This is a genomic window from Arachnia propionica, assembly GCF_037055325.1.
Lineage (GTDB): Bacteria > Actinomycetota > Actinomycetes > Propionibacteriales > Propionibacteriaceae > Arachnia.
In genome coordinates, this window is sequence record NZ_CP146373.1 from 975,378 (window position 1) to 1,032,330 (window position 56,953).

Below are 56,953 nucleotides of genomic sequence, written 5' to 3' on the forward strand. Positions count from 1 at the left end.
CGGACATCACCGGTGGCGGACGTGTGGAAACCTGGAGCTATGGCCTGCACCAGGTTTTCTCTTCCCTCCCCACCCTGGTCTTCGGGACCGGCTACGGGGTGCTGTGGCCTTGGTTTGCCTTCGAGACGCGGGCGCTACCGCAACCCGGTGCGCACGGCACCAAACAGATGCCTTTCGGACTCACACTCTCCCACGCACACAACCTCTACGTGGCCGTTTTCGCCGAGCTGGGGTTAATCGGTCTGGGGCTCCTCCTGATCACCCTTGGCACCACGTGCTGGGCATGGTGGCGGGCCCGCGGGGTCGTGGAACGCACCATGGCTGCGGGTCTTGTGGCCACACTCCCCAGTTTTTTCTTCGACACCTACCTGATCAAGAACTTTCCTGTCAGCTTCATCTGGTGGGCAGTCTTTGCTGCGTTGTTGACGATGCTCGGCAAGCGGAATCGTCAACAACGCGAGGAGCACCGTCGGAAAACAGAGCATGAACGCTCCCGTGCGCTCAGGATCGGGGCTCGCTGACCACCAGGCAGGCCGTCAGGTTCGCCCCTGCTGCTTCCAAGAGTCTCAGGGTTTCCTGAACGCGGTTGAGCGAATCCTGCCTATCCGTCAACAGCACTGTGATCTCGCCTCCCGACACGGCGCGCAGCGCCACGGGATCGGCTCCATCGGGAGCAGCGGTCACCGCGGCGGCCTCTGCGCCGAGTTGTTCACTAAGTCCTTGTCGCCACGGCCCCAGATTCACTCTTTCCCCGGTCCCAACCAGGACCACTTTCTCGGTCTTCGAATCCTTCAGGTGCGGGGAAAGCACCGCCGCCAGCTGCTCAAAAGCTTTCGCATCCGCTTTGGCGCGAAGCACCAATCGCCCACCGGCAGCCAGAGCACCACCGGATGCCACCAAAGGCCGCAATGCGGCAAGCCCCCAGACGATGATCAAACCCGAGATGATTCCCAACACCCCGCCAGCGGCCAAGGAAGCCCCCCGGCTGACACCGGTGGTGACCGTCCTCACAGGCGCCTCAACCGCTTCTGCCCTGAGCAACTGAGGATCTGCGGGATGTAGCCCCTTGATCTCTGCCACCATTTCATCAGCGAACGCCTTCGCAACCTTCACCGATTGCTCCTTGTCCGGCAGGGTGACCGTCAGGCTCAAAAGCTGATCCGAGAAAACGACCGTCGTTGCGCCCGCAACCTGCTCAGCCGTTAGCCCCGTCACCCGGGTGGCCACTCTCTCGGTGAGACGATTTCCTTGCGCGAGCACCTGATAAAGGGACATCTCGGAGCGAATCATGGACGTGACGCGTTGCGCATCCTCAGGGTTCCCCACTTCGGGGGCTGCCAGGACCACCACTCGCGACGTGGTGGTGTAGACGGTGCGAGCGACGTTGCCGACGGCCCAACCGCTCGCCAAACCCACCACGGTCGCAGCCGCAATCACCAGCCACGACCGCCTCAAGGCGCTCGCGAAATCGCGCAGGTTCATGTCACTCCAGGGCCGTTGACGTTCTAACGCCGCAATTATAACGACGATCGTTATAAACGGTCGAAACGGCTACAGCCCAAGGAACCTCCCGAACTCCTCGCACGCCAGCTCGGCCCGTTGCAGGGTGGGCATCTCGCAGAAGATTCGCAGGAGCGGCTCGGTTCCGGAGAACCTGGCGATGACCCAGCCGTCCTCGAAGTAGACCTTGCACCCATCCCGGTATGAGACCTCACGAACGTTCTCCGAGAATTCCGGCAGCAGGCGGTCCTCCATGAGGACTCTCAAGATCTCTGGTTTGCGTTCCGGATCGAACGCGAAATCGGTCTCTGCCATGTGGCGGGGAGCGAACTGTCCCGTGATCTCCTCGTAGATCTCACTCATGGGTTTGCCGACCACAGCCAGCATCTCCACAAGCAGGGTTGCGGCGTAGATCCCATCCTTGCCGGAGATGTGTCCCCTGACGGTGAGGCCACCGGAAGACTCACCACCGATGATCGCGTCGACTTCGAGCATCTTCCCCGACACCCACTTGAACCCAACGGGAACCTCGTAGCACTCCTGCCCGAATCGGTGGGCCACGTCATCGAGCAGCGATGTGGTGGCCACATTGCGGACCACAGGACCCCGCCATCCCTTGTACTTGAGAAGGTAGTAATAGAGGATCACCAGAAGCTGGTTCGGGTGCAGAAAGTTTCCCTTGTCATCGATAACCCCGAGTCGGTCGGCGTCGCCATCGGTCGCTATCCCAAGAGCGCAGCCATTGTCCACCACATAGCGCTTCAGCGACTCCAAAGAAGCGCTGTTGGGAGATGGCATGCGCCCCCCGAACAGCGTGTCGTGACGGTCATGAATGACGTCTACCTCGCAGCGGGCCGTCATAAGGATGGTTTGCAGCGAAGTGCGAGAGACCCCGAACATCGGGTCCAGTGCGATCTTCAGGTCGGCACGGCGGATGGCCTCCATGTCCACCTGCTCGATGATCGAGTCGATGTAGCCGTTGAACGGATTGATTTGGCGGACCAGACCTCGCGCAACTGCCTTCTCGTAGGGCACCTGTCCGATCCGCGTCTCACGGATGCCCTCAAGTTTCGTCATGCGGTCCTCAAGGTCGCGTGTCACCACCTCGTCGGCATCCCTGCCGCCCGCCGTGAACACCTTGATCCCGTTGTAGAGGGCAGGATTGTGGGACGCCGTTATGGCCATGCCGTAGGGCAGCCCGAGGTTCTTGACAGTCCACATGATCAAAGGTGTTGGCGCTTGGGCGATCCTGATCACCCGACACACCACTCCTTCTCCTGCGAACACCTCTGCCGCCCATGTGGCGGCGACATCGGAAAGGAACCGCCGGTCGTACCCGATCACGATCCCCTGGTCCTGGGTAGCCTCCTCCTTAATACGTTGCGCGAGCGCTCCGCACAGCAGCCTCACGTTGCTGCGGGTGAATTCGTCACCGATGATCGCCCGCCAGCCACCGGTACCGAAGTTGATGCGCGCCATGGCATGGCCCTTTCCTGCTCCTAGGATGCATCCAACCTAGACAGCTTCAGTCAACTAGCTGCTCAATTCTGCGCAACATTTGCACAAAACGCACAGTTTGCTCATTCAAAATGGTCAAGAACTGATTCTTCACGCCAAGGTGATGAGTTCGGCATAGTCATCACTCCACAGGTCCTCGACCCCATCCGGCAGGACCAGCACCCGGTCCGGTTCCAGGGCCTCAACCGCCCCCGGATCGTGGGTGACGAGCACGACGGCCCCCGAGTAAGAGCGCAGGGCGGATAGTACCTCCGCCCGAGAGGCCGGGTCGAGGTTGTTCGTCGGTTCGTCGAGCAGCAGTACGTTGGAGGCGGAGACGACCAGCATGGCCAATGCCAAACGAGTTTTCTCCCCGCCGGAGAGCACCCTCGCGGGCTTGTCCACATCATCACCGCTGAACAGGAAGGAGCCGAGCACTTTGCGCACCTCCACGTCTCCCATGTCGGGGGACGCTGAAACCATGTTCTCCAGCACTGTTCTTCCGGTATCGAGGGTTTCGTGTTCCTGCGCGTAGTAGCCGAGCCGGGCTCCGTGCCCCAGGACCCGCTCCCCTACATCGGGCTCCTCCAGCCCGGCGAGAAGCCGCAGCATCGTGGTCTTTCCGGCGCCGTTCAATCCGAGGATGACCACTTTGGAGCCCTTGTCAATGGCGAGATCGACAGCGGTGAACACCTCTAGCGAGCCGTATGCTTTCGAGAGATCGTGAGCCATCAACGGGGTCTTACCGCAGGGTGCCGGGTCGGGAAAACGGATCCGAGCCACCTTGTCGTGCTCCCGTTCTCCCTCGATACCGGACAACAGTTTCTCGGCGCGTTTGGCCATGTTCTGAGCAGCAACTGCCTTGGTGGCTTTGGCTCGCATCCGATCTGCCTGGGCCATCAGCTGCGACGCCTTGCGCTCCGCATTCAGGCGTTCCCTCTTGCGACGCTTCTCGTCGGTCTCCCGTTGCTGCAGATAGCGTTTCCAATCCATCGCATAGAGATCCAGTTCGGCGCGGTTGGCGTCCAGGTGGAACACCTTGTTCACGACCGCTTCGAGCAGACCGACGTCGTGACTAATCACCACCAAACCGCCTCCGAAGCCCTGCAGATAGCCCTTCAACCAGGTTATGGAATCCGCATCGAGATGGTTGGTGGGCTCATCCAGCAGGAGGGTGTCGGCGTCGGAGAACAGGATCCGGGCCAGCTCAATCCGACGCCGCTGACCACCCGAGAGGGTATAGAGCGGTTGCCCGAGGACACGCTCCGGAAGCCCAAGGTTGGCGGCGATCCGAGCCGCTTCCGCCTCGGCCGCGTATCCCCCCGCCGACAGCAACGCATTCTCGGCCCGGGCGTAGGCAGCCATGGCCTTCTCCCGCGCCATTCCCTGCGAAGAGCTCATCTCCTGCTCGGCCCGCCTGAGACGCACCATCACCTGGTCCAGCCCGCGCGCACCCAGTATCCGGTCACGCGCAAGCTGCTCCGGCTCCCCCGAGCGGGGATCCTGCGGCAGGTAACCGATCTGCCCAGAGCGGGTGACGACACCAGCCGCTGGTAGCCCTTCTCCAGCAAGTATGCGGGTCAAGGTCGTCTTCCCGGCACCGTTACGACCCACCAATCCGATGCGATCCCCCGCGGCGACCTGGAAACTGACCGGGGACAACAGGAGCCGCGCACCCGCACGTACCTCCACTTCCTTGACCTGCAGCACGTCGGCGAATTCTACCTTCCTGCTGCTGAGGACATGATCTGATCACCCGCCCGTTGCGCATATGGTCCCAGGGATCTGGCACCATGAAGAGAGGCCATCGTGGATGGCTTTCCCAGCTGAGTCAGGAGTTAGAACATGGGTTTCATCAAGGCCTTCACGGGCGCCCTCGGTGGTGTCTTCGCCGATCAATGGCTGGACTTCCTCACGGTCCCCAGCGGCATCAGCCCGACGGCTGCGTTCTTTCCTGCCGTCCATGAGGGAAGGAACGCGGGACGCGGTGCCAACACCAAGGGCTCGGAAAATCTCATCAGCAACGGCTCAAAGATTGTGGTTCCCGACGGTTACGGACTCGTCACCTTCCAGGACGGGAGGATCACCGGTTTCGTAGCTGAGTCTGGAGGGTTCGAGTTCCGCGGCCAGGACCCCTCCTCCCAGTCGGTTTTCGCCGGCGACGGGGTCTTCGGCCAGGTTATCCACAACACATGGGAGCGCATCAAGTTCGGTGGCCGACCGAACGCGATGCAGCAGGCCTTCTTCATCAATCTCAAGGAGATCCCGGACAACCGCTTCGGCACCCAGTCCGAGATCTATTGGGATGACGCCTATCTCGGGGCACAGGTGGGGGCGATCACCCGTGGCAGCTATACGCTGCGAATCATTGATCCCCTGCTGTTCATCTCCACAGTCATCCCCGGCGCTACCATCGCGAACAACCAAGTCTTCGATTTCGCTGATTTCGACAACCCCGTCACCGATCAGCTTTTCACCGAAGTTGTATCCAGCCTGGGCGCCGCCTTCTCGAAGTACACGAACGATCCTGGACGCGAGAATCGCATCACGCGACTACAGCAGGATTCCGTCGGGTTCGCGAAATCCCTCAGCGAGGCCGTCGAAGAGAACTACCAGTGGCGTTCCGGGCGTGGCCTTCTCATTGAACGGGTCGCTTTGGCAGCCATCGAGTACGACGAGGACACCCGAGCGCTGCTCTCTGACGTGAAGAAGGCGGACGCGTTGCGTGGAGACCGGGGCGCTTCCTTCATGCAGCAGTCCGTGGCACGTGGAATCCAGTCCGCAGGCGAGACCGGAGGCGGTCAGGGACTGGTCGGCATGGGCGTCGGGGTTCCCATGATGGGTGGAATGATGGGTAGCTTCCAGCAGCCGGCGCAACAGCCCGCACCGGCACAAACCGCACAGCCTGAACAGACAGCACCTCACGAGGATCCCGTCACGAAACTGAAGCAGATGAAAGAGCTGCTCGACGCCGGGGTGGTCTCCCAGGAGGAGTTCGACACGCTGAAGAAGCGGCTGCTCGGGCTGTAAGAGAGCACCAATACCATGACAGCCTCCGGAAGCGGCGGCCAGGGCTGGGAGCAGCAACCCTGGCCACCCGGGGTTCCCCCACAACAACCACACGGCTACCCGCCATCGCAACAACCCACCGGGTACCCCCAGGCTCAGCAACCCTGGGCCGGGTACCCCCCGCAACCGCAACAACCGGTCGTTCTCCCACCTCAGCAGGTCCCCCATCCGCTGAGCGAGAACCCGTACGCCAACCTGGGCCATGTCACGGCATCGCCCAGTGTTCCCACGGCCCCGGGACAGCCCGGGGAGCCAGCACCTCTGCAGCAGGACTCCCAGGAACCAGCATCCGAACCCCAGGTGATCGAGCTTCCTGACGACGGTCGTACCGGAGTGATGATCAAGTGCCCCAACTGCGGAGGCACGGACATCCGTTACATCGTCGAGGTCCGTGCCATGGTCTGCGCGAACTGCCGGTCCCGCTACAACGAGCCCCGTTTGGAGGACCAGGTCGACCTGACCGGCGGGATCCAGGAGCTAGAGGGCACCGTGGTGACCCACTCTTCGCAGGATCTGGCCGAGCAGAACATGGTCACCTTGAAATGCAGCGGCTGCGGCGCCGAGGTGGTCATCGATGTACACGAAACCGTGCAGGTGCGCTGTCACTGGTGCCGTAGCTATCTCTCCCCCAACGCCAGGATCAGCAATGGTGCGGCACCTGATGCCGTAGCCCCATTCCTGGTACTTCAGCACGACGCCGTCGAGATCATCCGTGGATTCGTGGAGCAGCGGAAGTTCTACGCCCACCCCAAGTTCAAGCAGGAGTTCGCGCCTGAAAACGTGGTCGGTGTCTATCTTCCCTACTTTGTCTTCGATGGACAGGCCCATGCCGATCTGACAGGTCAAGGCGAGGTGCAGACCGGAAGCTGGACCGAGAAACATGGGGATTCCTGGGAGACCTACTATTCGGCAGATATCTACAACGTGGCACGAAGTTTTGACATGAGCGTCGACGATCTGCTGCTGGAGTCCAACCGGGAACGCGGAAACATGGCCGATCCATCGCAGACGAACAACATCATCAATGCGATCCTGCCCTTCAACGTCAAGGACGCCTTACGCTACAACCCGAACTATCTTCGAGGCTTCACGAGTGAACGGCGCGACGTGAACATCACCGAGATGGACCACGCCGTCTGGGACCACCTACTCAGCATCGCCCGCGCAAAAGGGGAGAACATGGTGGACAGGTACGACCGAGGTGTCCGCTGGGATTCCGAACACGTCGATCTCCAAGGTTCGCGCTGGGTGACGGTCTACCTGCCTGTGTGGTTGTACTCCTACTACCAGCCCGATCTCAGGTTGAAGCATTTCGTGGCGGTCAACGGTCAGAACGGCAACGTGATGGGGTCGGTGCCCATCAACCGGACATTGCTGTACCTGATAACCTTCCTGATTTTCGTCATCGGCACCGCAATCGGGCTGGTGCTGTTCGTGGCAACCTTGTGATGGGAGCGGACATGTCCTTCTGGATGGTTCTGTTGGAACGCTCGTCCTCAGGAAATTTCCGGTTTATCCTGTTGGCGCTGGGGCCAGTCGCAGCCATCGCTTTCTACGGCTACGTCATGTCGCGATACAGGAACGCCGACAAGTCCTATCAGTTCGAGAGAACCACCCGCGTCGACCTCCAGGACGTCCAGGGGTCGGACACCTACTTCGACTCCATCGGTCGCACGCAGGACAAGCACGTGCCGGGCCACGAATACTCCAGAGACCCGAGGAACCGGCTGCGGCCCCAGTGACCGCGCCCTGCGTCAAATGCCGGCCAGGAAATCGAGAATGGCCTTGTTCCACTGATCTGCGTGGGAGACGTTGATTCCGTGCGGCCCGCCCTCGATGACGACCAGTTGCGCCTGCGGAACGTACTCGGGCACACGGGCGCTGGATTTTGCCAGTGGCACGTTCTGGTCCCCGTCCCCGTGAATCACCAGCAATGGAACGTCGATGCGGCGGCAGTCCTCGCGCAGGTCCTCGGTCCAAGCGAGAATGGTCGCGACCGCGGCGTGCGGGGCCGATTGCTGGGCGATCTCAACCGCGCGGCGCCGCACCTCCTCGGGAACGGTGAGTCCTTGATCGTTGCTGTAGAACCACCCGCAGAACTGGTCGACGAAACCGGCGTGGTCGGCGGCGCAGGCGTCCGCCAGTTCCTGGAATCCCTCACGGGGCATGGCGCCGTCGGGATTGTCCTTGGTGATGCACAGGGCCGGGCAGATGGACCCGGACAGGATCGCCGCGCCGACACGCCCTGATCCGCGCGTCGCCAAGTAACGTGCTACCTCACCGCCGCCCATGGAGAACCCGAGCAGGGCCACATCATGCAGATCGAGTCCGGTAAGCAGGGCGTCCAGGTCGGCTGCCAAGGTGTCGTAGTCGTAGCCGTCGCGGGGTTTCCCGGACTGACCGAATCCGCGCCGGTCGTAGGTGATCACACGGTATCCGGCGGCTGCGAACACCGTGGCGTTGTCGGCAAAGGCGGCCCCGGACAGCGGCCAGCCGTGGATCATCACGATGGGTCGCCCGGATCCGATGTCGGTGTAGTTCAGGTTCACTCGGTCGGGTGTGGTCAGCTTCGGCATCCTGGTCCTCCAATCATCGGCTTTCCCCGAGACTACTCGACGTCCTCCCGGAACGACTCCGGCCCCGGTTTCAACGGGGCCGGAGTGGGTTCAGTGCGACATCACTTCTTCTCGTCCCGGAACTTCGCCTTCAGCGCGTTGAAACGTTCCTGTATCTTGTCGAGGCGTTCCTGCGCCTTCTCCTGGCGTTCCTGGCGCTTCTGGTCCCGCAGGGCCTTCCGCGCGGCCTCGGCTGCCGCCTCAGCGGCCTGCTGCTGGGCCTCGATCTCACTGATGACCTCGGCGACGGGCCGCCTCACCAGGACACCGTCCACGCTGGCCGCGAAAGCGTCGAGCGCCGCGGTGCCGTCCTCCGTCACCTGGGCCAGGATCGCGTTGCCGCCCGGGGACACGGTCCTGGCGAAGTCGGAGACGATGTCGTCCCCGAACTCAAGGCGGCTGGCGTCGACGAACGAACCGGCCAGCGCCCCGGCTCCCAGGCCGAGGAGCATACCCAGCGGCCCGCCGAGCACGCCGACGAGCATCCCGACCAGCGATCCGCCGGTGGTGGCGGCGCCGGTCTCGCGATCCACCCCGTCAGCGACCCGGACCTGGCCGTTCTCGTCGCGTTCGACGACGACGGCCGCGCCCAGGTGGAATCCGGGAGCGTTCCTGAGTTTGCTGAACGCCTCGTAGGTGCCGCTGTGGGTTGGGACGGTCAAAACGACAATGCTTTCGGACATGCGTCCTCCTGTTCACTCCCCGCGATCGAATCGCAACAGCCGGATCTCGGCCGCAAGCGGGTGTTTCGACGCTACCCGGGGGAAGGCCCGGTCCGGTCCAGGCGCGCCGGACCTCAGAGGTTGTAGCCGATGGCACGCAGCTGTTCGCGGCCGTCCTCGGTGATCATTTCCAGGGTCCACGGCGGCAGCCACACCCAGTTGATGGTCACCGAGTTCGCGAGGCCTTCGAGCGCGTATTTGGTGTCGTACTCGATGCGATCGGTCAGCGGGCAGGTGGGTGATGTGAGGGTCATGTCGAGGGTGACGTTGGCCTCCTCGTCCACGGTGACCCCGTAGAGCAGACCGAGGTCGACGACGTTGACCATCAGCTCGGGATCGACGACGTCCTTCATCGCCTCCTCGACCTCCTCCTCGGTGGGGATCGGAGGGGTCGGGTTGTCGTCGGGGAGTTCGTCCTTGACCAGATCTGAAGGACGTGGGTCCGGGGTGTACATCAGTTCTCCTTTGCTGAGGCCTGGTTGACGGCGTCCCTCAGGGCCGACCAGGCGAGCAGGGCGCACTTGACGCGTGCGGGGAACTTCGAGACGCCTGCGAAAGCGATGGCGTCCTCGAAGCGGTCCTCGTCGGGGGTGATTGCCCCCTTGGAGTGCATCATCTCCAGGAATTCATCGTAGAGTCCGGAGAAATGATCGATGTCCTGGCCGATCACGAGATCGCCCAGGACCGATGTGGAGGCCTGTGAGATGGAGCAGCCCTCGCCGTCGTAGGACATGTCGGCGATCGTGTCGCCGTCCAGGTGGACGCGCAGGGTCAGCTCATCCCCGCAGGACGGGTTGACGTGATGTACCTCGACCTCGTACGGCTCCCGCAGCCCACTGTGATGCTTCTCGCGGTAGTGGTCGAGGATGATCGTCTGATAGAGCTCGTCGAGGTTCATCGTGCTCCAAAATAGTCGCGGGTAAACACCAGCGCATCCGCCAGTGCGTCGATCTCCTCCCAGGTCGTGTACAGGTAGGCCGATGCCCGGGTGGAACTCTGGTGACCAAGTCTCCTGTGCAACGGCCTGGCGCAGTGGTGCCCACCCCTGATAGCGATGCCGCGGGAGTCTAGCACCTGCATGACGTCATGCGGGTGGATGCCCTGCAGGTTGAACGAGCACGCCGATCCACGTTCAACAGCCTCCGCCGGTCCTAGCAACACCAGCCCGTCGATGCTGGTCAGCTTGGCAAGCATGTACTCGGTCAATTCGTGTTCGTGGGCGGCGATGGCGTCCATCCCGATCCCCTGCAGGTACCTGATGGCGGAAGCGAGCCCTGCTGCTTGGGCGATCGGCGGGGTGCCGGCTTCAAACCGGTGGGGCGGGTCCGCGTAGGTGGAGTGGGTCATCTCAACCACCTCGATCATCTCCCCCCCTCCGAGGAAGGGAGGCAGCGACTCCAGGAGCTCTCCCCTGCCCCACAGCACACCGATGCCGGTCGGACCGCACATCTTGTGTCCGGTGAAGGCCACCAGGTCAGCTCCGAGCTTGGTGACATCAATGCTCTGGTGAGGTGCCGACTGGGACGCGTCAACCACCATCACTGCCCCGACCGCATGAGCCTTGGCGGCGATATCGTCCACCGGGTTGCGGGTACCCAGCACGTTGCTCACGTGGGTGACGGAGACCACCTTGGTACGTTCGTTGATCAGTCCGTCGCGTTCGGCGGCCTCGAGATCGAGCCGGCCCTCGTCGGTGACGTCGAACCAGCGGAGCACCGCCCCGGTCCGTTCACACACCAGCTGCCAGGGAACAATGTTCGAGTGATGTTCCATGACGGAGATCACCACTTCGTCGCCGGGGATCAGCCGAGCGGCCACGGTGTTGGCCACTAGGTTGAGTGCCTCGGATGCGTTCCTGGTGAAAATCACCTCCTCCGGCGCCGCGGCACCGATGAAGGATGCCACCAGAGCCCGTGCTCCCTCGTAGGCCTCGGTGGCCTCGGCGCCGAGCACGTGCATCGCGCGCGCCACGTTGGCGTTGTGCTGCAGGTAGTGCTCGGCGATCGCGTCGACGACCACCCGGGGTTTCTGGGATGTGTTGGCCGAATCCAGGTAAACCAGAGAATGCTCCCCTACCGTACGACCCAGGATGGGAAAATCCCGTCGAATCGTTTCGACGTCAAAGGTCATTTCGGTCCTCTCCTTCCTCGGCTACCGTTGCCTGCCCTGGCGACTCAGGCGTTGGCGCTTGCCGCCTTGACGTAGGCCTCGTAGCCCTCGGCCTCGAGTTTGTCGGCCAGTTCACGTCCGCCCTGGTCAACGATGCGTCCATCGACGAAAACGTGAACGAAGGTGGGTTCGATGTAGCGCAGGATGCGGGTGTAGTGGGTGATGAGCATCACAGCCCGATCTCCTTGGGCCGAGTAGCGGTTGACCCCTTCTGAGACGATACGCAGGGCGTCGATGTCAAGGCCGGAGTCAGTCTCGTCGAGAATGGCGGCCTTGGGGTTGAGAAGCTCCAGCTGGGCGATCTCGTGACGTTTCTTCTCACCACCCGAGAAGCCCTCGTTGACGGAGCGCGCGGAGAAGGAACTGTCCAGGTTCATGCCGTTCAGGACTTTCTCCACGTCCTTGACCCAGGTGCGGATCTTGGGGGCCTCGCCGTCGAGAGCGGTCTTGGCGGTACGGAGGAAGTTCGCCACGGACACCCCTGGCACCTCGACGGGATACTGCATCGCCAGGAACAGGCCCTGTCGGGCGCGTTCGTCGACGGTGAGGTCAGTCAGCTCCACTCCATCGAGGGTCACGGACCCGGATGTGATCTCATACTTGGGGTGCCCCGCGATGGAGTAAGCGAGGGTGGACTTCCCGGAACCGTTGGGGCCCATGATCGCGTGCACTTCACCGGAGTTCACGGTGAGGTCCACACCCTTGAGGATCTGTTTGGGCCCCTCCTCGGTCAGGACGTCGACATGGAGGTCGGAGATGACGAGATTGGACATGGTTTTCAGGACTCCTGGAATTCGGTGATGGGGTGGTCGAGATCGACCAGCACCTGCTGATCCTCGATCTGGACCGGGTAGACATTGACGGGTTCCGTAGCTGGCAGGCAGAGGGCGCGACCGTTTCGCAGATCAAAACGGGAGCCATGGAGGTAGCACTCTATCGAGCCATCCTCGACGTCCCCGTCGCTCAGGGGGACGTGCCCGTGACTGCAGAGATTGTGGATGGCGAAGTATTCGCCCCGGTGAAACACGATGGCGATCTCGTGCTCGTCGACGGCGAGCGGGACCTCGGGGATCAGCTCGTCGAGGGTGGCAACAGCGACGAAGCTCACTGAGCAGCCCTCATGGCTTCGGTCGCCATGTCAAGTTCCTTCTCCACCTGTGCCAGCAGCCTCTCTTCAACCTCGGGGACGCCGATACGCCGGATGATGTCGTTGAAGAAACCGTGCACGACGAGACGCCGGGCCTCGGCCTCCGGGATGCCGCGAGAACGCAGGTAGAAGAGCTGGAGATCATCAAAACGACCGGTGGTGGAGCTGTGACCGGCCCCCTCGATCTCGCCTGTCTCGATCTCTAGGTTGGGAACGGAATCGGCCCGGCAGCCGTCGGTGAGGACGAGGTTCTTGTTGGACTCGTAGGTTTCGATGCCTTCCGCGACCTTCCGGATCAGCACGTCACCTATCCACACCGAGTTCGCGCCCTCGCCTTGCAGCGCACCGCGATAGTCCACATTGGACCTGGTCTTCGGGGCGTTATGGTCGACGAAGAGGCGATGCTGGATGTGTTGCCCGGCATCAACAAAGTAGAGACCGTACTGCTCGAGTTCACCGCCGGGGCCCGTGAAACGGGCGTTCTCCTGGAGTCGGACCACGGCACCACCGAGTGAAGCCTGGACGGTGCGGACCCGGGCGTCACGTCCAACCTCGAGGCTGATCTGACCGCCATGGACGGCGTCTGCATCCCAGTCATTGACATACACGAGGTTCACCTCGGCTCCATCACCAACCCGAATGTCGTACTTCGCGGCGTAGGATCCGCTGCCCTTGTAATGGAACACGATGGTGGCGCGGGCATTAGCTCCGACCTCCAACACGAAGACCTCTGCCGCCTCTGCGCCGTTCCCGGTCCCGACATGGACGTCGGCTTGGTCAAGTTCAGTGTCTGCGGGAACACGCATGAGTGCCAGCTCCGCGCTGCGGGTCACCGCCAGGGCCGCGACACGGTCCACCGGAGGTTCGACAGCGAGGTCCTGCAGCGCGCTCATGGGCATGACTGTGAACTCCACACCAGCAGGGGTTTCCCCCTCCCAGTCGAGTCCGGGAAGCACATCACCCTCGGCCAACAGCCCGGTGAGACGCTTCAGCGGAGTGAAGCGCCAGATCTCTTCCGTACCTGTCGGCTTCGGATGATCGGCGATGTCCCACGACGGGGTGGGGTGAAGGTGAGATGCGACGGTCTCGACGGCTCCGATCCCGTTCGCTGCTGCAGTGGTGCTCAACTTTTCTTCCTCTTGTCCGTTTCGTTTCGGGGCCGACATCAGCCGACCGCACCTTCCATCTGCAGCTCGATGAGCCGGTTGAGTTCCAGGGCGTATTCCATGGGGAGTTCCTTGGCGATGGGCTCGACGAAACCACGCACGATCATGGCCATCGCCTCATCCTCCTCCATGCCTCGGGACATGAGGTAGAACAGCTGGTCATCGGAGACCTTGGAGACGGTCGCCTCGTGGGCCATGGAGACATCGTCCTCACGAACGTCCACGTAGGGATAGGTGTCGGAACGAGAAATGGTGTCCACCAGAAGCGCGTCGCACTTCACCGAGGATGCGGAGTGGTGCGCCCCCGCATCGACTTTGACCAAACCGCGGTACGACGCGCGGCCACCGCCACGGGCGACCGACTTCGAGATGATCGACGAGGATGTGTGGGGAGCGCAGTGCACCATCTTGGAACCGGCGTCCTGGTGCTGCCCCTCGCCGGCGAAGGCGATCGACAGGGTCTCACCTCGGGCGTGCTCGCCCATGAGGTAGACGGCCGGGTACTTCATGGTCACCTTGGAACCGATGTTGCCGTCGATCCACTCCATGGTGGCGCCCTCTTCGCAGACGGCACGTTTGGTCACCAGGTTGTAGACGTTGTTGGACCAGTTCTGGATCGTCGTGTAGCGGCAGCGAGCGCCCTTCTTGATGATGATCTCCACCACCGCCGAGTGCAGCGAGTCGGAGGAGTAGATGGGGGCGGTGCAGCCCTCGACGTAGTGCACGTAGGCATCCTCGTCGACGATGATCAGAGTCCGTTCGAACTGGCCCATGTTCTCGGTGTTGATCCGGAAATAGGCCTGCAACGGGATGGAAACGTGAACTCCCTTGGGCACGTACACGAAGGATCCGCCGGACCAGACGGCGGTGTTCAGTGCCGCGAACTTGTTGTCACCTGCCGGGATGATGCTGGCGAAGTGTTCCTTGAACAGCTCGGGATGTTCCTTGAGGGCGGTGTCCGTGTCGAGGAAGATCACGCCCTGCCGTTCCAGTTCCTGATTGATGTTGTGGTAGACCACCTCGGACTCGTACTGAGCCGCGACCCCCGCCACGAGACGGGCCTTCTCCGCCTCGGGGATGCCGAGCCTGTCATAGGTGTTTTTGATGTCCTCGGGCAGGTCCTCCCAGGTCTGCGCCTGACGCTCTGTGGAGCGGACGAAGTACTTGATGTTGTCGAAGTCGATGTCGTCCAGGTCGCCCCCCCACGATGGCATGGGTTTCTTGCCGAACAACCTGAGGGCCTTCAGGCGCAGGTCCCGCATCCAATCGGGCTCGCCCTTCAGCTCGGAGATGTGTCTGACCACGGCCTCGTTGAGGCCTCGCTGGGCGGCGGAACCGGCGGCATCGGAATCATGCCAGCCATACTGGTAGCCGCTGAGGGCTTCCAGGTGCTCGTCCTGCGTGGCTCCCACTCCGGGAGCCTGCGACGTGGTCGTCATATGGTCACTTCCTGATCTTGCTCGGTATGACTGGGTTGGGAACGTGGGTGGTACACACCCCGTCCCCGTGTGCAATGGTTGCAAGCCGTTGAACATGGCTGCCCAACAACCGCGAGAACAGCTGGGTCTCGACCTCGCAGAGCTGAGGGAACTCGGCCGCGACATGCGCCACCGGACAGTGGTGCTGACACAGCTGGTCGCCTGAACGAACCGGCTTGACAGAGGGCGCATAGGTGGATCCCAAGGCCTCGGTGAGCAACTCGATCGGGGCACGATCGGGATGAGCCGCACGCAATTCGTTGAAACGCGCCTCGATCTCGTCGACACGTTCCGAGGCCAGGTCGACCATGGCCTGTGGTCCGGCGGCTTCGATCAGCCGCCGAATGGCCACTATGGCCAGTTCGTCGTAGGCCTGATGGAACTCGGACCGGCCAGCGTCCGTGAGGAAGAACACCTTGGATGGACGACCCCGGCCACGCGCACCGTAGATCCGTTGCTCGCGCGATCCCAGGATTCCTTCTTCCAGAAGAACGGACAAATGGCGACGGATAGCTGCTGGAGTCAGGGCCAGTCGTTCGGCGAGTTCTCGCGCCGTTGATGGCCCGTGCTCCAGGACGGAGCGAACCACCCGTTCCCGGGTGGAGTTGTCTGCTTCCTGCGTGGCTGCGCTCATGACACCCTCCTCCCAGCGATTTTGCACACGTCAGTCTTTCGGAATCTGACAAGCGTAGCAAGCTAGGAAAGCCTAACCAGTACCCCGCCAACGCGTTTCCACCCCCAGCAGGAGTCTCCGCTCCCGCACACGGCCGCATCGGTTATTGGGGATCACAGGAGCGCCCGAGCAGAGTACTCCAACAACATCAGCAGGAGTACCGCAATGGATTGGGACGGCATCTGGTCTCCGTGGCGATCCTGAGGCCAGGAGCCAGCCAACCAGCCTCCCGAAGGGTGAGCAATTTCTCGACCACCCTGTCCCGCAACATGATGGGCGAGATGGTATTGAGATAGATCTTGGTGGCTCCTTCGAAACCAGCGAGGGTGGAAACCCGCCACTTGAGCATCACTCTCCAGGGCATCGGAAGAACGACATCGATCGGTCGGTGGTGCCATTCCTCGTTGCAGGCCACGTCGTTGCCTGTTGCCGCGTGCATGGCGTGGATCAAATCCGACATGCCACGCACTTCTTCGGGAGACTGCTCCCACGGGTTGGAGAACTCGGAACAGGAGTAGATCTCCAAGGTCGGATATCGGTGACCAAACCCTGCGAAGGCAACTGCATAATCGTTTTCAGCGACGATCAGATTGTGATACCCCGCGTAGTTCGGCCCCACTTCGTTGAACAGGTTGGGGTCCTGCCTCAGCCGGGCGAGCGCCACCTCGTGCTGAACTCCTCGTTCGTCAATGGCTACGAGTTGTTTGTGCAGGTGGTCGAAGGAAGCACCCGCCGGTTTCAGCCAGTTCTGGAAAACAGTCACATAGCGGGCATAGCGATTGTTCTCATAGCTACGACGCAACGAATCGATCGTGAAAGCGATAAATTTTTCGTGCTCCTCAGGGGTCAGAGCACCGGAGCCGGCGAGCTGTGTGTCGTCAACCGCTGCATCGATGAAGTGTCTTCTGGCGACGATCACGTCGTGGCCGCCGCCGAAGAAACCGGATGTCGCATCCAAAAGTTGTGCCTGCGTCATCGCGGCCACCTGACTGGTGTCGCACCCAGAGGCCCGCAACTTCGTCTCGGTGACCCGCAACAGATGTTCCAGTCCCTCGCGGGATGCCAGATAGGCCCGTTGACGCCGGGCCACGGACTCCGGAAGCTCAAAACCGTAGTTGGAGCGCCAGTAGTCGAAACTTAGGATCTCGAACAGGTTCGGAATACAACGAAATTCGGCCGTCGTGGTGAACAATTTCTCGGCGGGAAGCTCCAGCAACGTTTCCCAGCCATCATCAGAGCGCACCACACGCGCCTTCTCCGGCGGGGTCTCCAGGTAGCGCTGTTCACAGAAGGCGCAGTACGTCCCTCGGGCTCCCTCATCGATAGGCCGGGGTGTGGAACCTTGGATGCCGAGAGGACGATTTCCCCGCCCCGGCACGGTCCACACCTCGGTTCCGGTGAGCGGTCCGATCTGTTTCACCGTTCCGTCGGCCATGGTGGACAGATACTCGGGTTGCCTGACGTAGGGCTGCATAACGACACCGTAGATCATCGCCGGGCCCGGCTCCCCTCCACACCGGTTTTTCCACCTCACGAACAAACCAACGTAGGGCGGGTGGGGCAGCAATACTTCAGGCACCAGCCGTCTCAAGCTACCTCCCGGGGCGACGACAACCGGTATGGTCGGAATCGTGACCAGCAGCAACCCGCTCCATGATCCCCGAGACCGGCGACTGCCAAAGATTGCAGGTCCCTGTGTACTGGTGCTCTTCGGCGTCACTGGCGACCTCTCCCGGAAGAAACTGATGCCGGCCGTCTATGACCTGGCGAATCGTGGCCTGCTGCCACCCGGTTTCGGGTTGGTAGGTTTCGCACGACGTGATTGGGCCGACCAAGACTTTGCGAAGGTTGTTCACGACGCCGTCAAGGAGAACGCCCGAACCCGTTTCCGCGAGGAAGTCTGGGAGCAGCTACTGGAAGGCATCCGGTTCGTACCGGGCACGTTCGACTCCGATGAGGCCTTTCACCGGCTCCGCACCACTCTTGAAGAACTCGACCAAGCCCGCGGCACAGGCGGCAATCACGCCTTCTACCTGTCGATTCCGCCGTCGAACTTCGAGCAGGTGGTCTCCCAGCTCAAACGGAACGCCATCACCTGTGATGACACAAGCACCTGGAACCGGGTCGTGATCGAGAAACCCTTCGGCCACGACCTGCGTTCGGCCCGCGAACTGAACAACGTCGTCAGCCAGCTCTTCTCCCCCCACGAGGTGTTCCGAATCGATCATTATCTGGGCAAGGAGACGGTTCAAAACATGCTCGCGATGCGTTTCGCCAACGAGCTGTTCGAGCCCTTCTGGAACCGCAACTACGTCTCCCACGTGGAGATCACCATGGCCGAGGACATCGGCATCGGTGGCCGTGCCGGATACTACGACGGCATCGGAGCAGCCCGCGACGTCATCCAGAATCATCTATTGCAACTGCTCGCCCTGACCGCCATGGAGGAGCCGACCAGTTTCGAGGCCTCACAACTGCGCACAGAGAAAACCAAGGTACTGGCGGCCGCCCAGGTTTCCCCCAACTATGCCGCTCACACGGCCCGCGGCCAGTACGCCGCCGGGTGGCAGGGTGGCCGCCTGGTTCGTGGCTACCTGGAAGAGGATGGCGTTTCCCCGGATTCCCACACCGAGACCTACGCGGCAATACGGGTTGACGTAGACAATCGCCGCTGGGCAGGAGTGCCTTTCTACCTGCGAGCCGCCAAACGCATGCCGAGACGGGTCACGGAGGTCGCCCTCGTGCTGAAACAGGCGCCTCACCTGCCCTTCCCGAAAACCGAAACTGCAGCTCTGGGACGGAATGCCCTAGTGATGCGTATTCAACCCGATGAGGGCGTCACCCTCCGTTTCGGCGCCAAAGTGCCGGGAACGCAGATGGAGATCCGTGACGTCTCCATGGACTTCGTCTACGGGGGTTCTTTCACCGAGACCTCTCCAGAGGCCTACGAGCGCCTGATTCTGGACGTGCTGCTGGGTGATCCTCCCCTGTTTCCGCAGCATGAAGAGGTGGAACTCGGCTGGAAGATCCTGGATCCGGTTCTCGACTACTGGGCTTCACTGCCAACCCAACCAGATCCCTACCCGGCGGGCACCTGGGGCCCTGCCAGCGCAGTCGAGATGCTGGCCCGTGACGGCAACGCCTGGCGTAGGCCGTAGAGGAGGAAGCCGTGATCATCGAACTCAACAACACCACAACCCAGGACATCACGTCCGCACTGATCAGAGCCCACCGGGAGGTCGGGCCGACCAGCGGAATGGTCCTGACACTGCTGGCGATCACCGATGACGATCACCGTGATGAGGTACTCGAGGCTGCCCACGCCTCGGCGATGGCACACCCGTCGAGGGTCATCGTCATCTCCAAAGCCGGCGGGGAGACGGGCCTCCACGCGAAGATCCAGGTCGGCGAGGGGCTCCCAGGAGATCTGATCGCCCTCAAACTGCACGGCGAACTGGCGTTGCACGGCGACTCCGTCGTGCTGCCCCTGCTACTCCCCGACTCCCCCACGATCGTCTGGTGGCCCCACAACGCACCCGACGCCCCCGTTCAAGATCCGATCGGGCGACTTGCAACACGACGGATCACCGACTCGATGGGAGCGCCAGATCCGCAACTGGCCCTGGCGATCCGTGCCCGCAACCTGGCTCCCGGCGACACGGACCTGTGCTGGACCCGCATCACACGTTGGCGCACGCTGCTGGCCGCCGCCCTAGACCAGTTCCCCCAACAGGTCACCTCCGCCCTGGTGCGTTCCACCCCTGACAACGCCTGCTCCACTCTTCTGGTTGCTTGGTTGGAGCAACAGCTGAAGGTCCCGGTCCTACACGAGGACAGCGACCAGCCTGGTATCTCGGAGGCGAGACTGACCACCGGCCAAGGCGACATCATCATCAATCGGGGCCGTTCCGAGACCATCGCCCGTTACGCCGTGCCTGGCCAGCCGGAACGAAAGATCGCCTTGAAAAGGCGTCCTCTCACAGAACTACTCATGGAGGAATTGCAGCGCATGGACCCCGACGACGTTTTCGAATCGGTGGTGAGTCGCATCGCCTCACAGGTGGGTGAGTGATGTTCACCCGGGTCGTGCGCCTGACATCGGCGCAGCAGGTGGCCGATGTGGTCGCGCACCGATTCATGGCGCGGATCACGGAGCTGTTGGACGGTCATGACGATGTCCATGTCTGCCTGACCGGTGGAGGAACAGCCGATCTGGTCTACGAACGTTTCGCCGATCTGTCCGCCGAGGCGAAACTCGACTTGGGGCGCCTCCACCTGTGGTGGGGGGATGAACGTTTCGTGGCCGCCACGGACCCGGACAGGAACTCCCTCCAGGCCATCAGCCGGCTGGGCCGCACCTTGCCCATCCAGTCGGCACGAATTCACATGATGGCGGCGCGCGACGGTCGCGCTGACCCACACGACAGCGCCTCCGAATACGCTGCCGAGTTGGGGGAAACCCGCTTCGATGTGACCTTCCTGGGGATGGGCCCGGACGGTCATGTTGCCTCGATCTTCCCGGGACATCCAAGTTTCGACTCCACCTCCCGCAGCGTGATCGGGGTGACGGACTCCCCGAAGCCGCCCTCGGAGCGCATCTCGTTGACGATCCCGACCCTCAACCGCTCCGATGAGGTCTGGTTCATCGTCACGGGTACCGGCAAGGCCGATGCGCTGATCCGGACTTTCGACGGTGACGAGTCCCTGCCCGCCTCCCACGTCCACGGCCAGCAGGCCACGTACTGGTTCGTCGATGACGCAGCCGCCTCGAAGTTACCACCCCGTTACGCCTGCCCTCTCTGAGCAGCAGATTCCACGGGTTCCCTGACGGCCTGGAACATCCCAAGCGCGGCGCACCGGCGAAACCCGAGCATCTCGTTGACGGCGAGCATGTGATGGTTCTCGGCTGCATTGAAGGTGTGGACCGCCGGGGCTTGGGGCAAGGCCGCGTGAGCCGCTTCCAGATTGGCCGCCTTGACCAACGTTCCCAGCCGGTGGCCGCGATGCTCAGGCAGCACGATGGTGTCCCACTGGTGGATCATGGCGTCGGGCCACTCACGTGATGCGGACAGCTCATTCAACGCCACAACCTTTCCTGTCGGTTCGTGCACCACGATCCCGAGGAAAAGCCGGTTCGTCGAGCTGAATCGCGCATACTCTGCGTGCACGCGGTCCGCATCCCAGGAGGTTTCGGGAATGATCAGCCCACCGGATGGCGCATCGGTGCTCATGCTTTGTTTCAGCACTGCTACACCGGTCGCCCACCGCGGGGGTACCTCGCCCTCCAAGCAGCACACCTCGTAGTCCGGCCCGGCAACGGCCCTGGCCGTAACGAGAACATCGCTCAGCGAGACGACCGGGGCGGCGAAGTTGTACCGGGAATACCACATCACCTGCCCCAGGACGAAGCCGTAACGCAGCGCGAAACGCGCCCGCGGGCTGGAGGCCAACAGCGCTCCCTCACCAACAGGACTGGGCAATGTTTCATCGTCCGGGCCCGGCACCGGGGTGGGAACCTCGAGGTTGACGTAGCGGATTCCGGGTTCCAAGGCTGAGTGCACCACCTCCGCGAGCGCCTGCCCGATTCCTTGCCGCCTGCACCCGGGCGTGACGTAGATGTGCGCCATCGCACCCTCGGGCTCGTCCACGAAATTCACCACCAGCCTGGCGAAACCTACAGGCCGGTTTTCGAACCAAACCAGCCAGCGGCGCACCCGCCTCTCGGTGAGAGCGGCATGCGCGGCTTTTAGGTCGACCTCCGGAGTGTTCTGGGGCCCTTGGGGGCCGAGCACCTCGACGCTGTCATCGGTGTTCATGCGACAGTAGGCAGCCCATTCCTCATTCACAATCCCAGGAAGTGCGAATTCGCGGATCTCCAAACCAGTCACTGCGTCACCTTAGCGTCCGGTTTGAACAGCGTTTCCGGTAGCTTTAATCCATGGAGAGGATTGCACGACCGGAACGAGCGGCCACGGGCTGCAAGGCGCATCCGAGGTCTAATGGGCTGCGATCCACCTTCGGAAGAGGAACCGGGAGTCACTATGACTGATTTCCTAACCTGGGCCGGCCAGAACCCGTGGGCCGCCTGGGGCGTGCTGGCGCTGCTGCTGGCAGCAGCCGAGTTGCTCACCATGGACCTGACATTGCTGATGCTCGCGGCCGGCGCTCTTGCCGGCGGGGCGGTTGCGCTGCTGCTCCCTCACCTACTGTGGCTCCAGGTGATCGTTGGTCTGACCACCGCGGTGGCCACTCTCTTCCTGCTGCGCCCCACGCTCTTGGAGAAAACTCGTCGAGCTCCGGGATACCGCTCCCGCCTCGATGACCTCATCGGCTCGCTCGGAGATGTGACCACCCAGATCACCGCGAATTCGGGTGAGGTCAAGGTGGATGGCCAGATCTGGCAGGCCCGCAGCTACGATGACACCGTTACGATCGAGACCGGGGAGAGAATCGAGGTTTACAAACTCGACGGAATCACTTTGATCGTCTACCCCATCGCCCACTGACCAGAAACCGCAAGGAGCGACATTGCCTGTACCCACCATCCTTCTCATTGCTCTTGTCGTCGTCGTGGTCATGCTGCTGGCCGCGACCTTGAAAATCATCCGTCAACAGCAGGTGGCCATAGTCGAACGGCTCGGCAAGTTCCGCAAGGTACTCGATCCTGGACCGCATCTGGTGGTTCCGTTCCTCGACCAGATCCGATACGCCCTCGACATGCGCGAGGAGGTGGTGCCGTTCCCACCCCAGGGCGTCATCACCGAAGACAACCTCATCGTCTCGATCGACTCGGTGATCTACTTCCAGATCGTCGATCCAGTCCGGGCCGCCTACGAGGCGCAGAACTACCGTGCCGCCATCGAACAACTGACCATGACCACCCTGCGCAACATCATCGGTGGCATGGACCTGGAGGCCACCCTCACATCGCGCGAGGAGATCAACAAGCGCCTGCGTGCGGTACTGGACGAGGCAACCGGCAAATGGGGAATCAAGGTCAACCGGGTCGAGCTGCGCACCATCGAGCCGCCGCCGACCATCCGCGACGCCATGGAGAAGGGCGCCCGAGCAGAACGCGACAAGCGGGCCTCGATCCTGCTGGCCGAAGGACAGCGCCAATCCCAGATCCTTTCTGCTGGCGGCGACCGGGAGGCAGCGATTCTCCGCGCCCAAGGTGATCGCGAGGCCGCTGTCCTCCGCGCCCAGGCCGACCGGCAGGCACAGATGTTGCGTGCCGAGGGTGAGGCCCAGGCCATCACCACGGTTTTCAGCGCCATCCACGCCGCAGAACCGGACCAGGCACTGCTCGCCTACCAGTACATGCAGATGCTGCCGCGCCTAGCCAGTGGCGACTCGAACAAGATGTGGATCGTTCCCAGCGAACTCAGCGACGCCTTGAAGGGCTTGGGGCAAGTGGCGAACTCAACCGATGTGCGGGATTACGTCTCGCGGGCGTCCCAGCATTTTTCCGCGCCAAAGCCGGTCGATGTGCACGCCGAAATAGCAGAACAGGCCCGGAAGGACCATGAAAAGAGCAGCGCCACGGTGGAACAAGCCATAGCCGACGCCCAAGCGATGGAGGGCAGCGGCACCCGCAGGCCAGGGCAGCCCTCCCCTCAACCACAACATCAAAACCCCGATTCCCCGGGAGCTTGGGGGCCGCGCCCCGGCACCCCGTACGATGCGCAGTAACACAGCCGCGCACCAGAAGAGTGAATCCCCGCCCAGCCATGGCTGGGCGGGGATTCACTCACACTGAAGTCTTTCGCCTCATTAGTAGAGGATTTCGCCAGCTGCCCGGCGAGCCCTCAGCGAGGACACCGCTTCCTCCAGGATCTGCGCCGCCTCCTCATCGGTGCGACGTTCCTTCACATAGGCGAGATGGGTCTTGTACGGGGTGATCTTTGGCGGAGGCGGAGGATTCTCCGCGTCGGTGTTGGCGGGCAGTCCGCAACGGGGACAATCCCAGGACTCAGGAATCACCGCGTCGGCGGCGAATGCGGGGCGGGTCTCATGCCCGCTCGCGCAGTAGTAGGAGACGTGAAGCCTCGGGGCGGCATCACCCCTTTCGGCCTCACCCATTGGTCCGGCTCCGACTCGGCTACCCCGGATGGCGTTGCCACCTGCCACAACTACTCCTCAAGGCTCGAAAACATTCTCTTGTCAGACTTCGATGCGGTAGAGCACCAGCAGACCGATGATCGTCAACACCCAGATCAGCGTCAGCACAAGGGTGATGCGGTCCAATCGCCGCTCAGCAGTGGACACACCGCCCATAGAAGTGGACATGCCGCCACCAAACAGGTCGGACATGCCGCCACCACGGCCCTTATGGAGGAGCACTGACAGAGCCAGCAACGCACTCAAAATAATCAGGATGACCGACAGGGTGGCTATGGGCCAGCTGACGAGGGGGACAATCACGCGCAGTAGTTTAACCGAGGGAATCAAATCCACCACATCGCGGGTGTTTCACGACGTTTCATCCGATGGCTCAGCAATGGGGTTGTCACCGGCAAACCCGGTGACAACCCCATTGCACGGAGCAGTTCTCAAGCGAACAGAACGATCGAGGCAAACTCCTCGGCCTTCAGGCTGGCTCCTCCTACCAGGGCGCCATCGACATCCGGCTGGGCCATGATCTCGGCCACGTTGGAAGCCTTCACAGACCCCCCGTACTGGATCCGGACCGAATCCGCAGTGGTGCGGTCATACAACCTCGCGACCTCTTCACGGATCGCCCCACAGACCTCCTGCGCATCCTCCGGAGTGGCAACCTCACCCGTGCCGATGGCCCACACCGGCTCGTAGGCGATGACAAGCGAGGCCACCTTCTCGGCAGGGATCTCCTTCAGGCAACCACGAACCTGCTCGAGAGTGTACGCGACCTGGCGCCCCTCCTTACGAACGTCCAGGCCCTCGCCGCAGCAGATGATCGGGACCATGTCAGCCGCCAGGATTTTCAGAGCCTTGGCGTTGATCAGGGCATCGGTTTCACCGTGGTATTCGCGCCGCTCCGAGTGCCCGACCACCACGTAGCGAACACCCAGCTTCGCCAGCATTCCGGCACTGATCTCGCCCGTGTAGGCACCCGAATCATGCTCGGAAACATTCTGTGCCCCGAGTTGAAGCGGGAACCGGTCCCCCTCGATGAGGGTCTGTACAGTGCGCAGGTCCGTGAATGGTGGAATGACCACACATTCGACGGAGCTACCGTCGTACTCCTTGTCGGCCAAGGTCCAGGCCAGTTTCTGGACGAGCCCCGTCGCCTCGACGTGGTTCAGGTTCATCTTCCAGTTTCCGGCCATGATCGGTTTGCGTGCCATGTCAGTTGCCTTCCTTCAGAACAGCGATACCAGGAAGGACCTTGCCCTCCATCAGCTCCAACGATGCGCCACCACCGGTGGAGATGTGCCCGAACGCATCCTCCGGGAACCCGAGAGCCCGCACCGCCGAGGCCGAGTCACCGCCACCCACAACGCTGACGCCGTCGACCTCAGTGAGGGCCTGAGCGACCGTTCGGGTACCGGATTCCAAGCCGGGAATCTCGAACACTCCCATGGGTCCGTTCCAGAAAACCGACCTGGCCTGGCGGATCGCGTCACCAAACAACTTCTCGGTGGCGGGCCCGATGTCAAGACCCATCTTGTCGGCGGGGATGGCGTCGGTGGGGACCACATCCACCTGACCGACGGTGCACGTGCCGAAATCGACCTCGGATGCGACGCGCACGTCGACAGGAAGCAGGATGCGCTTGCCTGCTGCCTCGGCAGCCTTCAGGTAACCGGTGCAGGCCTCGATGGACGCGTCGTCAACCAGCGACTTCCCAACCCCCAGCCCTTGAGCCTTGAGGAAGGTGAAGGCCATACCACCGCCGATGACAAGGGTGTCAGCCACCTTGAGGAGGTTGTCGATGACGGCCAGCTTGTCAGCCACCTTCGCGCCACCGAGCACCACGACAAATGGACGTTTCGGAGCCTCGGTGAGGCCCTCCAAGACGTCAATCTCCGCCTTCACGAGCGAACCGGCAGCCGACGGCAGCAACGTCGCGATGTCGTAGACGGAGGCCTCCTTACGGTGCACCACGCCGAAACCGTTCGAAACGAAGAAATCCCCGAAGGCAGCGTATTTCTCAGCCAGCTCCTTACGGACGATCTCGTCCTTGGATTTCTCCCCGGCCTCGAAACGGACGTTCTCCAGGAGGGCTACCTCACCGTCCCCGAGGGAATCGACGGTAGCCTTCGCCGACGGACCCACCACGTCGGTGGCGAATCTCACCCGGGCGCCAAGTAGTTCGCCGAGACGAACCGCAACAGGGGCGAGGGAGAACTTGGGATCGGGTTCGCCCTTAGGACGCCCGAGATGTGCCAGGATGACGATCCGGGCCCCCGCTTCGCGCAGTTCATTCAAGGTGGGCAGGGCAGCGCGGATTCGACCATCATCGGTGATGTTCTTGTCACCGTCCAGAGGCACGTTGAAATCGCAGCGAACAACCACACGCTTACCGGCGAGGTCTCCGAGCTGGGAGACAGATTTCATTGAAGGTCCTTTCGGGTGGGGACGCGCCGGCCCCGCCAGCACGAGTGCAGACGGGGCCGAAGCGTCACTTCTTGAGTGAGATCAGAGCTTGCTGCCAACGAGCACCGTGAGGTCCACGAGGCGATTCGAATAGCCCCACTCGTTGTCGTACCAGCCGACGACCTTGACCTGATTGCCGATGACCTTGGTCAGCTGGGCGTCGAAAGTGCAGGAGGCCGAGTCGGTCTCGATGTCCGTGCTGACAATGGGCTCATCGGTGTAGACGAGGACCCGACCATCGGCGGCCTTCTTCACGATTTCGTTGATTTCCTCAACCGTGGTCTCACGGGGAGCCTCGAAGGTGAGATCCGTGGCGGAACCGGTGGGGGTCGGAACACGCAGCGCGTACCCGTCGAGCTTGCCCTTCAACTCGGGCAGCACCAGGGAAACGGCCTTCGCGGCACCGGTTGTGGTCGGCACGATGTTGAGGGCGGCTGCGCGGGCACGGCGCAGATCCTTGTGCGGGCCATCCTGCAAGTTCTGGTCCTGGGTATAGGCGTGGATGGTGGTCATCAGGCCCTTGACGATACCGAGACCATCATTGAGGGCCTTTGCCATTGGGGCCAGGCAGTTGGTGGTGCAGGACGCATTGGAGATGATGTTGTGGGCCGCCGGATCATACTTGTCGTCATTGACCCCCATGACGATGGTGATGTCCTCGTTCTTGGCCGGGGCAGAGATCAACACTTTCTTGGCACCGGCATCCAGGTGGGCCTTGGCCTTGGTGGCGTCGGTGAAGAAACCGGTGGACTCGATGACGATGTCGACCCCCAGCTTGCCCCAGGGAAGATTCGCCGGATCCTTCTCGGCGAAGGCCTTGATCTCCTTACCACCCACCTTGATGGCGTCATCGTCGTAGGAGACTTCTTCGGGGAAGCGTCCGAGGATGGAGTCGTATTTCAGGAGGTGGGCAAGGGTCTTGTTGTCAGTGAGGTCGTTGACGGCAACCACCTCGAGGTCAGCGCCGGATGCAACGAGCGCGCGGAAGTAGTTGCGTCCAATGCGGCCAAAGCCGTTGATTCCAACCTTGACGGTCATTTCGAATAGATCCCCTTCGAGAGATACCTGGGAGCCCGCCGCACCTGGGTGGCGCAGCCGACGCCCTTCGGACAGCCCCATCCTAGCCATTCAAACCCAAACCCAGAAGGGTTCGGCACAGGTGAAAGTCGAACGTCCCCCAATTACTGGGCTTCACCCAGGTCAGCGGGCAATGAGGCTTCGGTGTTGGGGATGCCCGCAGCCTCGGCAGCCTTGTCGGCTGTGGCGAGCAGACGCCGGATGCGCCCGGCCACTGCATCCTTTGTCAGTGGCGGGTCGTGCAGTTTGCCAAGCTCTTCCAGGCTCGCCTGGCGGTGTTCGATGCGAAGCTTGCCCGCGGCAACCAGGTGCGCGGGGGCATCCTCTCCCAGAATCTCCAGGGCACGTTCCACCCTGGCACTGGCGGCAACCGCGGCCCTGGCAGAACGCCGCAGATTCGCGTCGTCGAAATTTGCCAATCGGTTCGCCTGGGCCTTGACCTCTCGCCTCATACGACGTTCCTCCCAGATCAGGCGCGTTTCCTGGGCTCCCATCCGGGTCAGCAGGTCAGCGATGGCCTCACCATCCCGGAGAACCACGCGATCAACACCACGCGACTCGCGTGATTTCACTGTGATGCCGAGCCTGCGGGCGGCACCGCTGAGCGCCAATGCAGCCTCCGATCCAGGACATGTGACCTCGAGGGCCATGGAACGCCCCGGCTCGGTCAGGGATCCACGGGCTAGGAACGCCCCACGCCACACCGCGACAGAATCGGCGATGGAGCCTCCGACAACCACGGCTGGCAGCCCCCTGACCGGGCGCCGCCGCTGATCCACCAAACCGGTGAGCCGGGCCAGGGCCTCGCCGTCGCGGATGACCCGTACCGCGTATCGGGTGGTGCGGCGCAGCCCTGTGGCGTTGATCACCAGAAGATCCGAGTCCAAGGAATAAAGATCATGGATGTAGGTGCGTAGCCTTCGAGCCGCCGGGGCGGAGTCCAGTTCCGCCTCAATGACGATGCGGCCACCCACGAGGTGGAGCCCACCTCCGAACCTGAGCATCGTCGCGACCTCCGCCCGACGCGCATTTGGGTGGGGGGTTGCCACCGCCGCCAACTCCGTCTTCACCTTCTGAGTCAACGCCATGGAAGCAATCATTCCATCAAATCTCTCGTGGCGTGGGCTTCAGCTGGCAAGAAGCTCCTGGTAGGCATCAGCGAGTCGTTTCGGATCGTGGCGAGCACTGCCGTCGTGACAGCGGATGTCGGCAACCGCCAGTTCAGCTCCAAGCGAGGCGGCGAACCTGGTGAGATGGCGATCGGAACCGACGAAACCGACGTCAGCCAACACGAAGTCGAGGCGCAGAGTCGGCGCGTGCTCCGCCAGCAACTCGATGTGCCGCGAGGCAGTAAACCCATCGGTTTCATCAGCGGCAGCAATATTCATGACGAGGATGCGGCGGGCCGGCGTGGAAAGGATCGCTTCACGCAGTTCCGGGACCAGCAGATGTGGGATCACCGAGGTGAACCAGGATCCAGGCCCCATTACGATCGCGTCGGCCTGCCGGACCGCCGCCACCGCCTCCGGATGGGCGGGTGGATTCTCAGGTATCAACCGAACCGACTGGACCGTCGCTCGGGTCTTGGCGACAGTTGCCTGCCCCGCCAAGGTGCACAGCTCATCCGGGGCAAGCGGGTCGAGTCCCAGCACATCGGCCTCGATCTGCAGGGGAACCGAGCTCATCGGAAGCACCCTACCCCGGGTCCTGAGCAGCTCCCCAACCATGTCGAGGCCCGCCACGGGATCATCCAACTGCTGCCAGAGACCTGCTATGAGCAGATTCCCGATGGCGTGTCCACTCAGCGGCCCATCTCCGGAGAACCTCGATTGAAGAACGCCCGCCCAACGCCGCCCCACCTGGTCGTCGCCGCACAGTGCCGCCAGGGCCATGCGGAGATCGCCGGGCGGCAGGCAGCCGAACTCCCTGCGCAATCTTCCGGAGGAGCCGCCGTCATCAGCCACCGTGACCACGGCCGTGAGCCGGTCGGTGATCCGACGCAGGGCAGTCAGGGAGGTGTGGAGTCCGTGGCCTCCCCCGAAAGCGACGATGGCGGATCCTCTCGGTCGGTTCATTCCTTCCCCAGATCCCGATGCAGCACACTGACACCGTATCCTCGAGCGCGCAACCGGCTCGCCAGTTCCTCGGTCATGGATGTGGAACGGTGCTTGCCTCCCGTACACCCGATCGCAACGGTGACCTGACGCTTACCCTCCGTGAGATATCCGGGGGCCGCCACATCGATGATTCCCAGCATGCATCCCTGGAACTCCTGGGCGGCCTCTTGAGAGAGCACATAGGAGGCGACGTCCGGCGAAAGCCCGGTCTTAGGACGCAGCTCCGGAACCCAGTACGGGTTTGGCAGGAAACGCACATCGAAGACGATGTCGGCATCGACCGGCAGTCCGTTCTTGAAGCCGAACGACATCAGAGCGACGCTCAGGTTGTCCGTGGCATCGGTCCCGAAATGATTGGAGATGCGCTGGGCGAGCTGTCGGGCACTGAGCCGGGATGTGTCGACGACGATGTCGGCGGAGGCCCGCAAATCCGCCAGAAGACGCCGTTCACGCACGATGCCGTCAAGCAGCCGACCGTCATATTGCAGCGGAAGCGGTCGGCGGTTGGACTCCTGACGTTGCACGATCACGTCGTCGCTGGCCTCCAGGAACAGCACCGTGACGCGACAACCTCGCGCCTTGACCTCTGCGAAAGAGGTGGGCAGCTGCTCGAACTCCTCACGGGAACGCACGTCGACCACAACCGCCAGTCGCTCGGTCATCCCCATCCTGTCCACGAGAATCGGCAGCATCGCTGGAGGTAGGTTGTCCACCACGTACCATCCGAGATCCTCCATGGTGTGGGCGGCTGTACGCCGTCCTGCTCCGGACAATCCGGTCACGATCACGATCTCCGCAGGCCCCTGCACTTCCACCATGGAAGAGACACTAGTCGCTCGCCTGGACGGCATCACGATTTCACCCACACCATCGGTGGAGTTGTGTCGCCCCGTACCCTACGTAACCGCCCGTGTTCATTCCGGTGAGGTTCATCACCGTTCGCGTTCGCCAAGACCCCGAGCAGCCAGGGCTTCCCCCGTGCGTTCCGCGTGAGCGACGGACCCGAGCACCATCGGCATGAGGAGCGCCACCACGTTGCGTTCCGCCCCGCGGGCACGGGCGGCGTCCCTCGCGTCGTCAAACAGACCTAGCAGGTAGGGGATGGAGCGGATCATCAGAGCCACCGCCAGTGCTGTCCGCTCGGGGTTGAGGCCGACAAACCTGAGCGGATGCAGGGCCACGATCAGGGCGTCCATCAGCGCCGGTGTCGGGGTGGTGAGGGTTAACAGACGCGCCGCAAGGATGGCCAGCAGCAGGTTCCCGGGCACGACCACTGCCGCGTGCGGATTCAGAACCACCAGCTGGTAGGCGACCAGCAACCCGAGGATCAGCCACATCACCCATCCGATCCGCAGCGCCCGGGCCGGACCGACCCCGGAGCTCATCAACAACACGACTGTCAGGGCCAGTGACCCACAGGTGACCGGCCAGGCCTGAAGGACCAGGGCGGGGATGCTCAGGGTGAGCATGAGGAGGTATTTCCATCCCACCCCGAGCCGGAACAGCCACCCCTCCCCCGGCTGGTGGAGACCGAGCAGGCTCGCGTGCACATTCACCCGGTGCCCCCCATGGCGCTCTCGTACCAGGCGATGGCTTCACCAGGTTCGCCGTCAGCGGCCACCTGTCCCTTCTCGATGACGATCACCCGGTCAGCATCGGCCGCCACGGCCATGTCATGGGTGGAATAGATGACCTGTTGCTCCAGCTCAGCGAAGGCGCGTCGCAGGGCCAGTTTGTTGCGCAGGTCGAGCAAGGTGGTGGGTTCGTCTGCCACAATCACCTCCGGTCGAACGGCCAGCACACTGGCCAGCGCCACCATCTGACGCTCCCCACCGGAGAGGTCGTAGATGCTCTGGTGGGCCACATGCCCCAGTCCTCGCTCATCGAGAATCTGCTGTGCACGACCTGCTCGCTCCTTCTTGGGCAGGTGTCCAAGACTGAGGGTCAGGTCCTCGATCGGAGTGGACATCAGCAGCTGGGCCAGCGGATCGGTGAAGATGAATCCGACGAGCTGGCGAACCTTTCGCGGTTCCTTGGCGACATCGTGGCCCTTGACGCTCACGGTGCCGGACGTCGGCTGACGCATGCCATTGAAAAGCCTCAGCAGGGTCGATTTGCCGGATCCATTGGCACCGATCACTGCTATACGCCGCTCCGCGAGGGTCAGGTTGATCTCTTTGAGCAGCACCCTGGCCTCGTCACCCTTGTGAATCGGTGGGATGACGAGGCCGACGTCGGCAAGTCGGATCACCGCTGGGCCAGCAGGCGTGGGAAAGCTCGGTGAACCGCGTAGGCCAGGATCACAACGACCACGCTCTTGATGGCGTCACTCACCCAGAACGCCATGTCAATCCCGAGCGCCTTGCCGAAGTCCATCCCACCGGCTCGCATCATTCCGACCACCCCTAGGGGGAGGATGATGAGATAGCGACCCAGGAGTAGGCCCAGGAAGAAGATCACCGGAGTACTAGCACTTAGTCCTCGTTTCAGCGCCATTGTAGCGACGAATCCAGCCAGCAGCGCGGCCAGCGGGAAAGCCAGCAAGTAGCCACCGGTCGGACCCGCGAAGGATGCGAGCCCAGCCCCTCCGCGGGCGAAGACGGGAAGACCAGCTGCCCCAACCAGGAGGTACAGCAGGACCGCCGAGAATCCACGCCAGGCACCCAGACATAGGCCCGCAAGACCGACGCCGATGGTCTGCAGGGTGAATGGAACGGGACCGATGTTGAAACCGGGCACGATCGCGAGCGCGGCGATGAGGGCTGCGAACACGGCCACGTAGGCGAGGTCGCCTCCCCGGAAGGAACGAGCCGATTCAGACACTGTTACCTCCTGCTTGGTTGTTGACGATGCGGAACGAAGATATTCAACACCCCATGTTGAACAGCGTTCAAATCGTGGCTTTGTCACCTGCTCAGAGAATTCCCGTCGCCTACCCGTACACTTCGCCCGTGCGCGATTTTGCCGAACTGCTGCGGACCCCAGGACTGGCGAGAGTCATGGCCAGCCAGCTCGCCGCAAGGCTGCCTGCCGGGATGTTCTCACTCGGCATGCTGATGCACGTCGAACACGTACAGGGCAACTACACCTCCGCCGGCACGGTACTGGCAGCATTTTCGATCGGCATGGCAGCGGCGGGGCCTGTCATCACCCGGCAGCTCAACCGGTTCGGCACCCTGCCGGTACTGCTGACCTGTTTGCTGGTGACCACGGTCTCCCTGACCCCTCTGGTGATCTTCCAGCTCCCCCTGTGGGCAATGACGCTGTTGGCCGCGGTGGCCGGGGCCACCATCCCGCCCGTCCTGCCCACCGTCCGCACCCTCTACCCGAAACTGGTGCCGCAGCACCTCGTCACCCCACTGTTCAGCCTCGACGCCGCGCTGCAGGAGATCATCTGGGTTTTCGGTCCCGTGGTGATCACCACGCTGGTGGTGTACCTGGGGACGGTGGCCGCTCTCCTAATCGTCACAGGGATCCAGCTGGCCGGGGGAATGCTGTTCATACTCGAACCAGCCGTCCGGGGCCTGCGAATCCCCCGGGCGACGGGGCGTTTCGGGAAGGTGCTGGCGAACCCCTCAGTGCTGCTCATGGTCCTGGTCTCCCTGCTGCTGATCGGTTCCCTGGCAGCCATGGAGGCAGCGGTGGTGGCCTGGTTCGGGGAGGGTTCGCTACTCGGCGGGATCATCCTGGCCATCTCGGCCCTCGGTTCCATGATCGGTGGATTCGCGATCGGACAGCGACCCATCAGGCCTTGGTCTCTCCCTACGCGCTTGCTGGTCATGACCCTCGGACTGGTCGCTGCCGTGCTGGTATCGGGCTTCGGGGGGCTGGCGTTGGCTTTGTTCGTCTCGGGGCTGGGCACCGCGCCTTCAATAGCAGCCATCTCATCAGTGATAGCCGGCAGCGTGCCCTTCGCGGACACCGCCGAGGCCTACGGCTGGATCACCACGGGCCAACTGATCGGCGCCGCGATGGGTTCCGCTTTGGCAGGCATCGCCATCGATTCCCTCGACGGGGGCCGGGGCGGGATGCTCGCCAGCCTCACCATCGGCGCCCTGGCAGTACTGGCGACCGCCACTTTCCGCAACATCCAGGCTGATCTGAGAAACGCACGTTCCTGAACCATTCAGAGGATGTGAGGCGTGGGCTGGCACCACACTTGTGCCTCAACTTCGAGGCCTCGTTCGCAGACTGCTTTCTGTGACCGTGATACCGACGGTCCGGGACCCCACACCAGCCTTTTCAGGTCGGCGTAACCTCTCCGGTGGCCAGGTTGAGGGCCTCGCCACCCACACCGGAAACGGCCTCGTGGATGGCGGCGGCCAGTGTGGCTCCGATCCCGGGGACGGCAGCAATCTCCTCCGGAGTGGCTCCGCGTAGCTTTTTCAGCGACCCGAAATGGGAGAGCAATGCTTTTCGGCGCATCTCCCCCAGGCCGGGTACCGCATCCAGGGCGGAGGACAACATCGACTTGCTGCGCCTGCTCCGGTGGTGCGTGATGGCGAACCGGTGGGCCTCGTCACGAACCCGCTGCAGCAGGTACAGCCCCTCGGATGCACGAGGCAGGATCACCGGGTATTCCTCACCCGGCAGCCACACCTCCTCCAGGCGTTTGGCCAGCCCGCACAGGGCGATCTGCCCGCTCAGGCCGAACTCCTCCAGTACCCGCGCAGCTGCTGCCACCTGTGGGGAGCCACCGTCAACGACGATCAGAGCAGGCGCATAGGCGAACTTGCGGGGGGCACCTGTGGTGGGATCCACCAGCAGCGGCCCGGATTCGCCCTCATCGCGACCGCGTTCGTCCAACAGCCTGCCGAGGCGCCGGCTCAGTACCTCGTCCATGGCCGCCACGTCGTTGGATCCCTCGAAGCTTTTGATGACGAATCTCCGGTAGTCGGATTTGCGGGCCAGGCCGTCCTCGAAGACCACCATGGAGCCGACGACCTCGCTGCCTTGGGTGTGTGAGATGTCGAAGCATTCGATGCGCAGGGGCGGTTCCGCCAGGCCCAGGGCATCGGCGATCTCTTCCAGCGCCCGGTTCCGGGTGGTCAGGTCCGATGCCCGCCTGGTTGCCTGCTGCTGCAGGGACAGCTCGGCGTTGCGCAGCACGGTTTCCAGGAGGGTGCGCTTGTCGCCTCGGACCGGGACCCGCACTTCGACCCGCGCGCCGCGCATCTCTTCGAGCAGGGCGATCAGCTCCGGCTCGGCGGGTACGGAGCTGAGGATCAGCGGGGGTGGCGGGTTCTCGTCGGTGTAGAGCTGGAGCAGGAAGGGTTCCAGCAGCTCAGCCAAGTCGCGGTCGTCGGAACGGTCGGCGATCCAGCCCCGCTCCCCCGTGATCCGACCGCCGCGGATGTGGAAGATCTGAACCGCCACCTGCTGGCCGTCGTCGGCGAAACCCACCACGTCGGCCCTGGTGGTCTCCGGCAGCACCACCGTGTTGCGTTCCTGGGCCTTCGTCAGTCCCGCCAACTGGTCGCGCAGCACTGCGGCCCGTTCGAAGTTCATCTCGGCGGAGGCCTCAAACATCTCGCGTTCCAGTTCCTGGACGATGCGATCCGAATCTCCTGCCATGAAACGGCAAAAACCATCTACGATCTCCCGGTGCTCCTCCGAGCCCACTCTCCCAACGCATGGGGCCGAGCACTTCCCGATGTCGCCCAGCAGGCACGGACGCCCCGATGCCCTGGCGCGTTTGAACACTCCGTCGGTGCAGGACCGCATGGGGAACACCCGCAGCAGCGCGTCCACTGTTTCCCGGATGGCCCAGGCCTGTCCGAAGGGACCGAAGTAGCGGGTGCCGCGTCGCTTCGCGCCGCGACCGACGAACACCCGGGGATAGGTTTCGTTCCAGGTGATCGCAAGCCACGGGTAGGACTTGTCGTCGCGGTACTTGACGTTGAACCGCGGGTCGAACTGTTGGATCCAGGTGTATTCGAGCTGGAGTGCCTCAAGCTCGTTCGCCACCACGGTCCACTCCACCCTGGCAGCGGTCCTGACCATCGTCTGGGTGCGAAAGTGCAGCGACGAAGGATCGGCGAAATAGGAGTTCAGGCGGGAACGCAGGTTCTTCGCCTTGCCGACATAGATGATGTTCCCGAAGGCGTCGAAGAACCGGTAGACGCCGGGATCCGTGGGGATGCTGCCCGGCCTGGGCCGGTAGCTGGCCGGGTCAGCCATCGCCTCAGCGGGTCAGTCTGCGGTGCTTGGATGCGTGCGGTCGGGCCGCATCGGCGCCGAGCCGTTCGATCTTGTTTGCCTCGTAGTCAGCGAAGTTGCCCTCGAACCAAAACCAGCGCGGTGTTCCGTCCTCGTCCTCGCCCTCCCAGGCAAGCATGTGGGTGGCCACCCGGTCCAGGAACCACCGATCGTGGGAGATCACGACGGCGCAGCCCGGGAACTCCAGCAGCGCATCCTCAAGACTGGAGAGGGTCTCCACGTCGAGGTCGTTGGTGGGTTCGTCGAGCAGCAGCACGTTGCCACCCTGTTTGAGGGTCAGCGCCAGGTTGAGGCGGTTGCGTTCACCACCAGAGAGCACCCCGGCCTTCTTCTGCTGGTCGGGGCCCTTGAAACCGAAGGAGGCCACGTAGGCCCGCGACGGCATCTCGAAGTTCGCCACCTTGATGTGGTCGAGGCCATCGGAGACCACCTGCCACACGTTCTCCTCCGCGTCGATTCCAGCGCGGTTCTGGTCCACGTAGCTGAACGAAACCGTCTCACCGACCTTCACGGTTCCGGCATCGGCCTCCTCCTGGCCGGTGATGGTCTTGAACAAGGTGGTTTTGCCGACACCGTTGGGGCCGATGATGCCGACAATGCCAGCGCGCGGCAGCGAGAACGACAGGTCCTTGATCAGCACCCGGTCCCCGAAACCCTTGTTGAGGTCTTTGACCTCGAGCACGACCGATCCCAGCCGCGGACCGGGCGGGATGTTGATCTCGGCGGTGTCGATCTTGCGGAACCGCTCGGCTTCGGCCGCAAGCTCTTCGTAGCGCTGCAAGCGGGCCTTGTTCTTGGCCTGACGAGCCTTCGGGGAGGAGCGGACCCATTCGAGTTCCTTCTCCAAGATTTTGGCACGCTTGGCGTCCTTCTTGCCCTCGATCTGGAGGCGCTGTCGTTTGGTCTCCAGATAGGTGGAGTAGTTGCCCTCGTAAGGATGCAGCTTCCCGCGGTCGACTTCGCAGATCCACTCGGCGACGTTGTCCAGGAAGTAGCGGTCGTGGGTGACGGCCAATACTGCCCCGGGGTAAGTCTTGAGGTGTCCTTCGAGCCAGTTCACGGATTCGGCGTCGAGGTGGTTGGTCGGCTCGTCGAGAAGCAACAGGTCGGGTTGCTGGAGCAGCAGTTTACACAGGGCGACGCGACGCCGTTCTCCTCCGGACAGAATGTCGACGACGGTGTCCGGCGGGGGACACTGGAGAGCATCCATGGCTTGTTCCAGGCGGGCATCAATGTCCCAGGCGTTGTGGGCGTCGAGTTCGGTCTGGAGATTGCCCATCTCGGCCATCAGAGAGTCGAAGTCCGCGTCAGGTTCGGCCATCTCCATACCGATCTCGTCGAAGCGTTTCATCTTCGCCTTGATGTCGGCCACGGCCTCTTCGACGTTCTCCTGGACCGTCTTGCCCTCTGTCAGTGGCGGCTCCTGCAGAAGAATGCCGACGCTGGCCCCCTTGGCGAGGTTGGCCTCTCCGTTGTTCGGCTGCTCCAGCCCCGCCATCACCTTCAGCAGCGTCGACTTGCCCGCGCCATTCGGACCCACGACACCGATCTTCGCGCCGGGGAAGAACGCCAGCGTGACGTCATCGAGGATCAGTTTCTCGCCCGCAGTTTTGCGGACCTTCTGCATCGTGTAGATGAACTCCGCCATCGACATCCCTTCAATCTTGACCGCTGGCCAGTATGCCAGCTGATTTCTGTTGCGAAAGTGCCGGACTGGGCGCAGCGACATTTCTGCAGTGGTGTTCTTCGCGGAAGGACACCACCGAGCGCGGTGGCGGGACGCCGGATCGCCCAGTCCGGTGTGCAACGGTCAGGCATGACTTTCACAATGGGAACTAACCCCGAAGACCCCGTATCAATCGGCGAGCCTCGGCCAGGCGTCCCAGTTCTGCCGTCAGTGGGGCCACGACGTGTTCCCGCCCCACCTTTCCGACCGCGGCACGCAGTCTTCGCGCAACCTGCCGTATCCCGGAGCGTTCCCCTGCAGCGACGAGCCCCCTCGACAGGAACGAGAACAACAGCCCGCCCCCAACCCCTCCGATGATGAGCAGCGCCGGGATGCTCATCCCACCCCCACCGCCCGGGACTACCAGGCCTGGGAGACCGACCCAGGCTAACAGCAGGTTCGCCAGCAACCAGCCGAGGCCCAGCATCGCGACAGCCAGCAGAAACCACTGGATTCCCCGGACTGCGCGCCACCAGCCCGGATTCCTGGAGAGCCCCAGATCCGTCGCCGCAATCGCCTCCGCCAGCAGATCTGGCAGGAGATCGTGATCACGCCGGCACGCCTCCTCTAGAGCTCGTTTCCAGTCCTCCCCCAGGCCGTTTCCTACCGCATCCGAGAATTGACGCAGTGTTGTCCTGAGCTGGGCCATGGCTACTGGTCCACGGTCAGGTGTGAAACCGTTACCTGCCGTACGGAACCGTTTCAGCGGGTCAGAACGCAGCCTGTGCATCCACCGAGTCATCGGCCATCCCGTCGCCAGCGCGCCGCGGTACCGGATGGTTTCCGCCGCCACATCGATCATCCGCGGCACTCCTGCGACCTCGGCCAGCCCGACTTCCAACACCTCGACATCCTCATCGCTGGGTTCCTCCAGCCCGGCACGGCAGGTCTCGTCAAACTGCTCTGCTAGCTGATCCAGTTCCACGCACAGCCTGGTCCTGGCGGCGCGTTTCCCAGCGACGACATTGGCCAGGTGTTCCCGCAGCGCATCGACCCCGGTCCCGGTCACGGTGCTGGTGGCGAACAGCGGCACGTCCTTCAAGCCGTCGGAGTCGAGCAGTTGTCTCAGATGAGCCAGGCAGTCGTCCAGATCGACAGCGCGTATCCGATCCACCTGGTTCAGCACAACCACCATCACCTCACCGTGCCGGGAAAGCGGCTTCAGATAGCCGTGATGCACCGCCGCATCCGCATATTTCTGAGGATCCAGCACCCAGATAAGCTGATCAACGACAGGCACCATCCGGTCCACCTCGGCTCGGTGGGCGGACACCATGGAATCGTGATCTGGCAGATCCAGCAGCACCATCCCCCCGAAACCGTTCTGCCCGACCGGCACCTCCCGACGGCGCTTTACCCGGAGCCAGTCCAGGAGCTCGGCGTTGGTGTTCCCGAAGCTCACAGCAAGGGTTTCAGCGGTGGTGGGGCGCAACACCCCCACTTCCGCGACGTCCGATCCCACCAGCGCGTTCATCAGCGATGATTTCCCGGAGCCGGTCGATCCGGCTAACGCCACGACGGTCTGTTCCCCCCAGCGGAGACGCTGACCGGCTCGTTCCAAGGTCTTGACGGCGTGCCCCGTCAAATCGTCCGACACGCGCCCTCGCGTAACATCGATCAGCTCGGTCAGGCAATTCAGCCTGGAGTGCATCAGTAACCCTCCGGCCTGGTGAGAGCCTCAAACGCATCCGCGCTGGCCAGTTTCAATTCGTCAGCGGCGCGAATCAGGCGATCAGGAAGACTGGCCTCCACGCCTAGCTGATCCAGGCGAGCGTCGAATCGAGCGAACTGGGATCCGAGCAGCGCCGAGATCCGTTTGTCCAGTTCAGCCCGAGCACGTGCGGCAAGGCGCCTGACGGCCTCATCCCCGAAGATTCCCTCCAGGAAACGCTGTGCAAGTACGGAGGAACCTCCGGCGATCCCCACCTCTGCTGTGGTCAACCCGCCCGTGGTGGCGAACACCGTGATCACCAGGGCAACAGCGATGGCATTGGTGCCGAGCGCCAGGAACCGGGCTGTGCGTCTCTTGGAGCGGCCTTCCTGCTCGAGGATGGTGAGGATATCCCCCTGCCAGGTCTTGACGAGTCGCTCCGCCTCGGCCGTGAAGGAAGGATCAGGCCTACTCAACGAATCCCGGTCCCCGGCCACAAGCGCTTGCCCCCACGGGGTCAGCGACCAATGGTTCGCTGCGCGCTGGCAGGCAGCTGTTCCATGTTCGACGATCAACGCGACGAGCCCCTCCGAGATGGCGGCCTCGACCGGCTCGACCCGTTTCCGCCCGGTGACCCACTCGGTGAGGCGATCACGGGCGGCGGCAATCCGCTCCTCGATGCCGCGCATCAGGTCTCCCGTGCCGACCATGTCATGCCACCGACCGAGCACCTCCCCGCGGAGCATGGAACCATCCGCGGTCGCACGGTTGATCTCCTCCATCGCCAACCGGAATTCCATCTCTGCCGAATCCCGCAGCTGGCTGACGGCAGCAAGCTGGCTGCGGCTTCCATCGGCCAGGTAGCGCAGTTCCGCGTCCAGCCCCCTGACTGCACCGGCCAAGGTTTGAACCGCGACGGCACGACGTTCCTGGCGATCCCCAACGACTCCGTCGAGCCATTGATCCAGCTCCGCGACCAGCTCTGCAGGTAGGATTCCCTCCTTCAGGTTTTCCTGCTCGGCAACACTGAACAACCCGCGAAGCTGGATCCCCCGCGCGGTCAGGAGTCGCCCCAGGTGGGAGCGCAATTCCGGTACAGAAATCCGCGGACAACGGTTGAGGACCAGGGCGATGGCCACGTTACGCGCCGCAGCCGCCCCCAGGAGTTCCCAAGCAACGGCATCCGCATACCGAGTGGCGGTCGTCACGAACAGCCACAGATCGGCTGCCGCCAGGAGCTGCCGGGAGAGCATCCGGTTGTCGTCATCGATCGAGTCGATGTCGGGAGCGTCTAGCAACGCCATGCCTGCCGGAAGCGAGTCGGTGGTGACTATGCGCAGGGCCCGCGACCCCTCGGTCTCGCGATCGGTCCGGACGAGTTCGGGTAGCACGGCCCCCGAACGGAACCAGTCCAGGTCCTCCCGGCTACAGATCAGGGTGGGGGCGGTGGTTGTGGGGCGGCGCACCCCGGCTCGGGTCACGACCTTCCCCAGCAGGGAGTTAACGATCGTGGATTTTCCCGCGCCCGTCGACCCTCCGACCACAACCAGCAGCGGGGCATCCAGACGACGTGCCCTGGGCAGGAGATAGTCCTCCACCTGCCGGCTCACGGCTCGGGCCCTCGTCGCCAGGGCCTCGGCGCCGTCCAAGGGAACGGGAAAACGAATGTTGGGCAGGACCAGGAAAAGCCCGGTCAGGGCATCAGCCAGAGAATTCTTCATGAAGTGGGGGTTGTGGGGAAGGGTGACTAGGCGGTGACGCCGCTGTGGGAGCGACGCCTGGGAATGATGGTAAGCCCCCGGGTATCAGTGAGCGCATCGGGGCGTAGTTCCTCGATCTGATGCACCAGTTCGTGGGTGCGGTGATCGGAGCCGGGGCCGACGGTGCCACGGGTGGTCTGCTCCCGTGTATGCGCCAATTCGGTGATTAGGCGCATGAATCTCGCGGTCCGCCACCACATCTTCGGCCCCCGGCAGATTCCTGCCAGGTGCAGCTTGATGCGCCGAAACGGACTCGAGTAGACGATCACGTCTTGATCCTCGAGCCAACCCCCCTGCCTGAGATCGATGAACCGGTGCCGCAGCACGCGGGTTTCCCCCACCACGCTCGCCACCAGGAAGAGAACGATCACGGCCACGAAGCCGAGAGCCATATACCACTGATTCCTGAGGTTGTCGACCGGGTTCGTGCTCGAGACACCGTTGAAGAGCATGTGCGCCCCGGCAGCAAGCAGGAAGCCCGCCAGTGGCGCCGTTACCCGCACCCATTTGCTGCGCGCACCGAGAGCGACGGAGATTCCGAAAGCGGTCATCATCGTGAAAACCGGGTGTCCAAAGGATGTGTAGACGCCCCGGAGCATGACCAACTTGAGCACCGCCTGTTCTGGATCACCGACCTCGATGTGGTTGTTCGCGAATACGACCACTCGCGCGTAGTAGATGATGTTCTCCACGAAGGCGAAGCCGATCGCGGACAGCCCGGCCAAGGAGACGACGCTGATCCGCGAGATGAAACGATTCCGGTAAAAGATGACCAGCAGGAACAGGACGGTTGCCTTCGTGGCCTCCTCAACGAACGGGGCGATGAAGATCGCGGGTCGCGTACCCGAGTCCGCTGCGGCGCTGGTGGTCTGCATCATCTGCCCCGCCCACGAGTTGATGTAGATGCTCGCCCACGTCGCGGTGCACGCCCCCCACCCGAAGGACAGGAACCAGATGAGTGGTTTCTGGGGCCGGAACCTGTCGAGCCAGATGAACAGGACCGTGTACACCAAGGCCGTCCACATCGCCCAGTACGCCGCCATCCGCAGGGATTCGTTGTTCAACCCAAGGGCCACGGTTCCGTCGGGATAGGTGCGGTCAGGGCTCAACATCTGGTATTGGTCCACCAGGTTGTAGGCGAAGAACGGGACCAGAACGAGGGTGATCCAGAACAAAGGGCTGCGTAGCATGCGCTGCCACCAAGGACGATGGGAGGCGGTGGGAAGGCCCGAGAGCCAGCGTTGCCGATCTACAACCTGAGTCATGATGACCTACAGGGTACTTGGCGCCCCAGGCAGGACTCGAACCTGCGCACTACAGATTAGAAGGCTGTTGCTCTATCCACTGAGCTACTGGGGCCTAGAGGTCCGTCGCACAGGAATCGCTACTTCAGCCATCCCAGCGTTCAGAATCTCTTGACCGCAGATTCTACGCATCCCGATCGGTTCTTGCTGTGCACGGTGCAGGGTTTGGGCAATACTCTGGATCGGTGAGCGATGAACTGGTGTGGATTGACTGCGAGATGACCGGGCTGGACCTGGAACGCGACGCGCTGATCGAGGTTGCGGCACTCGTCACGGACAAGGACCTGAACGTGCTGGGCGAGGGCGTCGACGTGTTGATCAAGCCTCGTGAAGAGCAGCTGGCTGGGATGAGCGATTTTGTCCGCAAGATGCACACCGATTCGGGGCTCCTGGATGCCCTGGCCAACGGAACCACAATGACGGAGGCCACTCAGGTGGTCCTCGACTACGTCCGGGAGTTCGTGCCCACCGCCCGCAAAGCACCCTTGGCAGGCAACACCATCGGGACGGATCGCGCATTCCTGGCCCGGGACATGCCCGAGCTGGAGGCCCATGTCCACTACCGCAACGTGGACGTCTCCTCCTTGAAGGAGCTGGCGCGGCGCTGGTTCCCGCGGGTGCTCTACCAGGCTCCTGCCAAGCAGGGAAACCACCGGGCGCTGGCTGACATCCAGGAGTCCATCGAGGAGTTGCGCTACTACCGTGAGGCCATGTTCGTCGCTGCCCCCGGCCCCACCACAAACCAGGCCAAGCAGATCGCGGCCCGCCACCGCGGTAGCTTGACGGGTCTGACCGCCCCGGATGTCGAGTCCGATCAGTAGCGGGTCAGCCGCTCCCCGATCTCCAGGACGAGATCGTCCTCGCCCGGTCGACCGATCACCTGAACCGCCAGGGGAAGCCCCTCCGAGCTGATACCGACGGGCACGCTGAGGGCCGGGTGGCCGGCGAGGTTCCAGTACGAGGTGTAGGCGATGACCTTCGCCGAAATCTGCTGGCCCGCGAGGTAGCCCATCCGGTGCACACGCCGGATCGGCGGCGGCAGCGTGGGGGTCACCGGGGTGAGCAGCACATCGATCCGCCGGAAGATCCGCTCCATGGCCCTTTCCACCCGGGTGGTGCTGCGCTCTGCCCAGCGCAACGCCCCCGGCGGCAGCATGCGAGCCATTGCCGCTATCCGCTGCGAACGTTTCTCGATGCGTTCGGGATGTTCCAGCCTGCGCACCTCGTCGAGCACCCCGAGGTGGAACTGCACCATGAAAGTGAGCGGGGTCTCTGCCCAGCGGATCGATCCTCGGGTGACCTCGTGGCCTTCCTCCGCCAGTCTGTCGGCCGCCCGCGCAACGGCACGGGCCACCTGAGGATCGGGTTTGACGCCTGGCAGGCAGGAGTCGAGGCTCCATCCCACCCGGAGTGTCCCATCCGGCCTCGGGCCGGGGGGCTCAGACGCCGTGACGGCCATCGCCAACCGAAGGTCCTCGACGCTACGGGCCAGGGGGCCGTAGGTGCCGAGCCTGTGCCACAGGTGTGAGTGGGGGGCCGTACTGACCCGGCCCCGGCTGGGTTTGATGCCGAACACACCGTTCCAGGCGGCGGGGATGCGGATGGAACCGCCGGCGTCGCCGCCGAGGGCCAGCGGCACCATGCCGGAGGCTACCGCCACGGCGGATCCACCGGACGAGCCGCCGGGGCTGCGGGTCGGGTCGCAGGAGTTGTGGGTGACACCCCACTCCCCCTCCGTGAAGGGCGCCTGCCCAAACTCGGGCATGTTGGTCTTGCCGATGATGATCGCGCCCGCAGCTCGCAGCCGGACCACCACCTCCGAGTCGACGACCGCGGGAGTCGTGTTTCCGCGACCCCCGAGGGTGGTGACGAGCCCCGCCACCTCGATTTCCTCCTTCACGGCAACCGGAACCCCGAATAGTGGCAGCGCTTTCCGTTCACGCGCCGGCGTGGCGTCGAGTTCCCTGGCACATGTCAACGCCCCGGGGTTCAGCTGGGAGAACGCGTTCAGTTCCGGGTCGCGTCTTCTGATGCGTTCCAGTACCCGCTCGGCGTGGTCCTCGACCGTTGACTCCCCGCCACCAAGTCGACGGCCCAGGACAGCGGCTCCAACGTCGAGAAGATCCATGCCGTTCATCCTTGCACGCCCGGACAACAGGCGCTGAGGGGACTGCTGCCCTCCGTGACACAAACAACGACCGCCGTATTGAGGGGTCAGTCACGACGAAGGAAGCGTGCCATGAGGTACTGGCCCTGACCACCTTCACGACCACCTATCGGACTGAGGAGTACCCCGGCCCGGCAGCTAATCGGCCCACGACCCACCAACGCCCACGTGATTCTGATCCGCTCTCTGGAGCGTCAATCCACACACGAGGAAATAGCGAGGACGAAATCCTCACCCCTTGTCCTCACCGCACAGTTCCGATTCGGAGAAGATCCAGGACCTCTCGCACGGCGATATTTAAGAAACCCATGACTCCAGACGATCCCCCCGACAAGAAAGACGGATCATTCCTCACCGCTGGAGGTGATATCGGCGATCACGCCAGTTCGCGGCCAACGCCACAAAGTAAAAGGCGCACCAGACCAACACAACCGCTCAGCCTCCGCGCCCTTCCCCGTGCCCCACGCCCCCCGCGGGGCGGGATAAAACTGTATCCTCTCCGTCACACCATCCGCATACCGAACATCCATGAAAGCACCAATAAAACGACCGCCCTTACCACGGGTTATGATTTCTGGATTGAAATGGGTGCACACAACCCCGTCGCTTCTTTCAGGCTCTGAGCTCAGATCTCTCACGATATTCACACTGCTCTGAATCCCGGCCGCCAAAGCCCACACCGCCACAAGCAGGAGCACGAGAGCCACAAACCCGCCGAGCTGCGAAGCCCTGTACATCCAGCCCCTGAGCTTCACATAACGAGGATAGAAACGCGTCACCCACATCCACCCCGGCCCCAGACACGCAAACCCAAAAATAAATAACCCAACGGTCTGGAGCACCACACCCCGCATGGCCAAATCCCCAAAGGGAACATGGAAACGGGACTCCCACACCGCCAGAAAAATCGCATACAAAAACCCGCCAATAGGCAACACTCGAGCCGACAAAACATCAAGCAACCGAATCATGTCGCCGTCCCCTATACCAGGACACGCAACTTACTTTTGAGGAGGTCTGTACGTTTCATCTCGGGTGTAGGCGTCGAGCCCCTTTGCGGCTTTCGACGCACTGGACGCCCGCGGCCCAGCCGTATCCTCGAGGAAGTCACGACCCTGTTCATAATTCTCCCAGTCGGGAACACCTGCAGCTCGACGCCCGCTCTCAGGATCCACGACATAACCCGCGTACTTCATAAGCCTGTCACGCTGCTGAGCCTCAGGGAGAGAGCTGAAGAAATTCACCTGATCTTTCCTACTCATACGCCGAAGCAGGAAATCGCCGGCTTCACCTCCCGTGAGCCCACGAGAGAAAATTACTCTCTGATCATCCGTGAGCGAACGCGACCACCCCGCCAGGTCAAAAGGTCCATCCTTGTCGATCCCGTACTTGTCGAAAACCTCTTCCAGTTGCTTCGGCCCCTTGGCTCGAATGATATCCTGGGTCGCCTCGGGAGGAATCCTGATTTTTCCTTCCGACGCCTCTGGAACATTCGGAGTTTTTGTGAAGCTGTCCGGCAGTTGCCTCTCCAACCCTTGGAGCACCTCTTCATTCTTGACATTTTTCATCTTCTTGAGAGTGGCCTCAATATTGGCCACCCTCCTTGAGGCAACCATGGATTCGGGGAGCTTGTCCGCGAGCTTCTCCCCGACACGCCTGCCGGCCCCCTGGATCGCCCTATCCTTCCACTCCCCGGGCTTTCCCAAGATCTTCAACAACTTGCTGCCCCACTCCCCTAGTTTGCGAAGGGCCTGGACGAGTTTGGCGGTGATCTTGCTCAGTTTGGCGAACGCATCAATCGCCTTGTTCACCCACTTGGTGATCTTGACGACTTTTTCTCCCAACCAGGTCGAGATCTGCGCGACCACGGCAGGGGTCGCAAGACCAAGGCTGAAGACCTCCTCGGCAACGGATTGCGCGAACATTCCCAGCGCTTCGGCGATCATGTCGCGAATCATTTCGTAGATGAACTTGACAATGCCCATCTGCCGCTGCAGCACTCCTGCTACCTGCTCCGCTGCGGCCTGCTGCGCCTCGAAAACCTCTTTGAGTTGGCCGACCCGCGCCCTGTAGGCGTCCAGGGTGCTTGAGACCTGCCCTTCGACCTTCCCGAGCAGTAGCTCGAGATTTCCCGCCTCTTTCTGGGCGGCCAGGGAGATGTTGTGCCAGGTCGAAGCGCCCGCTTCGATTTCCTCCGGGTCCCCGGTGAACTCCTGCAGCCAGTTCTGGAGAGGATAAATGTGTTCGATGATCCACGAAGCCACCCATCCGGTGGCCGTCGCGATCGGGTTGAACGCGGCCGAGACGACGTTGGCCCCAAATGACGCGACGGCAGCGAACTCGCCCAGCCATCCGCCATTCCCTAGCTCGTCCGTAAAATCGATGATATCCCCCACCGGGCCAATCTTCGCCGCATCTTGCCAACGCCCTTGACCACCAACCACAAAGCCAATCCCCTGGGGATTGTTCTCAGTTACAAGCAGTTCACTCATGTCGCACCCCGGTTTCAGATGCTGCTCATCAGCTTGCCGAATTCGTCTTTGAGCGCCATTTCCGTCTCATGGAAATCGGCAGCGCTGTCTTCCAAGGCTTGCGCAGTCGCCTCGAGCACTTTCCCGAGAATGGAGTTCGTGGTCTTGAAATCACCGCTGAGCTCTACGTATCTGGGTTGAAAAATCGGCGCGAGAAGAACACCGTAAGGATTTCCCGACATCGTGTTCATTGCGGCATCGCCGATTTCCGCGACGGCAGAGCCGCTGTCACGCAACCCTGCACCCTGTTCACTCCAGCTCGGCAGAGAGATGTCGATGTCGGTCACGACCTTCTCCCAACATTCCACGGCAGCCTGCCATCATTGCCGGAGGAGTCATCGGCATCGCCTCCGGAGGGCGCACCGAATACGTCATACGAGGAAAGAGTCCGGGCGGTTTCGGGACTCTCGTCCCCCCAGGACTCGCGGACAGCCCCCCCTACCGACTTCCCCACCTCTTGCCCGGCCTGCCTGATCGTTTCCAGCACCACGCGCGACAGCTCCTGCCCCGACAGTTCCACCCCGCGATCCGAGATCTGCATATCGGTCACACGCCCTCCGTGGTCAACGGTGACCGTCACCTCTTTCCTTCGTGAACTCACTGTCGCGGTCATCGCCTGTACCCTGGCGGCCAGTTCACGATCTCGCTCGCCCCGCTCCAGCGCCTTGCGAGCCATGGCCTCGAAGCGAGCCTTCGCGGCTGCTGCGGCCTGATCGATGGCACCCTGCGTCTCATCCATCACGATCCTCCAACACTCCCCGCTGAGGACCCAACCGCGCTGCTCCGCGGGTTACGGTTACCACGGCGAAGCGTAACACCTGTCGGATTCCGTCACCCCATGCACAACCGTTTGGATGCTCACGCCACCGGGACCCTACCCAGAGGCCCCGTAGCCCCGACGGAGGATTCCACGAAGATTTCCCAAGGGAGTCGCCGATACGCTATCGTTTGTCAGTCGCCACTGACACAGTGGCCCGTGGTGGGTATAGCTCAGTTGGTAGAGCACCTGGTTGTGGTCCAGGATGTCGCGGGTTCGAATCCCGTTACTCACCCTCATGGCGGCGGGAGCCGCTGCACTGCATGCAGCAGAGACTTCGAAATACGCCAGCAACTGCTTCACAGCGCCCCACAAAATTCACGGCATACATACCCTGTCAGCAACAACGGCCGGCGCCGTTCGATACATTACTGTATCCTTTGCGTGCAGGGTTCAATTTTATCCCTCGATCTGATCGGAGAATCGCATGGTTTCCTTGAACCGCCGCAGTTTCGGACGAGCCGCCCTCGGCTGTGCCACCCTGGCAGGCGCATCCTCACTCATCCCTGGCGTTGCTCCGGAAACATCGGCCTCAGCATTGGCCATTCACAGGAAACGCCTGACCGGCGCTGACATGTACACCTCGACCAACTGGCGGGTCGCGGGAACAGACCTCGGCATCCCCTACGTTCTCGAGAATGGTTCAATCGGCTACCTGCTGGGCGACACGTTCGGTGGACCATGGCCGGAAGGCAGAGACGACCACCGGTCCCCGGTGATGCTCCGATCGGCCTCCGACCCCGGTTCCCCTGAGGGAATCGTCTTTGACAGCGCCGCCAAGGTGGCGGGAAACGGTCGCGCGCCGGAACTGATGTACAACGCCCACGGAGGAATGGTCGGAGGGACCCAGGAACTCACCGTCATCCCCAACGATGGGATCTCCTTCCCAGAGACCGGTCGACAACTGGTGTCGTTCATGAGCATGGAGAGCTGGTATGACAGGGGCGCCGACGGCATTTTCACATCCGGTTTCGCAGGCCTGGCCTACTCCGACAATGGCAATGATTTCCATCGCACCAATCTGCGGTGGAACAACTCTGCCGACAACAAGGACCCTTTCCAGATGTGGACGATGCAGCGTGACGGTGAGTATGTCTACATCTTCTCGGTGCGCGCAGGGCGGCAGCACGGTCCCATGATGCTGCGACGCGTGAAATGGGAACGCATGTTCTGGCCAAACGAATACGAGGGTTGGGGTTGGAATGGCACGGACTGGGGCTGGGGTCGCCCGTGCACACCAATCCTCGAGGAGCAGTTCGGGGAGCCATCGGTCCGGAAACTCCGCGACGGAACCTGGGTGATGGCGTACATGGATTACGCCCGCAACCAGCTCGTCACACGCACCGCGGATCGCCCTGACGGCGTGTGGAGCAACCCGAAGGTTCAGATTTACGGTGTGACTAACTGGAATCTCTACGGTGGTTTCATCCATCCATGGTCCACTCGCGGGTTTGGGAAACTACATCTCATTGTGTCGCGTTGGTCAAAAACCCCTGCCGGCGTGTCCACGACGTATCACATCGAGCAGTACCAAGGAACACTCTGACGGTGTGAGGTTCCCGGTACCCTCTTCGGCACGTCTCTCCTGCCCGGCTTTGCCCCTGAGCCACAAGGTGGACGGGCCGGCAGGATATGTCCTGATTTTGAGAATATGGCAGGACCCCGGACATGTAGGCATCCGCGTGCATGTGCCCCCGGGACAGTGGGGACACCCCGTGAGGAACAGGAGACATGGAGCGACTTGCAAGGGTCGGACGCTGGATCACCGCTGCTTTTGGTCTGAGCGCGGGGGCCGTCGTCGGGTACACAACCTGGGCGCTGAACGCCCCGAGACGCCCTTGGCCACCGTACACATTCACCCCCTTTGAGGTGGGGGTACCGGCTGAGGAGGTCTCTTTCAGCACATCCGATGGAGTGTCGTTGGCGGGTTGGTGGTTGGACAATCCTGATTCCCGGAGCGTGGTGATCTGCTGCCACGGTCACCGGGGCAACAAGGCCGACATGTTGGGGATCGGCCCCGGTCTGTGGCGCGAGGGCCACAACGTCCTGCTCTTCGACTTCCGGGGCAGCGGTGATTCCGGAGACGGCAAGCAGTCCCTGGCCTACTACGAACAGGCCGACCTGACCGCAGCACTGGACTGGGCGGCCCGATCCCGCCCCGGGGCACGGATCACGGTGATGGCTTTCTCCATGGGCGCGTCAACCGCCATCCTCACGGCCGCCCAAGACCCGCGCATCGAAACTTTGGTGCTCGATTCCCCTTTCGCAACCATGTCAGGGGTGATCGCGGCGAATTACAGGCGTTACCGGCTTCCCGAGCGCCTTCTGCTGCCGGTGGCCGACCTGGTGAACCAGATCTTCTGCGGTTACGCGTTCGAGCAGGTACGTCCCATCGACGCCATGAGGTCGCTGTCCCCTCGACCGGTTCTGCTGCTGCACGGCACGGAAGACCGGATCATCCCCTACGAACACGCCCAGCAGCTGGCAGATGCGGCCGGCCCGGGAGAGGTCGAGCTCATCACCTTCGAGGGTGCCGATCACTGTGGCGGCTATTTCGTCGACCGCCCCGGATATATCACCAGGGTGGCCAGATTCCTGGAAACGGCTCTGGAGTAAGGCCGGGCTTCACTTCCAAACAGATCACGCATGGGGAAGAAAATCCTGACGACTGTGCCCCTGCCATGTTGACCTTTCATAACATTTCCTACCCCAGGGATATAGTAGGAAACACGTACATCCTGTGCAGTTTGCCACCGAGGAGGCATCATGCGAGCAACCATCATGCGAGCACCTGGCAATGTGGTCGTCACCGAGGTGGACCGTCCCAAGATCATCGACCCCACCGACGCGATAATCGAACTTGCCGCCGCATGCATCTGCGGCTCAGACCTGTGGCCCTACCGGGGGTACGACAAGGCTGAGAACCGCGCCATGGGACACGAGTACGTCGGCACCGTGATGGAGGTCGGTTCGGACGTGACCGAGGTGAAACCAGGTGATTTCGTGGTCGGCTCCTTCTGCACCTCGGACAACACCTGCGAGATCTGCAATGCCGGTTACCAGTCCCGTTGTGTCAATGGCGAATTCGTCAGCGGCACCCAGGCGGAGTTCGTCCGCATCCCGCAGGCCGATGGCACCCTCGTCGTCGTGCCGGGCGGGCGTCCCACGGACCCCGACGTGCTGGCCTCACTGCTGGCCACCTCCGACGTGCTCGGCACGGGCTGGTTCGGGGCCGTCGCCGCAGAGGTGGCTCCGGACAAGACCGTCGCGGTGGTGGGTGATGGTGCAGTTGGCCTCCTTGCCATCCTGGCAGCCAGAGAGCTGGGCGCCGAACGGATCATCGCGATGTCCCGCAACCCACAACGCCAAGCAGTCGCCACGGAGTTCGGGGCCACTGACATCGTCGAGGAACGCGGTGAAGAGGGTGCCTCCCGCGTGAAGGCCCTCACCAAAGGGCTGGGAGCGCACAGCGTCATCGAGGCGGTCGGCACCCAGCAATCCATGACACAGGCCATCGGAGCCTGCCGCCCGGGTGGGCACGTCGGTTTCGTTGGGGTCTCCCACGATGTAAACCTGTCAGGTGATCTACTGGGCGGCACCGAGGTACACCTGCATGGCGGGCCCGCTCCCGTGCGCCGTTTCCTGCCGACCCTGATCGAGCGCGTCCTGGCCGAGACGATCAACCCTGGAAGGGTTTTCGACCAGCGGATTCCGCTCGACGAGGAGCCCGCAGGTTACAAGGCCATGGACGAACGCCGCGCCATCAAGGTGCTGCTCGAACCGTGACCGCTGGACAGCCGCCCCACGGAAAATCAATCGGAGCGGCCATCCCTCATTTTTCGACCGTCAAGGAACGGCACAGAGCGCTTCGTTGCCCGAGACCAGCTCCTGTGAGGCGGCGCTATGCCGAGTCTCTGCGGCAACACGAAGAACAACCCTGGCGATTCGGGCGCCAGCGTCCGGAACACCTTTGAATCCGGGGAAACTGGACAGGTCCACGATCCACGGCCTGCCCTCGTGTTCGATCACGTCCACACCGTAAACCTCGGTGCCCAGCAGCCGTCCACATTCCATCGCGAGTTCTCTGGTGGCGGCGTCCAGCTCGATCAGCCGACCTTGTTTCTCCTCTGGGGTGACCGGAGGCCACACTCGCTCAACACAGAAAACGTCGTTTCCAATCCGATAAATCTTGCGGTCCAGGGTCTCGGGTTCGTAATAGCGTTGCGCGAACATCTCCTCCGTTCCCCACGATGCGGGGACATCCGTGGAATCACGAATGATCCGGATTCCCCGCCCCTGGGAACCACGACGTGGTTTGAGGATCACAGAGCCGTCCACAAGCATCGATATCAAGTCCTCAGGCCCGGTCACCAAACGGCATTCGGGAACAGGTAGACCGGCTTGCGCCAGCACCTGATTGGTTCTCAATTTATCCCTACACAAAGAAGTGACCGGATAGGGAGTCACCGTGGGAATCCCCGCCTCGTGCAGTCGCCTCCCCCATTCCAGGCCAGCCGGTGTCTTGTCCTTGAGAACTGCCACATCAGCTCGAGGAAGTGGAGCGGTTGATTCCATTTCCGCGGGAAACAAGGAGATGGTAGTGGCCTTGGCCAGACGCAGCTCCGCTTCAAGCGCATCCAGCAGTGGGGCGGACTTTCCAGACGACCCGGACCATAGAAGAACGACTCTCATGCCGCGGATTTTACGCCGATCTACGGGGCTGTATAGGGGCTTCCGTGTCAGACTCTTGGCCGGAACGATCATCGTCGATTTTCATGTGACTGGCCAACCACCAAGAGTAGATTTCGGTCGCCGTCCCGGCACACAATCTGACCACCAGTACTGCCGGCAACCCAAATGTCGTCCAGATGAACCCGGCCAGAATGGGCGCCCCGAATTCCCCGGCGTCCTCCGCGGTGCTCATGATCGCCAGTGTCCGAGTACGCCGCACCGGATCGAGAGCAGCCACCTTGGCCATGACCGCACCCCATGCCGGCCGGAAAGCGGCCTTGCCTGCATCATCTGCCACCTTCCCGACGACAAGGCCCGCATAACTTGGGAAGAGCAACCAGACCAAGGAGGAGAACACATTACCGATGGCCCTGACCCCCAACACCAGCTTCAAGCTCACCCTGTCCGCCAGCCATCCCCACAGCGGCCCGCTGAAGGACATCATGGTGGAGAAGACATACAGCGACGACGCGGCTGCTTCTGACAACCCCATGTACGACACGGAGAGCAGAGGAAGCAGATTCGCCATGAGATAGGCCGTACCGTTCATGGCCGCTCCCAGAAGCGCGTAGGGACGGATGAGCCGACGCAGTTCCACAGGAACCGGCGTTTCTTTCTCCGGTTTACAAGTCAGGCCAGCAACCTGGGGACCTCGAAGCCCGAAGAGCACCAGCAACATGGGAAGCCCGGACAGGATGGCCGAGACAGCAAAAACGAAAGCGTGATCCCCTGCAAGAGCGGTCAGCAGGATCCCGGCGGAGAACCCTCCAGCGGACCCGGCCACTGTCTTGACGGTCTGATACCAGGAGAAACGCTGAGCCACCGCTTTCTTGCCTCCCAGGGCCGCCAGGATCGTTGAGGAGGATGGATCACGAAGGGAGATCGCCACCCCGTGAAGTCCGCGGACGAGAAACAGGTGGAGGGGAGTCTGGGCGAACACCAGGGACAGCACCACCACGGTCCGCAATCCCACCGCCACGATGTAAGAGGTTCGCACCCCGATGCGGTCGATGACGGTACCCATCAAGGGTTTCAAAAGAATGGCGACGGCAGTGTTCGTCGCCAGCAGAACCCCTATGTTCTCGATGGACATGCCGAGTCGATGTGCATACAGCGGCAATGAGAAGCTGATCATTCCGAAAGCCAGGCGTGACAGGAAGCCTTCCGCCACCACCACTCCCAGGGGACCTCCACCATCATCCTGGCTCCGGATCGCACGCCTGGGCGCCCGGACGTACCGACGGGTGGCCCAGATCGTCAGGGCCGTGGTCATTCCGACGATCAGAAAACCTCCCAGAACCAACCACAACCTGTTCTCAGGGCTCGCCCACTCCCAGTTTCCATCCATCAGGACCGCAGCTACCGACGTTGCCGCGGTGACGACGACCACCACCGCCCAAGCAACCCAGCACGCTCGGCGGCGCCGCCGTCGAAGCTCGGGGGGTAGGGTTGATCGACGGGTCATGAGCCGCGGGCGACATGATCGATGGTGGCTGCGATCCCAGGAGCCGGATCGGGGCATCCTTTGTATCCGGGAAAGTAGTTGACGTCCACCACCCTGGGACCGTCCGGGGACTCAATCACGTCGCATCCGAACAGTTCCAGACCGAATCCAGAACGGATTCGTGTGGCGATGTTCCTGATCTCTTCATCGACGGGAACGGGCTGACCGAATCGGGTGAACGACTGTGGGTCGAAGGGCTTACGAACCGCCCAGACATTCTCCCCGGCAACGTACACCTTGAGGTCCTCGCCGGGTCCCGGAACATAGCGTTGGGCAATCAACGGCCCGGATGACTTCTGCATAGAGGTCAACTGCGCAGCTTCCTCGACCAGATGAACCCCCGCCCCACGGTGTCCTCTGTGGGGTTTGATGATGAGAGCCCCTTCCGCCAACAGTTCAGTCGCCTGCTGAGGGCTGTCGATGAGCCACGTATCAGGGGTGGGGACGCTCAGCTCACGCATGAGTCTTCCCGCAGTCACTTTGTCCTGGGCGGTCAGGCAAGCGCTGTATTCATTACATACCGCGACCCCCTGCCCATGAAGTGCGCCAGCGTAGCTGAGTGCCAACTCAGTATGGCTCTTGAGCACGTAGAGATCAGCCTCCGGCCTCAGGATATCCGTACGCAACAGGCGATCCTCAGGGATCCAGCCAGTCACTTCATGCCCCATCCGTTCCAGGAGCCGTTGAACCTCCAGCACGATGGGGCTGGGAACATCAGGAACTCGGCGGGTCAGCAGGAAACAGATTCTCATATCGAAAGGCTCATTTCTGGAAGTTGGAGGAATGGTGCGCCGGTCGACTCTTCCTGGGCGAACTCACCCCAGGCGCGAGCCACCATCTGGGTGACGACATGACGACGCCCTACGCCCGTCACCCGGGACACCTGGGCGCTCATCCGTTCTCGGGAAACGAGAAGGTTCGACTCACTGACGAAAGCCGCAGCAGCCGCCCTCGTCAGATGGATCGGCAATACTTGCCCTTTGACGGCCAGCCGAGCGGCCCCAACCAGGCGTTCCCCTCGGCCGAGCTTGCGAAGAGCGTCCCGCCCCACCCGGTCGACCGTGTCACCCAGGACCGCATTGCGGAACCGGCACAGAATGGCTTCCAGGTCTTCACTGGTGCCGGAGACCTCTTTCCCATAGCGCGCCGCAAGCCCCTGCCTGCCCTCCTCCATCGCCCCCAGGACGGCCTCGGCTATCTCCGGATCCATGGCCGCGGCGTGCAAATATCGATATCCCTTGAGTTTGCCCAGGTAGGCCGTCGTGGCGTGCCCAGCCGAGAACCGATAGAGCTTGCGGCGATAGTAGGCTCGGAAATCATCGACCGGGGTGAAATCTTGGACCAGTGGGACGGGGTCCACCAGCGCTGGACCATCAATCACGACCTCGCTCGGCAGGTCTCCCACGACCCGGACATGACCGTCCTCGGTGAACACACGATGAGCCACGGCTCGGGCGATAACGGCTCCGGTGAACCCGTGCCGGTCCACACCCGGCCCCAACCGCATTCTCAGACCTTTCCGGATGATCCGGGCAGCGTTCTCGTGGTTCTCGAAGGCGATCACGTTCACGGGAAGAGCCGCACGTTTCAACCCCTCGGCAAGGAGGTCCAGTACCGCAGGCAACATCCGTGCCCCTACCGCGGTACCCACCACATCGGCGCTGGCGATGGCTTTCACAGCCGTAATGCGGTCAGCCAGGTCGACGGTTCGCACTGGCACCAGAAAACGTTCCGTCTCCCATCCATCGGTCAGTTCGACCTCCACAGCCCGACAAAGGCGTAGAGCCGCGGACACAGAACCACGACCCAACACCGTCACCTCGTAGCCCGACCGGTGAAACCGTTCAGCGGCAAGCCCCAAGGCGATACGCCCTGCACCGATGATGGTGGCTCTCACCGGCGGACTTCCTCAGCGGTTTCCATTCCGCGGGCGTAGATGTAGTCGGCCAATCTCAGTGCCGCATCCGGGACTCCGCTGAGTCGAGGAAAGGGAAACACTTCCACCACATGGAGACGCCCCTCGACGCTAACCAGTTCCAGGCCGAAGAGCTCGCTTTTGAAAACGTCCGCCACCCGATCCGCGACGTCACACATCTCCTCGGTCACCAACACGGGCTCTTCCCGCGTCTCGCGCGGGAAAACCATCCAGAAGGGCCGCTTCACCGCGAAGGTCTGGCTCCCAATCCGATACACCCGATAGGCGTACTGATCGTTGGGATGGATTTCCTGAGCAATTGCTTCCCCGTCAAGAAGAGGTAGATCGATCACCTCGTCGACGTTCCAGAGAACCTTCGTCCCCGCGGAGCGGCTCACATCCGCCGATCTGAGGACGACAGGGCCGCCGCGGAGAGGTTCAATCAGATCCGCAGCGCTTCCAACCACCCAGGTTCTGGGGATGGGCACTTTCGCGGAGGACAGCAGCTTCACGGTCCGAACCCGGTCCCGGCAGATCCTCAGCATCTCAGGGAGGTTCAGGCATCGAGCCCCTAAGCCCACCAGATCTGAAGCCAAGGAAACGACCGCTGGGGATGGGGACACGAGAAGATAGAGATCATGCTCCACTGCCACTTCCCCTAACTCGGTGTTTCCAATGGCATGTCGAGCATCGACATGCACTCCCCAGCTCACCAGCAGATCCAAGCATTTCCGGGTGATGGAGTCCTGCTCGGGCACACACTGGGATGTCAGCAGGGCGATCCTCACGCAACTGCCCTCCTTAGTACATGCTCGGCAAG

Annotated in this window: 56 protein-coding genes and 2 tRNA genes (2 of these 58 only partly in view); 15 read left to right on the top strand and 43 right to left on the bottom strand. The window is 62.6% G+C overall.

Annotated features, from left to right (window positions below; all coding sequences use genetic code 11):
• Nucleotides 1-521, top strand: the 3' portion of a protein-coding gene (locus V7R84_RS04555) for an O-antigen ligase family protein (protein ID WP_338572489.1). 877 nt of this gene lie to the left of the window's left edge; the window shows 521 of its 1,398 coding nt (coding positions 878-1,398); its start codon lies off the left edge, out of view; the stop codon is at nt 519-521.
• Here V7R84_RS04555 and V7R84_RS04560 read toward each other — a convergent pair.
• From V7R84_RS04560 to V7R84_RS04570, 3 genes are all read right to left on the bottom strand, one after another.
• Nucleotides 502-1,482, bottom strand: a complete 981-nt coding sequence (locus tag V7R84_RS04560) for a hypothetical protein (protein WP_338572491.1) — start codon at nt 1,480-1,482, stop codon at nt 502-504. The two genes, V7R84_RS04555 and V7R84_RS04560, sit on opposite strands and share 20 nt — an antisense overlap.
• Nucleotides 1,483-1,551: 69 nt before the next feature.
• Nucleotides 1,552-2,979, bottom strand: coding sequence for a phosphoglucomutase/phosphomannomutase family protein (locus V7R84_RS04565; RefSeq protein ID WP_338572494.1), 1,428 nt, complete (start codon nt 2,977-2,979; stop codon nt 1,552-1,554).
• 129 nt (nt 2,980-3,108) lie between these two features.
• The gene (locus V7R84_RS04570) at nt 3,109-4,707 is read right to left on the bottom strand and encodes an ABC-F family ATP-binding cassette domain-containing protein (protein WP_338572497.1); all 1,599 of its coding nucleotides are present in this window, start codon (nt 4,705-4,707) and stop codon (nt 3,109-3,111) included.
• A 135-nt stretch (nt 4,708-4,842) separates the two neighbouring features.
• On the opposite strand from V7R84_RS04570, the gene V7R84_RS04575 reads away from it, so the two are divergent.
• Genes V7R84_RS04575 through V7R84_RS04585 form a run of 3 tightly spaced genes read left to right on the top strand, consistent with a single transcriptional unit; the run spans nt 4,843 to nt 7,808 of the window.
• A complete protein-coding gene (locus V7R84_RS04575; protein WP_338572500.1) occupies nt 4,843-6,027 on the top strand; it encodes an SPFH domain-containing protein in 1,185 nt (394 codons plus the stop codon).
• Between the two features lie 15 nt (nt 6,028-6,042).
• Nucleotides 6,043-7,515 (top strand): hypothetical protein, encoded by a 1,473-nt coding sequence (locus V7R84_RS04580; protein WP_338572503.1) that lies wholly within the window; start codon nt 6,043-6,045, stop codon nt 7,513-7,515.
• An 11-nt stretch (nt 7,516-7,526) separates the two neighbouring features.
• Complete coding sequence (locus tag V7R84_RS04585; RefSeq protein ID WP_338572506.1) at nt 7,527-7,808, top strand: hypothetical protein; 282 nt, start codon at nt 7,527-7,529, stop codon at nt 7,806-7,808.
• A 12-nt stretch (nt 7,809-7,820) separates the two neighbouring features.
• Here V7R84_RS04585 and V7R84_RS04590 read toward each other — a convergent pair whose 3' ends face one another.
• From V7R84_RS04590 to V7R84_RS04640, 11 genes are all read right to left on the bottom strand, one after another.
• The gene (locus V7R84_RS04590; RefSeq protein ID WP_338572509.1) at nt 7,821-8,642 is read right to left on the bottom strand and encodes an alpha/beta hydrolase; all 822 of its coding nucleotides are present in this window, start codon (nt 8,640-8,642) and stop codon (nt 7,821-7,823) included.
• A gap of 101 nt (nt 8,643-8,743) precedes the next feature.
• Complete coding sequence (locus V7R84_RS04595; protein ID WP_338572513.1) at nt 8,744-9,364, bottom strand: DUF1269 domain-containing protein; 621 nt, start codon at nt 9,362-9,364, stop codon at nt 8,744-8,746.
• A 113-nt stretch (nt 9,365-9,477) separates the two neighbouring features.
• Nucleotides 9,478-9,858, bottom strand: a complete 381-nt coding sequence (locus V7R84_RS04600; protein ID WP_338572516.1) for a metal-sulfur cluster assembly factor — start codon at nt 9,856-9,858, stop codon at nt 9,478-9,480.
• Complete coding sequence (gene sufU, locus V7R84_RS04605) at nt 9,858-10,301, bottom strand: Fe-S cluster assembly sulfur transfer protein SufU (protein ID WP_338572518.1); 444 nt, start codon at nt 10,299-10,301, stop codon at nt 9,858-9,860. The genes V7R84_RS04600 and sufU overlap by 1 nt, the downstream gene beginning before the upstream one ends.
• Nucleotides 10,298-11,533: a cysteine desulfurase gene (locus tag V7R84_RS04610; RefSeq protein WP_338572521.1), complete on the bottom strand. Its 1,236-nt coding sequence runs from the start codon at nt 11,531-11,533 to the stop codon at nt 10,298-10,300. Before V7R84_RS04610 ends, sufU begins: the two co-directional genes overlap by 4 nt.
• A gap of 44 nt (nt 11,534-11,577) precedes the next feature.
• The gene (gene sufC / locus V7R84_RS04615; RefSeq protein WP_338572524.1) at nt 11,578-12,345 is read right to left on the bottom strand and encodes a Fe-S cluster assembly ATPase SufC; all 768 of its coding nucleotides are present in this window, start codon (nt 12,343-12,345) and stop codon (nt 11,578-11,580) included.
• 5 nt (nt 12,346-12,350) lie between these two features.
• Nucleotides 12,351-12,680: a non-heme iron oxygenase ferredoxin subunit gene (locus V7R84_RS04620; protein ID WP_338572527.1), complete on the bottom strand. Its 330-nt coding sequence runs from the start codon at nt 12,678-12,680 to the stop codon at nt 12,351-12,353.
• Nucleotides 12,677-13,885: a Fe-S cluster assembly protein SufD gene (sufD, locus tag V7R84_RS04625; RefSeq protein ID WP_338572529.1), complete on the bottom strand. Its 1,209-nt coding sequence runs from the start codon at nt 13,883-13,885 to the stop codon at nt 12,677-12,679. The genes V7R84_RS04620 and sufD overlap by 4 nt, the downstream gene beginning before the upstream one ends.
• Entirely contained in the window at nt 13,885-15,324 is a 1,440-nt protein-coding gene (gene sufB, locus V7R84_RS04630; RefSeq protein ID WP_338572530.1) for a Fe-S cluster assembly protein SufB, read from the bottom strand. Before sufB ends, sufD begins: the two co-directional genes overlap by 1 nt.
• A gap of 4 nt (nt 15,325-15,328) precedes the next feature.
• Nucleotides 15,329-15,997, bottom strand: coding sequence for a helix-turn-helix transcriptional regulator (locus tag V7R84_RS04635; protein WP_338572533.1), 669 nt, complete (start codon nt 15,995-15,997; stop codon nt 15,329-15,331).
• 187 nt (nt 15,998-16,184) lie between these two features.
• Nucleotides 16,185-17,528, bottom strand: a complete 1,344-nt coding sequence (locus tag V7R84_RS04640; RefSeq protein WP_338572536.1) for a DUF4921 family protein — start codon at nt 17,526-17,528, stop codon at nt 16,185-16,187.
• 127 nt (nt 17,529-17,655) lie between these two features.
• Here V7R84_RS04640 and zwf point away from each other — a divergent pair, with 127 nt between their 5' ends.
• From zwf to pgl, 3 genes are read left to right on the top strand one after another with little or no spacing between them, the layout of a single operon-like run.
• The gene (zwf, locus tag V7R84_RS04645; RefSeq protein WP_338572539.1) at nt 17,656-19,194 is read left to right on the top strand and encodes a glucose-6-phosphate dehydrogenase; all 1,539 of its coding nucleotides are present in this window, start codon (nt 17,656-17,658) and stop codon (nt 19,192-19,194) included.
• Between the two features lie 11 nt (nt 19,195-19,205).
• On the top strand, nt 19,206-20,108 hold the full coding sequence (locus V7R84_RS04650) for a glucose-6-phosphate dehydrogenase assembly protein OpcA (RefSeq protein ID WP_338572542.1): 903 nt from the start codon (nt 19,206-19,208) through the stop codon (nt 20,106-20,108).
• Nucleotides 20,108-20,839, top strand: a complete 732-nt coding sequence (gene pgl, locus V7R84_RS04655) for a 6-phosphogluconolactonase (protein ID WP_338573829.1) — start codon at nt 20,108-20,110, stop codon at nt 20,837-20,839. The genes V7R84_RS04650 and pgl overlap by 1 nt, the downstream gene beginning before the upstream one ends.
• On the opposite strand, the gene V7R84_RS04660 is transcribed toward pgl, so the two are convergent.
• Entirely contained in the window at nt 20,821-21,924 is a 1,104-nt protein-coding gene (locus V7R84_RS04660; protein ID WP_338572544.1) for a GNAT family N-acetyltransferase, read from the bottom strand. The two genes, pgl and V7R84_RS04660, sit on opposite strands and share 19 nt — an antisense overlap.
• Before the next feature lie 153 nt (nt 21,925-22,077).
• On the opposite strand from V7R84_RS04660, the gene V7R84_RS04665 reads away from it, so the two are divergent.
• Nucleotides 22,078-22,542 (top strand): NfeD family protein, encoded by a 465-nt coding sequence (locus V7R84_RS04665; RefSeq protein ID WP_338572546.1) that lies wholly within the window; start codon nt 22,078-22,080, stop codon nt 22,540-22,542.
• A gap of 70 nt (nt 22,543-22,612) precedes the next feature.
• Entirely contained in the window at nt 22,613-23,728 is a 1,116-nt protein-coding gene (locus V7R84_RS04670; RefSeq protein ID WP_412728107.1) for an SPFH domain-containing protein, read from the top strand.
• An 81-nt stretch (nt 23,729-23,809) separates the two neighbouring features.
• Here V7R84_RS04670 and V7R84_RS04675 read toward each other — a convergent pair whose 3' ends face one another.
• From V7R84_RS04675 to V7R84_RS04725, 11 genes are all read right to left on the bottom strand, one after another.
• Nucleotides 23,810-24,166, bottom strand: coding sequence for an RNA polymerase-binding protein RbpA (locus tag V7R84_RS04675; RefSeq protein WP_338572550.1), 357 nt, complete (start codon nt 24,164-24,166; stop codon nt 23,810-23,812).
• A 33-nt stretch (nt 24,167-24,199) separates the two neighbouring features.
• Nucleotides 24,200-24,460 (bottom strand): preprotein translocase subunit SecG, encoded by a 261-nt coding sequence (gene secG / locus V7R84_RS04680; protein ID WP_338572551.1) that lies wholly within the window; start codon nt 24,458-24,460, stop codon nt 24,200-24,202.
• Between the two features lie 128 nt (nt 24,461-24,588).
• Nucleotides 24,589-25,362, bottom strand: a complete 774-nt coding sequence (gene tpiA / locus V7R84_RS04685; protein ID WP_338572553.1) for a triose-phosphate isomerase — start codon at nt 25,360-25,362, stop codon at nt 24,589-24,591.
• Nucleotide 25,363: 1 nt separating this feature from the next.
• Nucleotides 25,364-26,575, bottom strand: coding sequence for a phosphoglycerate kinase (locus tag V7R84_RS04690; protein WP_338572555.1), 1,212 nt, complete (start codon nt 26,573-26,575; stop codon nt 25,364-25,366).
• A gap of 81 nt (nt 26,576-26,656) precedes the next feature.
• Nucleotides 26,657-27,652, bottom strand: a complete 996-nt coding sequence (gene gap, locus V7R84_RS04695; RefSeq protein ID WP_338572557.1) for a type I glyceraldehyde-3-phosphate dehydrogenase — start codon at nt 27,650-27,652, stop codon at nt 26,657-26,659.
• 143 nt (nt 27,653-27,795) lie between these two features.
• Nucleotides 27,796-28,779, bottom strand: a complete 984-nt coding sequence (gene whiA, locus V7R84_RS04700) for a DNA-binding protein WhiA (RefSeq protein WP_338572559.1) — start codon at nt 28,777-28,779, stop codon at nt 27,796-27,798.
• Nucleotides 28,780-28,818: 39 nt separating this feature from the next.
• Nucleotides 28,819-29,766, bottom strand: coding sequence for a uridine diphosphate-N-acetylglucosamine-binding protein YvcK (locus tag V7R84_RS04705; protein WP_338572562.1), 948 nt, complete (start codon nt 29,764-29,766; stop codon nt 28,819-28,821).
• The gene (gene rapZ / locus V7R84_RS04710) at nt 29,763-30,626 is read right to left on the bottom strand and encodes an RNase adapter RapZ (protein ID WP_338572565.1); all 864 of its coding nucleotides are present in this window, start codon (nt 30,624-30,626) and stop codon (nt 29,763-29,765) included. The genes V7R84_RS04705 and rapZ overlap by 4 nt, the downstream gene beginning before the upstream one ends.
• Before the next feature lie 114 nt (nt 30,627-30,740).
• Nucleotides 30,741-31,364, bottom strand: coding sequence for an energy-coupling factor transporter transmembrane protein EcfT (locus V7R84_RS04715; protein ID WP_338572568.1), 624 nt, complete (start codon nt 31,362-31,364; stop codon nt 30,741-30,743).
• Nucleotides 31,361-32,059 (bottom strand): ABC transporter ATP-binding protein, encoded by a 699-nt coding sequence (locus tag V7R84_RS04720; protein ID WP_338572570.1) that lies wholly within the window; start codon nt 32,057-32,059, stop codon nt 31,361-31,363. Before V7R84_RS04720 ends, V7R84_RS04715 begins: the two co-directional genes overlap by 4 nt.
• Nucleotides 32,056-32,631 carry a biotin transporter BioY gene (locus V7R84_RS04725; RefSeq protein ID WP_338572573.1) on the bottom strand — a complete coding sequence of 192 codons (576 nt, stop codon included), beginning with the start codon at nt 32,629-32,631 and terminating at the stop codon, nt 32,056-32,058. Before V7R84_RS04725 ends, V7R84_RS04720 begins: the two co-directional genes overlap by 4 nt.
• Nucleotides 32,632-32,759: 128 nt before the next feature.
• Here V7R84_RS04725 and V7R84_RS04730 point away from each other — a divergent pair, with 128 nt between their 5' ends.
• Complete coding sequence (locus tag V7R84_RS04730) at nt 32,760-33,929, top strand: MFS transporter (RefSeq protein ID WP_338572576.1); 1,170 nt, start codon at nt 32,760-32,762, stop codon at nt 33,927-33,929.
• Between the two features lie 121 nt (nt 33,930-34,050).
• Here V7R84_RS04730 and uvrC read toward each other — a convergent pair whose 3' ends face one another.
• The 6 genes from uvrC to V7R84_RS04760 form a co-directional block, all read right to left on the bottom strand.
• The gene (gene uvrC, locus V7R84_RS04735) at nt 34,051-35,988 is read right to left on the bottom strand and encodes an excinuclease ABC subunit UvrC (protein WP_338572578.1); all 1,938 of its coding nucleotides are present in this window, start codon (nt 35,986-35,988) and stop codon (nt 34,051-34,053) included.
• Between the two features lie 4 nt (nt 35,989-35,992).
• Nucleotides 35,993-37,675, bottom strand: a complete 1,683-nt coding sequence (ettA, locus tag V7R84_RS04740; protein ID WP_338572580.1) for an energy-dependent translational throttle protein EttA — start codon at nt 37,673-37,675, stop codon at nt 35,993-35,995.
• Between the two features lie 187 nt (nt 37,676-37,862).
• Entirely contained in the window at nt 37,863-39,350 is a 1,488-nt protein-coding gene (locus V7R84_RS04745; protein ID WP_338572583.1) for a YfjP family GTPase, read from the bottom strand.
• Between the two features lie 53 nt (nt 39,351-39,403).
• Nucleotides 39,404-41,125, bottom strand: a complete 1,722-nt coding sequence (locus V7R84_RS04750; RefSeq protein ID WP_338572585.1) for an ABC transporter — start codon at nt 41,123-41,125, stop codon at nt 39,404-39,406.
• Nucleotides 41,126-41,151: 26 nt separating this feature from the next.
• Nucleotides 41,152-42,429 carry a PrsW family intramembrane metalloprotease gene (locus V7R84_RS04755; protein ID WP_338572588.1) on the bottom strand — a complete coding sequence of 426 codons (1,278 nt, stop codon included), beginning with the start codon at nt 42,427-42,429 and terminating at the stop codon, nt 41,152-41,154.
• A gap of 18 nt (nt 42,430-42,447) precedes the next feature.
• A tRNA-Arg gene (locus V7R84_RS04760) sits at nt 42,448-42,523 on the bottom strand.
• A gap of 130 nt (nt 42,524-42,653) precedes the next feature.
• Between V7R84_RS04760 and orn the strand changes: the two genes are divergently transcribed.
• Nucleotides 42,654-43,289: an oligoribonuclease gene (orn, locus tag V7R84_RS04765; protein ID WP_338572591.1), complete on the top strand. Its 636-nt coding sequence runs from the start codon at nt 42,654-42,656 to the stop codon at nt 43,287-43,289.
• Here orn and V7R84_RS04770 read toward each other — a convergent pair.
• The 5 genes from V7R84_RS04770 to V7R84_RS04790 form a co-directional block, all read right to left on the bottom strand.
• Nucleotides 43,283-44,596, bottom strand: coding sequence for an amidase family protein (locus V7R84_RS04770; RefSeq protein WP_338572593.1), 1,314 nt, complete (start codon nt 44,594-44,596; stop codon nt 43,283-43,285). The genes orn and V7R84_RS04770 overlap by 7 nt on opposite strands.
• A gap of 383 nt (nt 44,597-44,979) precedes the next feature.
• Nucleotides 44,980-45,606 carry a hypothetical protein gene (locus tag V7R84_RS04775; protein ID WP_338572596.1) on the bottom strand — a complete coding sequence of 209 codons (627 nt, stop codon included), beginning with the start codon at nt 45,604-45,606 and terminating at the stop codon, nt 44,980-44,982.
• A 30-nt stretch (nt 45,607-45,636) separates the two neighbouring features.
• Entirely contained in the window at nt 45,637-47,127 is a 1,491-nt protein-coding gene (locus V7R84_RS04780; RefSeq protein ID WP_338572599.1) for a hypothetical protein, read from the bottom strand.
• Nucleotides 47,128-47,141: 14 nt separating this feature from the next.
• Nucleotides 47,142-47,453 (bottom strand): hypothetical protein, encoded by a 312-nt coding sequence (locus V7R84_RS04785; protein WP_338572602.1) that lies wholly within the window; start codon nt 47,451-47,453, stop codon nt 47,142-47,144.
• On the bottom strand, nt 47,450-47,905 hold the full coding sequence (locus V7R84_RS04790) for a YbaB/EbfC family nucleoid-associated protein (RefSeq protein ID WP_338572604.1): 456 nt from the start codon (nt 47,903-47,905) through the stop codon (nt 47,450-47,452). Before V7R84_RS04790 ends, V7R84_RS04785 begins: the two co-directional genes overlap by 4 nt.
• Before the next feature lie 240 nt (nt 47,906-48,145).
• On the opposite strand from V7R84_RS04790, the gene V7R84_RS04795 reads away from it, so the two are divergent.
• The 4 genes from V7R84_RS04795 (at nt 48,146) to V7R84_RS04810 (ending at nt 51,769) form a co-directional block, all read left to right on the top strand.
• Nucleotides 48,146-48,218, top strand: a tRNA-His gene (locus V7R84_RS04795).
• A 192-nt stretch (nt 48,219-48,410) separates the two neighbouring features.
• The gene (locus tag V7R84_RS04800) at nt 48,411-49,529 is read left to right on the top strand and encodes a DUF4185 domain-containing protein (RefSeq protein ID WP_338572605.1); all 1,119 of its coding nucleotides are present in this window, start codon (nt 48,411-48,413) and stop codon (nt 49,527-49,529) included.
• Nucleotides 49,530-49,714: 185 nt separating this feature from the next.
• The gene (locus V7R84_RS04805) at nt 49,715-50,599 is read left to right on the top strand and encodes an alpha/beta hydrolase (protein ID WP_338572607.1); all 885 of its coding nucleotides are present in this window, start codon (nt 49,715-49,717) and stop codon (nt 50,597-50,599) included.
• A 150-nt stretch (nt 50,600-50,749) separates the two neighbouring features.
• The gene (locus V7R84_RS04810) at nt 50,750-51,769 is read left to right on the top strand and encodes a zinc-dependent alcohol dehydrogenase family protein (RefSeq protein ID WP_338572609.1); all 1,020 of its coding nucleotides are present in this window, start codon (nt 50,750-50,752) and stop codon (nt 51,767-51,769) included.
• Nucleotides 51,770-51,829: 60 nt separating this feature from the next.
• Here V7R84_RS04810 and V7R84_RS04815 read toward each other — a convergent pair whose 3' ends face one another.
• The 6 genes in view from V7R84_RS04815 to V7R84_RS04840 are tightly spaced (at most 10 nt apart) and all read right to left on the bottom strand, a layout consistent with a single transcriptional unit that may run on beyond the window.
• Nucleotides 51,830-52,675 carry a hypothetical protein gene (locus V7R84_RS04815; protein WP_338572611.1) on the bottom strand — a complete coding sequence of 282 codons (846 nt, stop codon included), beginning with the start codon at nt 52,673-52,675 and terminating at the stop codon, nt 51,830-51,832.
• A gap of 10 nt (nt 52,676-52,685) precedes the next feature.
• Nucleotides 52,686-54,179: an MFS transporter gene (locus V7R84_RS04820; RefSeq protein WP_338572612.1), complete on the bottom strand. Its 1,494-nt coding sequence runs from the start codon at nt 54,177-54,179 to the stop codon at nt 52,686-52,688.
• A complete protein-coding gene (locus tag V7R84_RS04825; RefSeq protein ID WP_338572615.1) occupies nt 54,176-54,970 on the bottom strand; it encodes an ATP-grasp domain-containing protein in 795 nt (264 codons plus the stop codon). The genes V7R84_RS04820 and V7R84_RS04825 overlap by 4 nt, the downstream gene beginning before the upstream one ends.
• Entirely contained in the window at nt 54,967-56,115 is a 1,149-nt protein-coding gene (locus V7R84_RS04830) for a hypothetical protein (protein ID WP_338572618.1), read from the bottom strand. Before V7R84_RS04830 ends, V7R84_RS04825 begins: the two co-directional genes overlap by 4 nt.
• The gene (locus tag V7R84_RS04835) at nt 56,112-56,921 is read right to left on the bottom strand and encodes a hypothetical protein (protein ID WP_338572620.1); all 810 of its coding nucleotides are present in this window, start codon (nt 56,919-56,921) and stop codon (nt 56,112-56,114) included. Before V7R84_RS04835 ends, V7R84_RS04830 begins: the two co-directional genes overlap by 4 nt.
• Nucleotides 56,918-56,953 carry the end of a hypothetical protein gene (locus V7R84_RS04840; RefSeq protein WP_338572622.1) on the bottom strand. The gene runs 759 nt beyond the window's last position, so only the last 36 of its 795 coding nucleotides appear in the window; its start codon lies off the right edge, out of view; its stop codon occupies nt 56,918-56,920. The genes V7R84_RS04835 and V7R84_RS04840 overlap by 4 nt, the downstream gene beginning before the upstream one ends.

Excerpts from the sequence above, each read along its gene's own strand:
- V7R84_RS04560 (WP_338572491.1), bottom strand. The coding sequence starts at position 1,482 with ATGAACCTGCGCGATTTCGCGAGCGCCTTGAGGCGGTCGTGGCTGGTG.
- V7R84_RS04565 (WP_338572494.1), bottom strand. The coding sequence starts at position 2,979 with ATGGCGCGCATCAACTTCGGTACCGGTGGCTGGCGGGCGATCATCGGT.
- V7R84_RS04575 (WP_338572500.1), top strand. The coding sequence starts at position 4,843 with ATGGGTTTCATCAAGGCCTTCACGGGCGCCCTCGGTGGTGTCTTCGCC.
- V7R84_RS04580 (WP_338572503.1), top strand. The coding sequence starts at position 6,043 with ATGACAGCCTCCGGAAGCGGCGGCCAGGGCTGGGAGCAGCAACCCTGG.
- V7R84_RS04585 (WP_338572506.1), top strand. The coding sequence starts at position 7,527 with ATGTCCTTCTGGATGGTTCTGTTGGAACGCTCGTCCTCAGGAAATTTC.
- V7R84_RS04590 (WP_338572509.1), bottom strand. The coding sequence starts at position 8,642 with ATGCCGAAGCTGACCACACCCGACCGAGTGAACCTGAACTACACCGAC.
- V7R84_RS04595 (WP_338572513.1), bottom strand. The coding sequence starts at position 9,364 with ATGTCCGAAAGCATTGTCGTTTTGACCGTCCCAACCCACAGCGGCACC.
- V7R84_RS04600 (WP_338572516.1), bottom strand. The coding sequence starts at position 9,858 with ATGTACACCCCGGACCCACGTCCTTCAGATCTGGTCAAGGACGAACTC.
- sufU (WP_338572518.1), bottom strand. The coding sequence starts at position 10,301 with ATGAACCTCGACGAGCTCTATCAGACGATCATCCTCGACCACTACCGC.
- V7R84_RS04610 (WP_338572521.1), bottom strand. The coding sequence starts at position 11,533 with ATGACCTTTGACGTCGAAACGATTCGACGGGATTTTCCCATCCTGGGT.
- sufC (WP_338572524.1), bottom strand. The coding sequence starts at position 12,345 with ATGTCCAATCTCGTCATCTCCGACCTCCATGTCGACGTCCTGACCGAG.
- sufD (WP_338572529.1), bottom strand. The coding sequence starts at position 13,885 with ATGTCGGCCCCGAAACGAAACGGACAAGAGGAAGAAAAGTTGAGCACC.
- sufB (WP_338572530.1), bottom strand. The coding sequence starts at position 15,324 with ATGACGACCACGTCGCAGGCTCCCGGAGTGGGAGCCACGCAGGACGAG.
- V7R84_RS04635 (WP_338572533.1), bottom strand. The coding sequence starts at position 15,997 with ATGAGCGCAGCCACGCAGGAAGCAGACAACTCCACCCGGGAACGGGTG.
- V7R84_RS04640 (WP_338572536.1), bottom strand. The coding sequence starts at position 17,528 with ATGATCTACGGTGTCGTTATGCAGCCCTACGTCAGGCAACCCGAGTAT.
- zwf (WP_338572539.1), top strand. The coding sequence starts at position 17,656 with ATGGTCGGAATCGTGACCAGCAGCAACCCGCTCCATGATCCCCGAGAC.
- pgl (WP_338573829.1), top strand. The coding sequence starts at position 20,108 with ATGTTCACCCGGGTCGTGCGCCTGACATCGGCGCAGCAGGTGGCCGAT.
- V7R84_RS04665 (WP_338572546.1), top strand. The coding sequence starts at position 22,078 with ATGACTGATTTCCTAACCTGGGCCGGCCAGAACCCGTGGGCCGCCTGG.
- V7R84_RS04670 (WP_412728107.1), top strand. The coding sequence starts at position 22,613 with ATGCTGCTGGCCGCGACCTTGAAAATCATCCGTCAACAGCAGGTGGCC.
- tpiA (WP_338572553.1), bottom strand. The coding sequence starts at position 25,362 with ATGGCACGCAAACCGATCATGGCCGGAAACTGGAAGATGAACCTGAAC.
- V7R84_RS04690 (WP_338572555.1), bottom strand. The coding sequence starts at position 26,575 with ATGAAATCTGTCTCCCAGCTCGGAGACCTCGCCGGTAAGCGTGTGGTT.
- gap (WP_338572557.1), bottom strand. The coding sequence starts at position 27,652 with ATGACCGTCAAGGTTGGAATCAACGGCTTTGGCCGCATTGGACGCAAC.
- whiA (WP_338572559.1), bottom strand. The coding sequence starts at position 28,779 with ATGGCGTTGACTCAGAAGGTGAAGACGGAGTTGGCGGCGGTGGCAACC.
- V7R84_RS04705 (WP_338572562.1), bottom strand. The coding sequence starts at position 29,766 with ATGAACCGACCGAGAGGATCCGCCATCGTCGCTTTCGGGGGAGGCCAC.
- rapZ (WP_338572565.1), bottom strand. The coding sequence starts at position 30,626 with ATGGTGGAAGTGCAGGGGCCTGCGGAGATCGTGATCGTGACCGGATTG.
- uvrC (WP_338572578.1), bottom strand. The coding sequence starts at position 35,988 with ATGGCTGACCCGGCCAGCTACCGGCCCAGGCCGGGCAGCATCCCCACG.
- ettA (WP_338572580.1), bottom strand. The coding sequence starts at position 37,675 with ATGGCGGAGTTCATCTACACGATGCAGAAGGTCCGCAAAACTGCGGGC.
- V7R84_RS04750 (WP_338572585.1), bottom strand. The coding sequence starts at position 41,125 with ATGAAGAATTCTCTGGCTGATGCCCTGACCGGGCTTTTCCTGGTCCTG.
- V7R84_RS04755 (WP_338572588.1), bottom strand. The coding sequence starts at position 42,429 with ATGACTCAGGTTGTAGATCGGCAACGCTGGCTCTCGGGCCTTCCCACC.
- V7R84_RS04770 (WP_338572593.1), bottom strand. The coding sequence starts at position 44,596 with ATGGATCTTCTCGACGTTGGAGCCGCTGTCCTGGGCCGTCGACTTGGT.
- V7R84_RS04775 (WP_338572596.1), bottom strand. The coding sequence starts at position 45,606 with ATGATTCGGTTGCTTGATGTTTTGTCGGCTCGAGTGTTGCCTATTGGC.
- V7R84_RS04780 (WP_338572599.1), bottom strand. The coding sequence starts at position 47,127 with ATGAGTGAACTGCTTGTAACTGAGAACAATCCCCAGGGGATTGGCTTT.
- V7R84_RS04790 (WP_338572604.1), bottom strand. The coding sequence starts at position 47,905 with ATGGATGAGACGCAGGGTGCCATCGATCAGGCCGCAGCAGCCGCGAAG.
- V7R84_RS04800 (WP_338572605.1), top strand. The coding sequence starts at position 48,411 with ATGGTTTCCTTGAACCGCCGCAGTTTCGGACGAGCCGCCCTCGGCTGT.
- V7R84_RS04805 (WP_338572607.1), top strand. The coding sequence starts at position 49,715 with ATGGAGCGACTTGCAAGGGTCGGACGCTGGATCACCGCTGCTTTTGGT.
- V7R84_RS04810 (WP_338572609.1), top strand. The coding sequence starts at position 50,750 with ATGCGAGCAACCATCATGCGAGCACCTGGCAATGTGGTCGTCACCGAG.
- V7R84_RS04815 (WP_338572611.1), bottom strand. The coding sequence starts at position 52,675 with ATGAGAGTCGTTCTTCTATGGTCCGGGTCGTCTGGAAAGTCCGCCCCA.
- V7R84_RS04820 (WP_338572612.1), bottom strand. The coding sequence starts at position 54,179 with ATGACCCGTCGATCAACCCTACCCCCCGAGCTTCGACGGCGGCGCCGC.
- V7R84_RS04825 (WP_338572615.1), bottom strand. The coding sequence starts at position 54,970 with ATGAGAATCTGTTTCCTGCTGACCCGCCGAGTTCCTGATGTTCCCAGC.